We start from the raw sequence: 57,270 nt of genomic DNA, 5'->3' as shown, positions 1-57,270 counted from the left end.
GACGGCGCCGGCGGCCTGGTTCTTCGTAACCATCGCGGGCGAGGCTGCCGACGGGATTCGCCTCGCGGCGATCGGCGGCCAGTGGCTCGAGGGGCGCAAGGGATTCGGATCTGCGAAAGTCCGGGCGACAATCGGCGACACAAGCTGGAGCACGTCAGTCTTTCCGCACAAGGAAAGCGGCGGCTGGCTGCTGCCGGTAAAGGCCGCCGTTCGAAAGGCGGAAGCGATTGCCGAGGGCGATGAGGTGACGGTAACGGTCAGTCTTTAGGGAGGTTTTCGGATTTCGCTTCGCGTGCCTGCGCCTTGCGCTTGCGAAGATTTTCGCGCAGCGCCTCTGCAAGGCGGCGTTCGCGTTCGAGATCGGCGGGGGAGGGCGTCTTGCTCACGCCCAAACCCTTGCCCGCGAAATTGCTCCATCGTCAAGCCTCGCACCTTGACAGGCGAGGGGCGCCCCGCCATAGGCCGCGCCTGCCCGGCAACAACGGTTCGCCGGCGCATCGGTTGCTGCTGTAGCTCAGTGGTAGAGCGCGTCATTGGTAATGACGAGGTCGACAGTTCAATCCTGTCCAGCAGCACCATTTTCCCGCCATCGTCGGTTGGACGTGCGGCTTTCGATCAGATCCTGGCGCCGAGCAGCCAGTCGTGGAACAGCTTCACCGCAGGCTGGCGTAGCGCGCGCGGTCGACAGACGAACCAATAGCTGTACGGGCTGTCGACATCGAAGTCGAAAAGGCGGATCAGCCGCGGGTCGTTCGCATCGTCAAGATGATGACCGTGCATGAAGGCCACGCCGATGCCCTGCGCCGCCGCTTCGAGCATCAGCGGGCCCGAATCGAAATAATCGATACCTGCCGGCTCCAGATAGGGCATGCCGATCGCCTTTTTCCATTCGGTGAAGGTTTCGGGCATCTCGCGGTGGAGCAAGATCGTCATCCGCTGCATCTGTTCGGGCACGGTGATCGGGCGGTTGTCGTCGACGAGCGTTCGCGACGCGATCGGGAAGACCTTGTCCTGATCGAGCCGCGCGGCATAGAGCGCAGGGTCGATCGATCGGGCAAGCGCGATGGCGGCATCGATCCCGTCGCCCAGCCGTGCTTCGGCGTGCGACATGGTATCGATGTCGATATGCAATTCGGGATGCTGGCGCCGCAATTCGGGCAGGCGCGGAAACAGGCGCTGCTGCGCGAACAGCGGCAGGACGTTGAGGTGCAGGCGTAGCGATGCGTCGGGTCTTCCCGCCTGTCCGATGACAGTGCGCAATTCGTCGAGGATCGGTGACAATTGTTCGTGAAGCGCGCGCCCGGTCTCGGTCAGGCTAAGGCCGTGATGATGGCGGTTGAACAGCGGGCGCCCCACCGCATGTTCGAGCGTCTGGATCCGGCGCGACAGCGCGGGCATCGACAGGCCAAGCTCGATGGCCGCGGCCTTAACCGTCCCGTGGCGCGCGACCTCCAGAAAGGCTTCCATGCTGCTGATGGGAGGGAGGCGTGGCATATCGGTCGCCGATGATGGCATGAGCGTGAAAGACTTGCCAGAATTTTGTGCGGTGCGACATAATTTGACCCGTCTGCGGGGGTCGAAAAACGGGAACAACCACCCTATCTTCGGCGTCCTGACCTTTTTTGAGGGAGACGCGCTTTGGCCGACACCGCGGTAAAAGAAAAAGAAGTGAAACTGCAGGTTGCGAATTCGCGCGCAGAGGAAAGCGGCGGCGGCATTGCGCGCATTCCACGGTCCGCGATGGTCGAACTCGGCGTCACCGAAGGCGACATCATTCAGATCAGCGGCAAGCGCCAGACCGCGTCGCGAGTCGTCGCGCCCTATGCAGAGGACGAAGGGCTGGAGGTAATCCGGCTCGATGGGCTTCAGCGCGCGAATGCGGGCGCCGGGGCGGGCGACATGGTCGCGCTGAGCCGGGTCGAGACGCGTCCTGCGTCGCGGGTGGTTTTCGCGCCCGCGCAGGAAAACCTGCGGTTACAGGGGAATGCTAACGCGTTGAAGCGCAGCTTCTTCGGCCGTCCGGTCGTCGCGGGCGATACGGTTGCGACAGCCGGGCAGCAGCGGCTCGAATCGGGCAATATGCCGCCACAGCTTCGCCAGATGCTCAATGCCCCGGCTTATGCTCTCGCCGAAGTTCGCCTGCTCGTCGTGTCGGCGACCCCAAAGGGCGTCGTCTTCATCGACGAAAATACCGAAATCGAGCTGCTTCCCGAATATCAGGAGCCGCAGGACGCTCGCCGCACCGACGTCACCTACGACGACCTTGGCGGGCTCGGCGAGACGATCGACCAGCTTCGCGAAATGGTCGAACTGCCGCTTCGTTATCCTGAACTTTTCCGCCGGCTGGGGGTTGATCCGCCGAGCGGCGTATTGCTCCATGGCCCGCCGGGCACGGGTAAGACGCGGCTTGCGCGGGCGGTCGCCAACGAAAGCGAAGCGCAATTCTTCCTGATCAACGGGCCGGAGATCATGGGCAGCGCCTATGGCGAGTCCGAAAAGCGCCTGCGCGAAGTGTTCGAGCAGGCGACCAAGGCCGCGCCCTCGATCCTGTTCATCGACGAGATCGATTCGATCGCGCCCAAGCGCGGGCAGGTAACCGGCGAGGCGGAGAAGCGCCTCGTCGCGCAGCTTTTGACTTTGATGGACGGCCTCGAGCCCCGCACCAATCTGGTCGTCATCGCGGCGACCAACCGCCCCGATGCGGTCGACGAGGCGCTGCGCCGTCCGGGCCGGTTCGACCGCGAAATCGTGATCGGCGTTCCCGACGAGAGTGGGCGCCGCGAAATTCTGGGCATCCATACGCGCGGCATGCCGCTCGCCGAGAATGTCGACCTGGCCGAGCTTGCGCGGACGACTTTCGGTTTTGTCGGAGCAGACATGGCGGCGCTGACGCGCGAGGCCGCGATCGAGGCGGTGCGGCGGATCATGCCCAAGCTGAACCTTGAGGAAGGAACGATCCCGCCCGAAGTGCTCGAAGAGCTTCGCGTCACGCGCGAGGATTTCAACAACGCGCTGAAGCGCGTCCAGCCCTCGGCGATGCGCGAAGTGATGGTGCAGGCGCCCAAGACGCGGTGGACCGACATCGGCGGGCTCGACGCGGCGCGCGACAAGCTGGTTGAGGGCATCGAACTGCCGCTCAAGAACCCCGAAGCCTTCCGCCGCCTGGGCATCAGGGCTGCCAAGGGCTTCCTCCTTTATGGTCCGCCGGGAACGGGCAAGACGCTACTTGCGAAAGCCGCAGCGCGCGAATCCGATGCCAATTTCATTTCGATCAAATCGTCGGACCTGCTGTCCAAATGGTATGGCGAAAGCGAACAGCAGATTGCGCGATTATTCGCTCGCGCGCGCGCGGTCGCGCCAACGATCATCTTCATCGATGAACTCGACAGCTTGGTTCCCGCGCGCGGCAGCGGCACGTCGGGCGAGCCGCAAGTGACCGAGCGCGTTGTGAACACGATCCTCGCCGAGATGGACGGGATCGAAGAGATGCAGTCGGTCGTCGTGATCGGAGCAACAAACCGCCCAAACCTGATCGACCCAGCGCTGCTTCGTCCGGGTCGGCTCGACGAACTGATCTATGTGTCGGTGCCGAACGCCGAGGGGCGCAAACGCATTCTCGAAATCCAGACGGCGAAGATGCCGTTGGCGGAGGACGTCGATCTGTCGCTACTTGCCGAAAGGTCCGATCGCTTCACCGGGGCCGATCTGGAAGACCTGACCCGCCGTGCGGGGCTTGCCGCACTCAAGCGGTCGATGGACAGCGACACGGTAACAATGGGCGATTTCGAAACCGCGCTGAAGGATACCCGCGCATCGGTGACCGAGGCGATGGAAAAGGATTATGAAAAAATCCAGGGCGAGATCAAGCAGGCCGCGATGAGTGTCGATCCGATCGGCTTCTTCGCGCCCGGCATGCTGAAGCCCGTCCGCGAACGCAAGCACGGTGAAGACGAGAGAAGCTAGGAAGCCGCGGGCTGGTCCGTGCGCAACGCGGACCAGCCCCAGATTACCAGCCAGCCGCAGAAGCCGGCCATTAGACTGTATGCAGCCATCGGATGCCAATTATAGAGCAGCACCCCGATCGCGGGCGAGATGATATAGGCCGATCCGTTGATCGAGGCGGTCATTCCGGCAACGCTGCCCTGGTCGCGGCGCGGTACGGAAAGCGATGCTCCCGCAGTAAATCCGGGACGGAACAGTCCAAAGCCGAGCGATCCCGTCGCGAAACCGATGGTGATCGCGTGCTGGTCCTGCGCAAGCCCGGTCATGAGGATGCCGACGCCGGCGAGCGCCGAGCCCCATAAAACGGTCGAGCGCGGCGTCAGCTTGAACAGCGGTATAAGGCCCCACTGCGACAGTAACGTCGCGACTGCACCCGACATCAGCACAGTTCCGGTAATGTCGGCACCGATTTCGGGCGTCGGGCGCAAGTGAAGCCGATCGAGGATCAGGAAACCGATGACGCCCAGCATCATCGCTTGCGCCTGGCCGCCGAAAAAGCCCGCGAGCAGCCAAGGCCGCACGCGCTCGTCGCGCCAGCCTAGTATTTCCTGCGCCTGGGCATCGGGATCATTTTCGTCGTCGCCGGTGGGCTCTGCCGGTCCCGCTGAGAGCGGATAGGGTGCGATCGCACCGCGAGCGGCAAAACGCGGTGTGTCATTGGGCAGCCGCCAGCGCAGCATGACGAGCACGATCAGCCCGATCAGCGCGAAAACGAACATTGGCCCGGCAAGTCCGACCACGGGAAGGATAAAATAGGGAGCGATCGCCGGCCCGATGACCGTACCGAGGCCAAAGGAGGATGAAACGAGCGACAAGGCCTGCGTGCGTTGCGTGGGGTCCGTACGCGATGCAACATAAGCCTGGACGGCAGGTGGCGAGGCTGAGCCCAACCCGCCATAAAGGCTACGAAACAGCGCGAAAGCGACGAAGGTGATTCCCGCGCCGATCAACCCCGTCAGACCGGCCCAAAGGACGATCCCGCAGAGTGCCATCGACGAAAGAAAGCCAACGACGCCCAAGGCCATAAGCGCCTTCCGTCCGCGTTTGTCCGACTGGCGCGCCCAATGCGGCGCGGTGAGCACCCATAGCAACGCCGACCAGCTGAAAGCCAGACTGACCCAGACGTCGGGGATTTTCAGCTTGGCACCGATCGCGGGCAGGATCGACTGCATGGCCGTGTTTCCCGCGGCCGCCACCAGCATCACCGCGAACAGCACCGCCATCCGGTCCGAGGGAATGGAATGCGATGTCGTCGCCATGTCCGCCCCTCCTTTATCTCGCTAACACGGCCTCTCCCTACACGCGGGCGCGGGCCTGTCCAGAGTCAAGACCACATCTTTCCTTGCGCCATCGCGCTGATTTTGCCACGCCTGACGCGACTGCAACAATGCGAAAGCCGACATGACCAATCCGCGGGCGCAGGCCCAAGAAACGAAAGCCCCGCTGGCCCGTCGGCTGCGCGAGGGTCTCCAGCGCTTTTTCGGACCGTGGGGCATGTTTGTCCGCGGCTTTATCAAGCATCCGGTCATGGTGGGATCGATTGTGCCGTCGTCGCCGACGCTGATCCGCCACATGCTGCGCCCAGTCGATTGGAAAAATACCAAATTATTCGTCGAATATGGCCCCGGCGTGGGCACCTTCTGTCGTCCCGTGCTCGAACGAATGGCAGGCGATGCGACGCTGATCGCGATCGACACCAACGAGGATTTCATCAACTATCTGCGCAAGGACATTCGCGACAGCCGCTTTATCGCGGTCCACGGTTCGGCTGCCGACGTCGAGGAGATCGTGCGCGCGCATGGTTTCGAAAAGGCCGATTATGTCCTGTCGGGCCTGCCTTTTTCGACCCTGCCTGCCGGCGTAGGTCCGGCAATCGCGGCGGCGACGCATCGTGTGCTGCGCCCCGGCGGCGCCTTCCTCGTGTATCAGTTCCGCGCCCGCGCGCGCGACTTCCTCGCCGCGCATTTCAGCCGTATCGACAATGCGTTCGAATGGGTGAATGTCCCGCCTTGTTTTCTGTTCTGGGGCTGGAAGGACTAAACGTCGGGATCGGGATCGCCGAGGCCGAAGTTCAATTTTCGCGAGACGGTATAATCGACCACGCCGACGACGAACCAAGCGAGCGTCCAGCGGATACGGGTCAACCAGTTGCCGCGCGCCTTGTGCGATGTCGGCGTGATGATTTCGCAGTCGGCCTTCTGGCTCGTCAGGAAGTTGCGCATTTTTTCGGCAAAATCCGCGTCTGCAATACGCACCATCACTTCGACGTTCACGAACAGGCTGCGGACGTCGAAATTGGCAGACCCGATATAGACGATATCGTCGATGACGATCAGTTTCATATGCAGCCTGCACGGGCGATATTCCCACACATCGGCGGTCTTGCGTAACAAGTAGCCGTAAAGAAGGCGCGACGCGCCGATCGTCGCCGGATTGTCGGATTTGCCCGCCATGACGAAGCGCGCGCGCCCGCGGCGTGCGACGCGTCCGAGCCGGCGGAGCATGCCTTGCCCCGGCGAGAAATAGGCCATAGCCATGTCGAGCTGTCGCGCATTTTCGAGGTCCGAACGGACCGCGCGCGCCCAGGGCGACAGCCGCTGGGTCGGGCCACCGACAAGCCACGAAACCGGCCCGCCATCGACCGGCCATTCGCGAATCAGGCGCCGCAAGATCAGTAGTTTTCCGTCGTCATTGACCGTGTAGTCGTGGATTTCGGCAAACCACCCCGCCGCGCGCACGACGGTCGGCCCTTTCACTATCAGCCCGATATCGAACCAGCAGTCGCTGCGCGGCGCGCTCAGATAGTCTTCGGCAATGTTAAACCCGCCTGTGATAGCAATCTCTTCGTCGATCAGGATCAACTTCTGGTGGTTGCGGATCAGATAGGTCGAGCGCCAGCGGCGTGAGAAGAAGGTTACGCTGCCGCCCGCGGCGCGAAGCGGCGCGAACAATGCGTCGGGCGTATCGCCCGACCCGAAGCTGTCGATGACGGCGCGAACGCGAACGCCGCGCTTGGCAGCGAGCAGCAAGGCTTCGACGACCTGCACGCCTGCGGCGTCGCCTTCAAAAATATACATGATGATGTCGATGCTGCGTACGGCCCCGTTGATCAGGTCGAGCAGGCGCGTCAGCCGTTCACTGCCGTCGAATATCAACTCCAGCCGATGATCGGCGACATCGGCCGTCAGCCTTTGCGACAGGTCGACGGGCGTGCAGATTTCGGTCATCGCGCTGTCATAGGCTTGCGGCGCGGCGCGCCGCAAGGGCAGGGCTTTGATTGACATCGTGGGCTGCGGCTGCTAGCGCGCAGCGCTTGCCGCCAAGCCCCAAAAGCCTGGCCTCTCCTAATCTCTAAGGAAATATTATGGCCCGCGTTACCGTCGAGGATTGCGTCGACAAAGTTCCCAACCGTTTCGACCTGGTTCTGCTGTCGGCGCACCGCGCCCGCGAAATCTCGGGCGGTTCGGAACTGACGATCGACCGCGATCGCGACAAGAACCCCGTCGTCGCGCTGCGCGAAATCGCCGAACAGACCGTGCGCCCCAAGGATTTGCAGGAAACGCTGGTTGGTTCGATGCAGAAGGTCGTCGTCGACGACGACGATACGCCCGATGAAATCAGCTCGATCAGCCGGTCGGCCGAGGCCCTTCGTCTGACCGCCGCTGCGCCGCCGCGCAGCCCCGCGGGCGGTGGCAGCGACTTCGAATAAGCCAGGGATCGCAATCGAATATCAGGAGGGCCGCGGGAAACCGCGGCCTTTTCGATTCAATCGACCTGGGTCAGTTCGGCGACGCGGATCGCCCTGGAGGCGAGCATCGGGTCGAGAATGCGCTGGATCCGGTTGGCGCGTTGCGACCGGACAGCGATATTGAACAGGCTGTTGGCGATGACATCGGCTATCTGAACCCCATCGCTGCGCCGGCTGTCGGCGAGCGACGCTCGTCCCCACTGGCCGAGGCCGGCTTGAATTTCCTCGCGGACGTGCGCGAGGATTTTAGGATCGTAACGACCGTCGTCGATGACGACATCGGTGCAGACCCCGCCGGTTTCGGGAAGCCAGCGTCCGATCGCCAAGTTGAGCAATGCCGCATAGAGCGCGAGATCGCTGGGAAGCGTGCCGCCCGGGTTTTGCGAAAGCTTGTCTCGTTCCGCGAAGGCGACCCATGCGCGGCCGCCCGCGCGGTCGAAGAGTTCGAGCAGATAGGCACGCTCGACGATACTGATCCGGCTGCCCTTGAGTTCGCCGCGTAACCCCGTGACGCCGCGGAACCGTTCATGGATTTTGCTCGCGGCTTCCGGCGTCAACATGACCGCTGAAAAGGTCATCGCGCCGGCGTTCAGCCCCCCCGATTCATCGCAATAGATCGTCATGCCGCGTCGTTAACGGACGCGGCCGAAAAAGGCGACCGAGCGGGTCTGGCCAGCACCGATCGCGTCCGACCATTTCCAGCGGACATGCGTAACGTCAGCAGCGGTCGCCGGACGGGGCACCGAACCATCGACCGGCACCGTCAAATCGGCGAGAGGGGCAAATATCTTGCCACCGTCAATCGAGACGCCAAAGCCATCCTGGTCTCCCGTGCCGTCGAACATCAGCCCGGGCGGGATGGGGTTGGCGATGACGACGCCCGACGCTGGATCCGCTCCATTATTGGTGAAGGTGAGGGAAATGCGTACCCGATCGCCGGGAACGACAACGTCAGGCGTGACGTAGGACTTGCTCGCGGGCTGCCCATCCTGACCAGGAAAGGACTTTTCGACTTCGACCTTGGTCGTGAGATTACCGTTACCCTGCGCGATTGCGGGGGCACTTATCGCCAAGGCCGCAAGGGCCAAACCTTTCCAAATCCTGCCGATCATTGCCGTCTCCTTTGGTCCACGCCTTTCATGGCCGATCAGGCGGGGCAGGGGTAGCGTTTCTTCATCAGTGCGTCGAATGCCGTGTTGATGCTGACCGACCTTCGCGCGGCGGCGGGATAGCTTCGAAGATGCGCGAGCCATTGATCGGGCGTCAGCGTTCCCGTTTCAGGCGGACAACTCGTCGTTTTGCGCCCAGCCTTGCGCTGCGCATCGATCCGCGCCTTGTATCGCTTGCCCGCCGCGATGACTTCGCTTTTGAGCCGGTTGCCTTGCGGCGTCGCGAGCGCGAGCGGTCCCAGCCGCTCAAGCGAAGCGGCGCGCGCCAGAAAGGCCGCGACGCTCATGTCGCCGGGAGCCATTGCACATAGAAAGGGGGCGGCGAAGAAGGCAGGTAGAAGGCGCGCGTATCGGGCGATCATCATGCGCCGAAGCTTGCCCCCTTCCAATGAATAGTCCCTGAATCGAAGGGGCTAGGCGCGAAGCCTAGGCCCCCTGGGGATTAGCATCGCCGAACGGGCGCGGCTTGCGCTTGATCTGCGGCATGCCGCCGGCGTGACCCGAAACGGCCTTGCCGCGCTTGTCGGAGTCGTCCTCGCGGCCGATATCCTCCCCTTTGATCGCGCGCTTCGCCTCCTCACCCGACAGCGTCTCATATTCGAGCAGCGCGCCGGCGAGCAGATGGAGTTCGTCGAGATGATCGGTCAGCACCTTGCGCGCGGTCTTTTCGCCTTCCTCGACGAGGCGGCGAACTTCGGCGTCGATCAACTTGGCGGTCTCTTCGGACATATTCTGAGCGCGCGACACGCTATGACCGAGGAAAACCTCGTCCTGATTGTCGCGATAGCGCAGCCAGCCGAGCTTTTCCGACATGCCATATTCCATAACCATGGCGCGCGCCATGTCGGTCGCCTGCTGGATGTCGTTCGAAGCGCCGGTGTTGAGCTCGTCCTTGCCATAGATCAGCTGCTCGGCGATGCGGCCGCCGAAACAGAGCGCGAGGCGCGCCTTCATCTGCTTCATATTCTGCGAATAACGGTCGCGCTCAGGGAGGTTCCACGTCACGCCCAGCGCGCGGCCGCGCGGGATGATCGTGACCTTGTGCAGCGGGTCGTTATGCTCGACGTGCAGCGAGACGAGCGCATGCCCCGCTTCGTGATAGGCGGTCGCCTTCTTTTCGTCCTCGGTCATGACCATCGAGCGGCGTTCGGCGCCCATCATGACCTTGTCCTTGGCTTCTTCGAATTCGTTCGAGGCGATCAGCCGCTTGCCCTTGCGCGCCGCGAGCAGCGCGGCCTCGTTGCAAAGATTAGCCAGATCGGCGCCCGAGAAACCGGGGGTTCCGCGCGCGATGCGGCGGAGGTCAACGTCGGGCGCGAGCGGCTTCTTGCGCGTGTGGACTTCGAGAATCTTCTGGCGCCCCTCGATGTCGGGTCGCGGTACGACGACCTGGCGGTCAAAGCGGCCCGGACGAAGAAGGGCGGGATCGAGAACGTCGGGGCGGTTGGTCGCAGCGACGATGATGATGCCCTCATTGGCCTCAAAACCATCCATCTCGACGAGCAGCTGGTTCAGCGTCTGTTCGCGTTCGTCATTGCCGTTGCCGAGCCCGGCGCCGCGATGGCGGCCGACCGCATCGATTTCGTCGATGAAGACGATGCATGGTGCGTTGCGCTTCGCCTGTTCGAACATGTCGCGGACGCGGCTGGCGCCGACACCGACGAACATTTCGACGAAGTCCGAGCCCGAGATGGTGAAGAAGGGAACGCCTGCTTCACCAGCGATCGCGCGGGCGAGGAGCGTCTTGCCGGTACCGGGCGAGCCGACGAGCAGCGCGCCCTTCGGAATCTGGCCGCCCAATTTCGAAAATTTGGTCGGGTCCTTCAGGAATTCGACGATTTCCTCGAGCTCTTCGCGGGCTTCGTCGATGCCGGCGACATCGTCGAAGGTGACGCGGCCCTGCTTTTCGGTGAGCATCTTGGCGCGCGACTTGCCGAAGCCCATCGCGCCCGATCCGTTATTTTTCTGGACCTGGCGGAACACGAAGAAGGCGATGCCGAGGATCAGCAGGAAGGGCAGCGACTGGACGAGCATATACATCCAGAAATTGGGGACTTCCTGGGGCTTGCCGTCATATTTGACACCATTATCGTTGAGCATTTTGAGCAGTTCGGGGTCGCGAACCACGTTGGCGCTGAACCGGTCGCCGTTCGATAGCGTGCCGGTCACCTTGTCTTCGGACAGGACGACCTCCTTGACACTGCCTTCTTCGACCTTTTGGCGGAATTCCGAATAGGCAAGCGGACTACCCACCGGCTGCGCCGCGCCACCGAACATCGAGGCGACAAGGAGCATGGCAAGCAGGATGCCGCTCCAGATCATCACGCTCTTCATCCAGGGGTTGCCCTGTGGTTCCTTGTCGTCCTGCATTCGGAATCTTTCCTGTCGCCCGCGCACATCGCGAAGCTTGTCCCCGACAAGATAGGACAATCGGGTTAAATGACAATGAGGCAATCAGGGCTTTTTGAGCGCTTTCCGGCGCGGTGCCGCAGAAATGCGCCAGATCGTCCTTTCAAGCCCGCGCACCGCGTCGATCAGCAGCGCGCCGACCATCGCGCGGCGGCCTTCGCGCATGGCGGCGATCACCCCGTCGAGCGAAGCGCCGCGCAAGACGAGTTGCGGCGCGTTGGCGCGCAGGCGTTGTGCGACGATGCGGCGGAATATTTCGGGCGGATAGCCATCATCGCGAATGACGGCGACATCGGAGGCATCGGGCCAAGATGCAATCAGGCGTTCGACCGCCCAGTCGAGCGCCTCGTCGGCTTCGGCAAGCCATCCCGCCGATGTCGCCGCCGCGACCGGATCGATCGCGGTTTGCGATTGCAGCGCATGGCGGAGCCGTGCGCGGTCGAAGCGGTCGTCGCTGTTCGACGGGTCGTCGACGAAGGGCAAGTCGTTCTCGAGTGCGAGATGAACAAGCTCGCGGCGCCGCCAATGCAGGAGCGGGCGCAGGATAACGCCATTTTGCGCACGGATCGCGGCGAGCCCACCGACCCCGCTGCTGCGGTTGAGCCGCATAACGATTGTTTCGAGCTGGTCGTCCGCATGATGTGCGGTAACGACATGGCTCAGCGCATTGGCTTCGCGCCATTGTTCGAGCAGGCGGTAGCGTTCGGTGCGCGCGGCCGCCTGCTGCGACCCGCGGATCGGCGCCGGGGGTCGCAGCGTCGAATGCGGGATATGTTCGCGCTCGCAAAAGCCCGCGACCATTCGTGCTTCGTCGTCGGATCCCTTGCGCAGTCCGTGATCGACCGTCGCCGCCCAGATCTGACCCGGCAGCAAGGTCGCCATCAACCAGAGCAGTGCCATGCTGTCAGGACCGCCCGACACGGCGACGCCATAATGGAGGCGATGCCAGTCGGACCCGAGCAGCGCGAGGAGGTCGCCGGCCAGCCTGCCGGCGCTGTCGCGATCAGCAGCCTGCTTTTGCTTTTGCGGCGGCTGCATCGGTTCGGACATCCTGCGGCGCCTTGTCGCCATAGACTTCGTCGAGTTCGCGGAACGCTTTGCATGCGTCGGCCTTGCGGCCGAGCTTGTCGAGCGCCACGCCCATATACATCAGGCTGTGCGGCGCACGGGCGCCGCTCGGCCGATCCTTATAATTGTTATAGAAAGCCACTGCGGCAAGGCTGGGTTTGCCTTCGTCGAGATAGGCGCGGCCGAGCAGATTCTGCGCATAGCTCGCCTGGCTGCTCTTCGGCCATTTTGCGACCACGGTTTTCAACTGCGCCTGCGCTTCGGGGTAAAGCTTGGCATCCCACAAGCGGAAGCCATAGTCATAGGCGTCCTTGATTTCGTTCCCGCTCGATGGGACTTCTACCTTCTTCACCAGCGCCAGCCGCGCCGCGTCCGAAGTCGCCGGCTTTGCCGCTGTCGCCGCGGGCTTTTTGGCCGTCGTCGCGGCGGCTGTGGTCGACGTCGCGACCGGCGGCCTCACCGCTGGCGCCAGGCTTGCCGGCGTCGCTTCGACCGCCGCGGCGGCAGAGTCGGCGAAGCGCTTGTCCATTTCGGCCTTGTAGGCAGCAAAGGCTTTTTCGAGTTCGCGGAGCTGGAAGGCATTTTGTTCGGTTTGGCCGGTCAGCGTCTGCAACTGGCTTTCCAGGGCATCGACGCGTGCGGTCAAGTCGATGACCGGGGCATTGCTGCGCGTGCGTTCGCCGGGCGTATTGTCAGGGGCAATCTCGCCTTCGAAGAACGTCGGGCTGCCGCCCGGGAAAACCGTGCGCTGAACCGCGCGCATTTCCTTTTCGAGCCGCTCGACCCGTTTGTCGATCGCGCCGTCCTGCGCCGCCGCCGGCATCGCTGCGGCAAGGGCGATCGTCGCGGCTCCGAAAAAAATGGTGTAACGCATGCTCATCTGCCGATAGGTCCCCGCCAGTTAACTATTTTTCCGCTCATAACGCGGCAACGTACGACAGCGCAAACCCATTTCAGCTCGGCGTACTTTCGATCTACCCGAATGCCCGCCCGTGAGGCGGCAAAGTCAGCCCTTGGTTTGCGACCTTGCTGGCCGCGTCGCCCCGTCGGTCGCTCCATTGCCTTCGGCGCGCGCGACAAGATCGGAGGGCTTCAGCGAGACACCCTTTACCAGCGTGTCGGCAGGGCCGATCGGGCCGATGTCGCGTCCGCCGACGGTGACCTTGAGCGCCTGCGGGATGCTCGTGCGCAACGTGAACTGCTCGACGTAGGCCGGGGGCACCTGATAGGTTTCGCCAGCGTCGAGCGTGCGCCAGTTCTCGGTCTTCCCTTGCGCATCGTCGAACCCGATCCAGACCTCCGACAGGCCGGTCAGCACAACAGGCGCGTTGGCCGCGACCGCCGCCAATGATGCTCCCACCTTGGTTGCCGGCGCGGTTGCCACCTCGCCGTTTGGCGCCTCCGATTCATCGGCGGCGCGATTCTGTGCCGCGATCAGCGCCTCGTCGGGTTCGACCGAAAGAAAGCGCCACACGCCATAGGCCGACGCCAGTAAGAGCGTGACGATGACTAGCGTCCAGGTCAGCCGCGCCGTCGGCAGGCGCGCCGGATCGGTGGGTTCATAGGCTTCGTAGAGCGGGCGCGAGCCATAGGCGTCTTCTTCCAGTTCGCGGCGAACCGCCGCGCCGATCTCTGCCTCGGGCAGGTCGATCGCGCGGGCATAGGCGCGCGCGAAACCGGTGACATAGGTACGCCCGGGCAACTCGGAAAAATCGGACTTTTCGATCGCAACGAGATGGCGCTGGTTGATCCGCGTCCGCGTCGCGACGTCGGCAAGCGACAATCCCGCCGCCTCGCGTGCCAGCCGAAGCCGATCGCCGGTGCGCGTGATCGCCAACTCGCCCTGTTCCGGGGCGACTTCCTCGTCTGCCATTACTGTCTCCGTGCCGGTCGGTTGCAACCCAGATTGACCGTGTCGCGATGTTCATCGCATTGACGGCGCGGCAAAGTCAAATGAAGTTCGGTAAACGGAAGGGCTCCGAAGATGCAGATCTGACGCGAAGAAGATGCCGTTCGCAGGGGCGGTGCCCCGCAACAAACTTTGCCGTCCCGGTCAACTGCGGTTTGAAGGTTTCTGACAAAATTTGTGCCCATCATGAGGCCCGCCCTGCACGCCCAGAGGGTGCAAGCGTTACCATGCTCGCTGGGAGGTGCTGGGACTTTCCATTGATTTTCAAGCTGAGATAGCTGCCGCCCGGCGATAGCGCGAACCCCAGATGCTGCAGATCCCAGAAGCTGCAGAACTAAATCTTACTCTAAGTGAAGAGAGGTGCGGTTGCCGCGAAAAGGGCTTGTCCCCCTCCGGATCAGGCAACGACTGCCATGGCTCCCGATATTGCCAAGATGGCGACAATTTTCTGGATATCATGCGGATTTTATTAAGGAAATTATCATCCCTATGCGGCGCATGACAAATGCACTTTTCATGCCCGAGTGGACCGTCACCGATGTCTTCCTTGACGATGATGGCGCCTATCAGATTTCAGCGCATCAAGAGTCGCCTCCGGATTTTTGCTATGTCTGCTACCGCGATAGCCATCTGTCGCCTATCGAAACGAAGCGGCTTAAGTATGTTGACGCTCCTGTTCATGGGCGGCCCTGCTTCGTCATGATTACCAGGGCCCGGTACAAATGCGCGGTATGCAGCGGCGAGTTCTGGGAACCACTTGCGGGCGTCAACGCGCGCCGTTTCAAGACAATGCGATGCATTCATTATATCCAGCGTCGTTCACTGCTCATGCCGAATACTCACGTCGCCGAGGAGGTGGGGGTATCCGAAGCCGTGGTGCGTTCGATCGCTAAACCGCACGCGGAGTATCTAAACGAACGCCATAGAAAAGAACTTCGCGCGCCACGTTTTCTCGGCATGGACGAGACAAAGTTAGCGGGCTCGCTGCGCGCAATTTTTATCGACCTTGAAGACAGCTGGCCAATCGAATTGTTGGCTAATCACAAGGATTTGACAATAAAGAACTTCTTGATGAACCTGCCCGGTCGCGATGACGTAGAGGTTGTCACAATGGATATGTGCGACAGATATAGAAATATTGTGAATGCGGTGATGCCGCAGGCAGTAGTAGTGGTCGACCGATGGCACGTTGTTAGGACGGCCGTCGAATCTATGAGAAAAGCTCGGATCGCTTATCAACAAACGCTTGAAAAGGAAGAAAGGAAAGAGCTGCAACGCTGCCTTTGGCTATTCCAAAAACGTTGGCGCAGGCTCACCGATCAGCAAAAGCTGGATCTTGATGGTTGGCTCAAGAATCACCCGAGCTTACGGGAGCCATATTGGATCAAAGAAGCATTTCTAAACATTTGGGACAATAAAGACCGCGACAGCGCGCAAGTCGCTCTCGAAAATTGGCGCCAATCGGTTCCGAAGCATCTGAAAAATGTGTTTCGTAGTCCACTGGAAATCAGCATAAACTGGGAACGGGAGATTTTGAATTTCTTCGATCATCGTCGCCTTTCTAGCGGAAAAACTGAAAGCCGTAACAAGCAAATAAAATCTATTGAAAGATCCGGGGTAAATTATAAGTTTGATAAGATACGAAATAGAGCTCTTTTTGGAAAGAGAAGTGAGAGGCGCAAAAAGGAATACCTCAAAAAGGTCCGTGAATGGAGGGCTACCAACCCGGTATGCATTACGTGCCACAAGCCATTTGACGAAGCCGCGGAAGAGGCGGTGGCAAAGGCGGCAAGGCATCCTCTTACGCCGCGGCCGTTGTCGATCGGCTACGAGGAATGCCACGTTTGTATTCAGAAGGAGGAAGATTGGTGGGCGTTTGGCTGGAAGGCCGACGTCGATGAGATGGAAATTCGGCACAAGGAAATGCAGGAGCGTGAGGAACGAGAAGCTGCGGCTGCTCCACGGCCTAATGTACGACCGCGTGAAGCCTCGCCTCACTGACGCCTTGTCGCCCACCGTCGAGGCAGGATGCTGCGGAGCTGTGTTCGGTCGTGAAGATGTCGAAAGGCTGATTGGAATCCTTCATTCTCCGTCAAAAAGATGAGCCGAGAACTCGGCTAGACATAAAAAATGCCTCGATTACATTCCATTTTTTGCAAAAAATCGATGATCGGAGGCGATATCAACGCAAATTTGCGCTGCCGTTTCAGAATCAGGTAACAGTATCAATATGCTAGAGGGGCCACCTCGGGCCAATGAATCTATTTCAAATCTGCAAGAAGTATATAGTTGGTCCTGCAATGTCGGTCACGTAACTTTTGAATGCGACTCAACTGGGTCGTTTATTTGAAAGGAAACTGCCATGAATATCCTGGTGAATGAGGAAATGGTCGATCTTGGTGCGATCAGCGTCGAGACCCGCGGCATCAAGCAACTCGGCGAACCTGATTTCGAGGACGGCGATCATTACGGCCTTGTCGGCGCCATCAGCACCGACGATTGAAAGCGATCGGCGTGCCGCCGATCGGCGGCACGCCGACCATAGTTGCCATCGTGCCACCATCCGCCACACGGCTTGACCTGCGCTCAGGCCTTTATCATCGTCGGATTGGAGACGATCATATATTCTTTGACTTGCCAGCCGACCGCTATTTTCTTCTTCCGCCTCATTTGCATTCTGCTTTCGATAGCTTTTTGAACGAAGCGCCAAGCGATCATACGCTTTCTCAGCTACTTGCTGTCGGACTGATCTGCCCGGTCCACGCCGAAGCCGTACCGGCGCACGCCGCCCTTACCCATCCTGCTACTAGCCTCGTTGACGGCCCGCTCCTTGCGGCGTCGATGCCGCAAATCTTGCGAGCGATCTGGATGCAGCGCCGTGCCCGCGCTGAGCTTCGGCGGGACGGCATTGTCGATATCGTAGCGCGCCTGGAACGAGACCGTCCCGGAAACGCTTCGTACAATGAGCGTCTCGGTCAGAATATTGCGGCGGCATTCCTCCGCAGTATGCGTCTTGTCTCTGCGGCGGACCAATGCCTCGTGCGAGGGATCGCGATGAAACGCCTATTGGCGCAGCGGGGCTGTGACGCAAGTCTTGTGTTCGGTGTAACGATGCCATTCTCAGCCCACTGTTGGGTGCAGATCGGCGACGTCGTCCTCACCGATACACTCGATATCATCCGCCGATACCAGCCGATATTTTCTGTCTGATGGCCGGCGGTTTCTACATCGACATCGGTGCCCCCGCCGGCAAGCCTACGAAGGGTCAGGAAATTTTCGGGCGCGCTCCAGACTTCACTGCTGCAAATGTGATGCTTTGGTCAGATGAGCCGATGATTGCCATCGATGCGAGAACTGTCGTCCTCGGATACTTATTCCGTAAAGGGCCGCCGAGCGTGCGCGTACGTGAAAGATCGGGGGTGGACGGGGACGCTCTCGCTGCTGGCCATGGGCGGGCGTTGATCACCGGATATTGGGGTGGCTATGTGTTCGTCCATGTCACGGAAAGCGGCGCGGCTTACGTGTTGCGCGATCCATCCGGTCTATTGCCCTGCTATATCCGTAGGTCCGGCGAGGCAACAACGCTGGCTGGTGACATCACAAACCTAGTGGTGCCGGGATCGGGTCAAATCAACTTTGAGGAAATTGGCCTGATACTGGCCTCGGGAGATGCTCGCGGCCGGAATACCTGCCTTGTTGGCGTCGAGGAGCTGATTGCTGGCGAGTGCCTTGTGGTCGATCAGGGAGGCTCTCGGATCGAAAGATGGTGGTCACCATGGGACCATGTGGCTCCCAACAAAATGTCCTTCGACGAGGTAACAAGCCAGCTCCGCCAGACGATCTCTGATTGCATCGGCTCTTGGTCTAGCTGTTTCCCGTCGATACTGTTGGGATCATCTGGCGGTTTGGATTCGTCGATTGTCGCCGTGGCAGCAGCTCCGCGATCGGAGAGACTAACGGCCCTAACGCTCGTCAGTCCAGGCGTTGCTGGCGATGAGCGTCCTTACGCGCACGCCGTCGCGAGTTCGCTCGGAATTCGCTTACGCGACGCGCCGCTCGACCTGGCTGACATCGACGTTGAGCGTGCGATCACGCCTCACCATCCGTGGCCGATCTCGCCGATATTCAAACAGGCGGTTGGCGCCGTCCATCGGCGGTTGCAGTCTGAAATGCCTATTGATGCGCATTTTTCCGGGAACGGCGGGGATGGAATATTCTGTAGCATTCGCAGCGCCGTTCCGCTGCTCGATCATCTTCTGTCTGAAGGACCACGTATTGCTCTCGGCAAAACCGTTCGGGATATATCGAGCCTCACCGGTGCAGACATCGTGACGGTGTTGAGGCATGCTTGGTCGCGGCATAGGCGCTCCGGTGGAGCGCATTCGCCGCGCTACAACCAGCTTGGCCTTGAAAGGGAACTGCTAAGGCGGATTGAAGCAAGGGGCTTTGCTCATCCTTGGCTCTTGCCGCCCGCTGACGCTCTTCCGGGGAAGACTGTTCATGTCGCGTTCCTGATGCGGGCGCAGAAGAGCCTTGAACTCTATCCGCGGCGAACCTCGCCGCCACATGTCGCCCCTCTGCTCTCCCAGCCGATCGCCGAACTATGTCTCTCTATTCCCACTTGGCACTGGATAGCCGATGGCCGCGACCGCGCCGCGGTCCGCACCGCCTTCTCGAACCGCCTCCCAAGAACGATTATTGAGCGGCAGCAGAAAGGCGGTCCGGCTGAGTTCAACCTTTCGATCTACAGGACACAGCGTGGTCGCCTTCACGAGCTGATCCGCGACGGCGTTCTGGCTGGCGCGGGGATTATCAATACCTCACTTCTTGACGAGCCCGAAGATATTTCGTGGCGAGGCAATGCGCGGGAGCAACGCATTCTAGCGTTCGCCGCAGCCGAGAGCTGGGCGCGGCAATGGAATAGCGATTGAGCTAAGGCGCAGAATCGGCGGTGCCGCAACGCGGCTTCCCGTGTTCGGCCATGCGGTCCCACATAGCGAGGCGCTCCGGAAAAGGGGCGTCCGCATCGCGCCTACCGCGGAGCCAATATTCGAACCAAGCCAAATTCTCGCGCATGGCTAGCATGCGGTTCGACGGAATATGAAAGATGTGCGTTTCGTCCGACGCCGGGCTGGCGCCAGGATAGTAGGTGAGTTGGGTGGGCACGTTCGCCGCCCGCAGCGCTTCGAATAGCTCGGCCTGTGAGGGGGAAGCGGCGGCAACCTGTTGTAAGACGGGCGTACAGACTTTGATGGCATTGAGAGAAGGTGCGAAGCGGCGATATTGTTCGAAATGTTCGCTGATCGGCGAACCACCATAGACGGGGTCATAGCTGGCCGGCCATCCGGCGTAGCCCGAGGGTTCGAGGAAGCCGCCGTCACCGCTCGACGCGGCGCTGAAGATTTGCGTCTGCGTAATCGCGACATTGACCATTTGTGCACCGCGGCTGTAGCCGGCGATTCCGACGCGGGCCGGGTCGATCAGACCCTCGGCCGCCAGTTCGCTTATGGCATCCACGAGGCTATGGACGCCCTCGAGCCAGATGAGCCGACGCACAGTCTCAGGGGCGGGCGGCCCGCTGCCTCGGGACCAGGCGCTATAGGCCGCGCGCAGTTCCGCCGATTGATGGGGTGACGGATCGTTAATCAACAGCACGACATAGCCACGCTCTGCAAAGAGCTGCGCGGGATAGTTCCACTGATTTTCCGCCTTCGCAAAACGCTCGTCAGCGTCGAAGCCATGCGTTATCACGATCGCCGGATAGCGTGTTTCGGGACGAAAGTTTCGCGGGTGGATTATGTAGCCCGTAGCTCTATACCCGTCGCGATTGATCCACGTTCTCGCCTGCGCCTGGAGCGGCGCGATCTCGTCGTGGCGAGAGGATATGGTCACAATCGCCTCGGTGGCGCCGCTGGCAAGGTCTACACGGACAAGTCTTGGCGGCATCGTTATGCCTTCCTCCACGCAGATCGCATGACTGAGACGATCATTAAAACTGCATTTGGTAAGACTACCGGTACCGCGGATCTCGCGTACGCCTGAAGCCTCGACCAAGGCGAGGCCGTAGCGCGAAGTATCGAGGCTGCGTGTGCCCACAATGGCCCTCCGCCCGTCGAGGCTGGCCGCGTAATTGCTGTCGCTGATAGTGAAAGGAAAACGGCCATAGCGATGGCGCTGGTCGCCCGGGCCGTTTTCTACAAGGTCGAGTAGGGCGCCGGTGCCTTCGATCGCGAGTGAGCCGCCGTACGGGCCTCTGAGCATCGTCAACGTGCGCACGTCGCGCTCGTTTGATACAACGCGCATGCGCTTTTGTTTGCGGCTCCATGCGCGCGTTTCGAAAACGCTACCAGGAGTGCCGTCAGGAGTTTCAATACGAAAGAAAATGTCATTACCGCGCCAGACGACCTTCCCGCCCGCGTGCAGCGCCATGCGATCGCTGGTGGGGCGGGTGATTATCTTGTCAACGCGTCCGTCGGGCGCCCGTAGGAAAAATTCGACTTCGGCCTCGATCGACGAGCGCCTGCGGCTGCGCAGACTGGACGCTGCGCCATCGAAGCGGATGGGGGGGCGCCCGAACTTTGCCTTGAGCTGTGAATACCAAAGTGATTTTCCATCCGGGGACCAATCATACCCCAAGACCCCGATCTTGTGGGGCAGAGCTCCGCCGCCCATGGCGACAGCGAGATCTGCCTTGCCGACCAAGACTATGTCCCGATTCTTCACAATTGGGCTGATCTTGCCATCTGCCGCTATCCGATAAAGTTGTAGCCCTTCTCCGATATCGAGAAGGGCGCTCCAATCATCACTGTTTGGGATGCGCTTCAACGTTCTCGCAATGTCGGCATGCGCGACGCTGCGCTGTGTTCTTGCTCGGAGGTCTACGATCCGGATTTGTGCACGGGTCCGTTTTGCGCCGATATCTGCGATATCCGCCGAGTAAATCGCAAAGCGCCCGTCCGCAGAAAGCGCGAGTTCGTTCACCTCTGGAACCAGCAGGATATCCTCCAACGTCCAGGGTCGGCCCTTTCTCTCCCCCGCCGGGGAGGCAGGGGAGAGCGCCGCGGCGGCAAGGAGCGCGGCGGCGAACAGGCCGGTGTTGCGGGAGTTCAGCATTGCCTTCCTCACCAATCGCGACTGATCGTCAGGACTAGAAAACGCCCGATGGCCGAATAATTTGTCGAATCGAACGGCGTGTCGTTCGGCGCCGCCACAAGTATTTGATCGGGCTTCGCATTGAATATGTTGAGGGCGCTAAACGTGACGTCCGCGACATCCGCGATTTTGATACGGCTTGTGAGATCGAAGGTCGCAACGGGGGAAATCTCGATCGACACTGCACGGCGTCGGTCGGTCACACCGCCGATGAAACTCGAGAAGGCTGCGAGCGTAAACCGGTCGCTGTCGTACGTCGCACCGACGCGCGCGCGAAAATGTGGCGGGCTGAAGATATTACCCGCGAGGTTCGTGATCGGCAGATCTGGAAGTAGACGCTGCTGGCTGTCTAGCCAAGTTGCTCCGACGCTCAGGGTGAGGGACCGGCTCCCACTCAGGGGAGCGCGGTAGCGAATTGCGAGGTCGGCGCCGCGATACCTCTGCTCGGCAATATTGCGGTCGCGGCCATCGAGGAGAGCAACGACGTTGGCGGGGTCGTATGGGCCGGTCGTGCCGTTCGCCAGCGGACCGGCGGCGCCCGCGATTGCGGCATCGAGTTCTGCCGCAGTCGGATTGAAGGTCACGAACCGAGAATAGAGGGGATTGGTCAGCGCCCCCAGCACCGATCTTAGCGGCGGGGCGACGCGGTCGCGATAGTCGATATTGAATAGGCTGGTTACGATTTCTACGCGTGATGACGGATGGAAAGTGGCGCTCAGCGTCAAATTCTCCGAGCGTTCAGGACCGACTCCCGGATTCGGACCGCCAATATAAACAAAGTTCGAACCTGCCGGAAACTGAGCGCCATAACCCGTAACCGGCACAAGGCTTGCCGAGTATCCGGTGTATTGCTGGATGAGCGTCGGCATCTTGAAGGAGCGGCCCCAGGAGACCCCGAGACTGAACTCCGGCACGGGTGAATAGACCAGCCCCAACTTCGGCGTCACGATGCTGCCCGAATCGGAATAATCCTCCCAGCGCAAAGCCGCAGTGAAAGAGGCGCGATGGACGAAGCCGAGGTCCTGATCGGGATTTGCCAGGGGGATGAACAATTCGCCGTACGCGAATTTATTCTCCCGCACTGGCGTGATGTTGCGTCCGGAAAATTCGCCGTGAATGCGATTTTGTCGCCAACCTCCGCCCGCTGCCAGTCGAACATCGCCCGCGGGCAACGCGAACAGCGGGCCCTCCGCTCCTGCCTCGATCGCGATATTGCGATTGTCGAATATCCGGATAAGCTTGGCAGCAACGCCATTGGTGAAATTGTCGGTAACGCCGTATGTGTCGTCAGTGCCGTAGAACCCCGTCAGACGCGTATTCCATTCACCGCCGAGGTCGATCTCGAGCGTCGGGGCGATGCCAAATGTCTCGAACTCATTTACAACCCTGGTCCCACGGGTTTCGATCGGACGATCGACGAACAGGCCGCGCACCGACGTCATGTCGCCGCGCTTGTAGATGAGGTCTGCTTTGAGGCGCACGCCGGGGACGAACTCCTGGTGGGCGCTCAGGAGCACGCTATGGCGCTTTAGGTTGGGATAGAAAGTTGAAGCGGGGTTGCTGCTTGACGAAAAACTGCGATGGCTAGCGCGGATCGCGCTGTTGTCGAAATAGTCGTAAACTGCAAGAATTCCGCCGGTCGACCATTTGGTTCCGCCAAGGACGCTAAACTGGTGCTGGAAATTGCCGCCATCGGTCGATCCGCCGATACGCGCGGTCGTCGTGAACCCTTCATAGTCCTTGCGAAGCAGAATATTGACTACACCAGCGACGGCGTCGGCGCCATAAATTGCTGATGCGCCGTCAGTGACGATCTCGACGCTCTCGACTGCGGCTACCGGGATTGCGCTCACGTCGATCACACTGTTCGTGCCGCTATAGGCGAAGCGGTTGCCGTTCAGCAGCGTGAGGGTAGCGTTAGGGCCGATGCCGCGAAGGTTGAAAGTCGAAGCGCCGTTGACGTTCACATTTTCGTTTTGCGTGCCCTGCGCCGAACCGATGCCGGGGTTTTGTCCACCTCCGAAGTTCTGAGGAAGGCTACGTGCCAGTTCGCCGAGATCGGCCAAGCCCGCGTTTTGGATGTCTTGGTTCGTGATCGTGATGACGGGAGCGGCCGGGGGCGCGCCCCGAATCCGCGTTCCCGTTACGACTATGGCTTCCTCTGACCCGTGGGACGCGGCCGTGCCGGGCCCGACACGCCCCCTGATCAACACCGAGCCCGTGTCGAACTGGGCTTCCAGCGTCGTTCCTAGCAATAACCTTTCAATTGCCTCTTTGGCGGTAAAATTCCCCCGTAGCGGGGGGACGGAAACATCATTTATCTCGTCCGCTGCAGCATAGAGTTCCCAATCGGCCGTTGCAGCGACGGTCCGCAACGCATCGCCTAGATTCTGCGCTGGAATGTCGAACGGGTAGCGCTCGGTTTCCTGCGCTGCCAACTCCAATGGTGACAACATCATGAGCGTGCCGAGCAGTAGCGCCTTTAGCTTGCGTGATTTCCTAATCGTCATAAAGCCTCCCCGAATTGCCCGCGCTGCGCGCAGTGCCATCGGGAATGCTTCGACAAGGATAGAGGGGCCGACCTTAGGCGGCGGGCAAATATTCTATTTGCTGCGGAGGTAGGTGCCGTCCAGACGCTCGTGAATCGTAAGATCAAACAGGTCCGCGATCCGTTTCAGGAACATCTCCGTGTCACTGATCTTGAAGCGACCTGATACATTACGATTGCCAATCTTCGGATCGTCCAAAACGATTGGAACGGATGCATACCTGTTGGCTTCAGAAACCAGCTGGCTCAAGGGGATCGAACGGTGCTCGGCCCAGCCTGACGGCCAGTTCGCCGAATTGAAGCTGGAACGCGGGGCAGAATGAATCTGCTGATCATCAAAATTGTATACGAGCGCCGTGCCGGTCCGGAGCGATCGGGGCGCCGCGTCCGCGGCGCGCGAGGCCGAAGCAAGATCGGCCTTTCCGCTGAACAGTTCCACTACAACCTGACGGTCGCCGCTAATCATAACATCGATGACGCCTTCGTTTGTTGTCACGAAGCCCTGTCCAGCCTCGACGCGGAATGGGCGAACGTCACTGACAACCTTCACCCGCGCCCGGCCTTGCGCCACGCGGACATATCGCGTGTTATGGGATATCGATACCTCGACCTTGGTGTCAGAATCGAGGGTCGCCATTGATCCATCTGCCAGTTTGAAGCTGCGGATCTCGCCGCGATCAGTTACCAGAGGTTCTGCGGCGTAGGCAGACTGAACGACACCCGTCGCTGGGATCGGAGTGCCCCCGGCGCGGATTGTGATCGCAAACACGATGACTGCTGCAGCAGCCGCGCCGACCATCAGCCAGCGTATTCGCGGTCGTGCGACAGGTTTTGTTTCTGTTAACTCGCTGGGCTGGGCGGAGGACTTCAATATCTCGGCCTGGGCAATTACGCGAGAGTAGCGATTATAAGCCTGTCTGTGACCGGGCGACGCGGCCAACCATTGTTCGAATTCCTCCTGAAGCGATTCCGACACGTCCCCGCGCATTCTGATGCTCCATGAAAGAGCGTCATCTCGCGGGAAAGCGTCGTCGTCCGGTTTCGCCTCGTCATTGTCATTCATCGGTTGGATCCACCACTTGTGCGATATGTGCCAAGGCTTTCATCATATGATATTCCACCGTCGCGATGCTGACACCCAGTCGCTGGTGGATCTCGCGATAGCTAAGTTCCTCGACACGGTGCATCAGAAAAACTCGCCTCGTCTTTTCGCTGAGACCTGAAACGGCGCGCTCATAGAGCCGGAGCAGATCGGTAGCTTCGATTTCGAGTCCTTGCTCAGGCGGACTGGCAAGATCATGACCATCCTGAAGCGGAAGAAGGACGACCTTGTTGCGCCGACTACTTATTGCGCGATTTATCAGCAGGTTTCGTGCAATGCGCTGGAGAAAGGCAGCCGGGTTGACGAGGCGATGCCGCTGTTCGCTGCCCGCGGCACGCAAGAACACTTCCTGCATCAGATCCGGTGCAGCCTCTGGACCAGCGTGTCGCCGCAGATAGCGTAGCAAGACGGCGCCATCATCGCGAAAGGCCCTGTCCAATGCGGCGCTGCCTTCGTTCGGGACTCGGGTTGTCGTTGAAACATTGGCCGGCTTTTCCGGCTCCCCGCCCCGATCCGGCGACGAAGACAGAAGTGCGCGCGCAGAACGCTCGCGACTGAATGAAGAAAATGCCACAGGATTGATCTGAAATGGCAACGCGAGCAGGCGGGTTGTCACCCGTCCGCAAGTCTTTTCCCGCTTCGCCCTCTTTAAATTGCACCGTGACAATTTAATGGCCGGGCCACTCGTCCGGCAGGGACGAGCGTTCATAATGCGTGACGGCACTTCCACGCAGCCGCTGCCATTTTGCTCGCTGCGCTCTGCCGTCATGCCAACGGCCGTGAAAATTGGCAAGCAAAACGCTGCTGAAATTTGTATTTCGCTACAGCCCAATTTGCCCGACGGAAAAATATCGCTCTCCCCAACGAAATTAGAGCGCGCTTCGTTGATCAAAATCCAATGTCATCAGCCTAATATATGCTGCAACCTTTGCGATGCGTCGGTTATGATAGCGAATGATACGTTGTCGCAGTGCACCGCGTTTAGACGGATCATTAGCTGCATCTATAATGTCATGTATTTCTGATTTTACGTCTTTCAACAATTGATGATCGTAAATACGAAATCTATTGAGGTGATCATTATATCCCGAAATCCTGCGTGCGATTTCATTATTACCTGATCGCTTGCCCAGTTGAAGAAATGTACTCGAGATTTGATCTTGATATGACCCATCCGCGAAAATTGCGGGTAAATTTCTCGGCGAAGAGGCGATCGCGCCGATGAGCAAAATGCGATTTGCTTCAAAGAGATCGCGCAGTCCACTCTCATTCATTCGCGGCACCTGAAAGCCTCGTCGATGCACCAGCGAAACCATTTCTGCGCCCTGCAACTGCTTCAGAGCGTCGCGGGCTACCGTGCGGCTGCATGAGAGCAAACTAGTGACTTCTCCCAAAGTCAAATATTCGCCCGGAGTCCAATGACCATCGACAAAAAGTCGCTTGATTTCGCAATAAATGCGCTCGGGCGCGGTCGCGGGGCACACCGGATCAGTGCAATTGAGCTTACAATCAGCCATGCAGCATCACTCCAAGAACTTGGCGCTGAGTATCAACGGCCCATTGCGCCTGAACCCGTTGCCGGCTTGCCAAATCGGATATCCCTCGGTGAACCGGAGTGACGAATGACGAATCGCCAATAAGCTCTCGAATCGTACTTGCGCCTTGCAAATGGTCATTTGAATAAGTGCCTTCTCTATAAATTTGTCAATTACCCAGCTAACTGATCACCTTTGCGGCCAAAAGCGACCGATTCGGCGTTTTCTGAGCAAACTTATAGTGCACATTTCGAGATTTGTCTAGACTGATATGGGTTACGTTCTAATACGAATTGCCTAAAGAAGATTGTGGAAGTTGAATTATATTTTTGAAATGGTCCACGTAACTTTGGCTCTACGTAGATCTTTCTGGATAGTTGTGGAACTCCCGCTCCCCGATAGGGGAAGGTGAAGCAGGGTCTTTCAGGAGCACTGTTCCCGGCTATTGCCGCACCCCTCGAGCTTGAGCGGGCGTCGAATATCCGTGTTCAACACCGCATAGGGCGCGAAGAGAGCAGTGTCATTCTCCTGCCGGAGCTAGCGGCAGTACTTCAGATGGGGGCGCGCGAAGAGAACCGTCGTAATGCCCCGCATCGACGGCCCAGAGGTGCGATCGATTCTGCAGTTTCGTCGCCTACGCAGCCAGAATCGTGTTTTTCGACGTGAGCCTCAAGTTCTTAACTATCGGACCAGACCATCTCGCCCCAGGGCGCTTCGCCGCGTGCGCGACCAGAGGGAGAAGAATGTAAGGGGTAAGGGAGCAGAGATGCCCCCGGCAGCAGAATTGCAAATGTGAAAGAGGGAAGGGGGAAGCGGACGCCGTCCGCCGATGCCTCCGCGGATGTTGGCCGCTTCACCGAAGCCGTCAATTACCAACCCGTAATGGGCCTCTGCGGGCAGCTGCCGGAATATTCAGATATGATCAAGTTCGCATTTGGAAAACGTCGCCGCCGTCGCCAGTTGGAGCAGGCGATATGGCTAATGGCACCGCTGGACCGGGCGATATTCCTCGGGCATTTCGTTGAAGACGCGACCTTCATTGAACTAGCGCACTGGCATGGCATCAGCGTTTCCGAAGTCGAAGCGGCGCTTTGTCGGGGACTTGGAATTCTGGCCGATGTCCTGGAGCCGGAGCGGCCGCGATGGTGGCGGATTTGGCAACGCCAAGTGTGATGATGCTTGCCAAGCAAGAGCGCGCCGGACAGGGTGCACAAGATCATGCGTACCGACCTGGATCACCTTCCTGCGAATAAGCAGCGTGAATTGGAGCGCGTTGTCCAGATCATCTTCGAGGAGTTCGAGGATGCACTGGCGCTCGCTCAAAAGCAGTGGAAGAAAAAAGGACGGATCGAAAAGATCATCCTCTATGGAAGCCACGCCCGGGGCGGTTGGGTGGATGAGCCCCATACTGCAAAGGGATATCGGTCCGACTTCGATTTGCTTATCATCGTCAATGACAAGCGGCTGACCGAACGCGTCGATTATTGGCTTAAGCTCGATGATCGGCTGATCCGCGAACTTGCGATCGATAAGAGCCTGCACACGCCGGTGAATTTCATCGTGCACACGCTCCAAGAGGTGAACGACGGTCTCGCGCACGGGCGATATTTTTTCATGGATGTCGCGAAGGACGGCATCGCGCTCTACAGCTACGATGACAAGGAGCTCCATGCTCCGAAGCCGAAGACTCCCGAGCAGGCGCTGGCGATGGCGAAGGAGTATTTCGAAGAATGGTTTCCAGCGGCGATGCGAAAGCATGAATTCGCCAGATTTGGGATGGATAAGGGGCATCTAAAGGAGACAGCGTTTGAACTTCATCAAACGGCAGAAACACTCTATCACTGCGTACTTCTTGTGTGCACTTTCTATACTCCCCATGTTCATAATCTCGCCTTCCTCCGCACACAGGCTGAACGAATAGATATGCGCTTGATCGATGCCTGGCCTCGGGAGCGACGTGAGGACCGTAGGCTGTTTGAAAAGCTGAAAGAGGCCTATGTTAAGGCCCGCTATTCGAAGCATTACCGTATCAGCGAGGAAGAATTACTTCGGCTTAGCGCGAATGTCGACGCGTTGGGACAAGCCGTACACGCCGTTTGCCGGGACCGGCTTTCGGATCTCGAAGCACGAGTGTCTATCGAAGGATAGCCCCAATGGCGGAGGGCCCTCGCGCAGGTGTTTTTTTCATCGCCTGAGGCGACGGCGGTGAACGGAAGGGGAAGTTGCAGGGTTGGCCCTGCCGGAAGGATGAAAGTCTGAAGGAGGGCTGCCGCACCGAGCCCCGGCACTCGGGCTCAAGGTCAAGAGCAGTTCCCATGCAATTTACGACAATAGCCGACCCGCTGAATCCGCACGACGGATCCGGCACAATGCTTCACACGGTCCTGAAGGGTAGTATTCCGCTCCCCGCTGCGACGCGTGCCGACAGCAAGATCATGCACCATATCGCGGCGCTCATGCAGAATTCGGCTCGCTCCGCAGACGGCATGGCGGCAACGCTGCTGCCCGGAAGCCATATTCTAGAATCGCCAAGGATTATTTTATACGCCACCGCGGCCCAGACCCCGCTGTTTCTTAGCGAAATGGAAGTCCTCGCCATCGCGACGGATCATCCAGTGATCTTGCTGCGGCGATCCGACGGATCACCCGCCGATCTGAGCGTCGACATCGCCTTGCCCGGCCCCGCGGATTTCAGCTGGTTTCTCGATTACCGCTTGTTTCGCGGTCTGGCCGGCGACAGTTGGCTTGTGCCGCTCGGCAGCGGACCGTCGATTCACCTTATGCGCCGTGAATTGTTTCTGTCGGATCACCACCCCTATGCGGATGCGTGGGATCGCGAAGCCGGCATCGATCGGGCGAGCGCGCATTTTGCCTCGCACCGGATTGGAGCCTGGTCATGGTGATGAAGAAGTTCCCGGCGCCGGGCGACCTCGACTTTGTGCCCGTCCCCGGCGGCGACAATCCGGATTTCATATTCGGCGTCATCCGCCGGCAGATCAAGGACGGCCCTCTCCGGACCGTCCCGACGTCGGTCCTCAAGCGCCTCTGCCCGGGGCAGATGGTCGATGTCGCCGCACCATGGGTGCCAAGCTGCTATCACTGGGACGTGCTCCTTCCACCTCACGCGAACGACGAGTTCCTCGATCCGAAGTACCTCTGCGAGAAGTACGAAGCGCAGGCGTGCAACAAGCTCAAAGATCTCCTCGTGATGATCACTCTTCGCTTTCCTAACCCCGATCGTCTTCATCGGGCCTGGGAAGATGGTCGGGCTTTCGCGCTGGAACGATTGTGCCGCGAGCGCAATGTCGCCGTGATTGCCGCGATGCATCTGCCCGTATCGGTCGGCTCCACTAATCCGCCGCATATCCATCTGATGGCGCCCGCCCGCGAACTGCAATGTTACGGCTTTGGTCCGTTCGTCCGGCCATTTTCGGCCGATGCTGGCAAAGCGATGATCGCAGCCGAATGGGCCGAATGGCAGGAGCGACAGCGCAGCGGCGATGCCGCCGGCGGATAACCGGCGTCGACCACATCGATGCCTTGAGCCTTGGCTGATCCCCTCAATGAAGAAGCACCAGCTTTTGGCTGGAACTAAGAAATGAAAGCAGCGGCTTCCCAGCCGGAGCCGCTGCCAGGAATTGACGATGAAAAAATATATGACCGCCAAAGACCGGCTCGAAGAAGCCGAGACACTGATGGCCGCCCTTGCGATTGTTCGGAGCGCGGGGTTGGAGCTGGATGGCAAGCTTCCCGTCCTGCCGCCTGAGTTTGTGCGCTATCTCTCAGCGCCCGATTCTTTTCTTCTAGTCGTGCCGTCGACAGCGGCCTACCAAGACGACCGCCCCAGAGCCGCGAACGCGATGCGGATCGCGCGGTGCGATGCTGTGATCGTCCGGATATCGCGGCCGAGTATCGGCCCCAAGAAGGTCGTCATCGATATAGGAATCGATGGTCTCGTACCCGTATGGCACAATGAATATCGTCCCTGCTCATTGGATGGCGTGCTGCATTTTGTGCCCGACCATGATCCAGGCGGACCCATTTTCCGGCTGACCCAAAAGGGGCTGATCTCGTCGGTCGATTTCGATGTGTTGTAGCCCGATGAGCATCGATGACCAGAACGACGCGCAGCTCAGGGCGCGGGCCTATTTCGTGCGGCGGGGTGTTGACCCCGTCCGACACGGCGGAGCGGGGCTGCGCACATTCCTCAATATCGCCGAAATGTGGGATCTGAGCCGCGGTGAGCAAATGGCCCTGCTTGGCATCCGCGACACTGCGATATTCGCAGATTGGAAGGTTCGCGTGCGAGCGCACGAGGCCGTCGCGATCCCGGTCGACGTGATTGTGCGAGTCGGCTGCGTGTTATCGATTTACGCTTCGCTCCGGGCGCTCTTTCCCGAAGGACAGGCGGCTGGATGGTTGCGCACGCCAAACGCGGACAGAATATTTGGCGGAAGGACCGCGCTGGCTGTTATGACCAATGGCGAACTTGATGATCTCGATACGGTGGTCGGCTATCTTCGGCGGAGAATTTACGGCTGAAGGTACATTCTCTTCTTTCGTTGCCGTGGAGGCAGAATTAGAACCCCGATCGCGCGCCGCGACGATCAGTTCAATTCATGCTCCAAAGGCCGCCTAGCCGAGAGCGTCCAGGCGGCCTATGACCATCAAAGCACATATTTGCTGAGGTCGGTGTCGCCGACGACATCGGCGAGCTGGCTGTCGACATAGGCGGCGTCGATGTCGAGCGTCGTGCCGCCGGCGTCCTCGGCGGTGAAGCTGATTTCCTCGACCAGCCGCTCCATAATCGTCTGGAGCCGGCGCGCGCCGATATTCTCGACCTTTTCATTCACCTCCGCCGCGAGCTTCGCGACGCGCGCGATGGCGTCATCGGTGAAGTTCAGAGTCACGTCCTCGGTGCCGAGCAATGCCGCATATTGTTCGGGAAGACCGGCCTTTGTCTCGCTGAGAATGCGAACAAAATCCTCTTCGGACAGCGCGCCGAGCTCGACGCGGATGGGAAGGCGACCTTGGAGTTCGGGAAGCAGGTCGCTGGGTTTTGCGACATGGAAGGCGCCCGACGCGATAAACAGGATATGGTCGGTCTTCATCGGCCCATATTTGGTCGCGACCGTCGTGCCCTCGATCAGCGGAAGGAGGTCGCGCTGCACGCCTTCGCGGCTCACAGAGCCGCCGCGCACGTCGCTGACCGCGATCTTGTCGATTTCGTCGAGGAAGACGATGCCGTTCGCCTCGGCATCGGCGAGCGCGACGCGCGCGACATCATCCTGGTCGAGCCTTTTGTCCTGCTCTTCCTCGATCAGCCGCGTCGCGGCGTCGATGACCTTCAGCTTGCGGCGCTTCTTCGGAAGGCCGCCCATCGCCTTGCCGAGCATGTCGGAGAGGTTGATCATGCTCATCTGACCGGGCTGGCCGGGGAGGTCGAACGGCATCGACGGCGCGTCGGCGACCTCGATCTCGACCTCATTGTCATCGAGATGGCCTTCGCGGATACGCTGGCGAAAGCTCTGGCGCGTGGCCTCGCTCGCGCCCTTGCCGGTCAGCGCGTCAAGCAGCCGCTCCATCGCAGCTTCTTCGGCGGCAGCGCGCACGGACTCGCGGCGGCGGTCCTTTTCGAGCCGGACGGCTTCCTCGACAAGGTCGCGTGCGATCTGTTCGACGTCGCGGCCGACATAGCCCACCTCGGTGAACTTGGTCGCCTCGACCTTGATGAAAGGGGCGTCGGCGAGTTTTGCGAGACGACGCGAAATCTCGGTCTTGCCGCAGCCGGTGGGGCCGATCATAAGGATATTCTTGGGGCTTACCTCGTCGCGCAGGTCGGGCGAAAGCTGCTGGCGGCGCCAGCGATTGCGCAGCGCGACGGCAACCGCGCGCTTGGCGGCGCCCTGGCCGATGATATGCGTATCGAGCGCAGCAACGATCGCTTTGGGAGTCAGGTCCTTGTTCATATGATTATGCCCGGATTTCTATGATTTCTTGGGTGAATTGGTCGTTCGTGTAGACGCAGATGTCGGCGGCGACCTCCATCGCCTTCCTTACCAGCACCTCTGGGTCCTTTTCATAATCGGCAAGCGCGCGCGCGGCGGACAGTGCGAAATTGCCGCCTGAACCGATCGCGGCAATGCCACCCCTTGGTTCGAGCACGTCGCCGTTGCCGGTGATGACGAGCGTTACCTCCTTGTCGGCCACGATCATCATCGCCTCGAGATTGCGGAGATATTTGTCGGTGCGCCAGTCCTTCGCAAGTTCGACGGCGGCGCGGAGCAGCTGGCCGTTATGCCGGTCAAGCTTCGCTTCGAGCCGTTCGAATAGGGTGAAGGCATCGGCGGTGGCGCCGGCGAAGCCGCCGATGACGCTGCCGTCGTGAAGACGGCGGACCTTGCGGGCGTTGGGCTTCATCACCGTCTGCCCCATCGACACCTGCCCATCGCCGATGATGACGACCTTGTCTTCGTTACGGGCGGAAAGGATGGTGGTTCCGTGCCAGGGCGCGGCACTTTGCGCATGAGGATTGGTCATGATCCGCGATATGGGCGATGGCCCATCGCGCCGCAAGGGGAGGGCGTCAGGCCCAGGCGAGAAGCGCGCGGCCGCCGGGTTCGATCGTGATCGCGCGCGGATCGGCGAGCAGTCCCGCTTCGCCGAACGCGACCTCTTCGCCCGCGACGCGGCAGCCGGCCGAGAGCGGGACGAAGGTCAGTTCGCCCGTCGCCCGTTCGATGATTGCCGGATCGACAGGGCTCGCGAGCTGCGCGAGGTGGAAGTGCGGACCGTCGACGAGCATCAGATTGGCCTGCGGATCGACGGCGGTGTCGCGCGGATCGTGGATCGGACCCGGGTTCGCGACCTTGAGCCCCTCGTCGAGGTGCAATTCGCGAGGGCGGCCGTAATCGTAGAGGCGGTAAGTGCAATCGACATTCTGCTGCACCTCGACGACCGTCAGGCCAGGGCCGATCGCGTGAATCGTGCCCGCGCGATTATAGACGAAGTCGTTTTCCCGCGACGGCCGCCAGTCGAGCATGTCGACGATGCTGCCGTCGAGCGCGGCGGCACGCAATTGCTCGCGGCTGCTTTCGCGCGCGAGCCCGACGCCGAGTTCGGCGCCCGGCTGCGCGTCGAGGATAAGCCAGCATTCCTCCTTGCCACGGGGGAGACCGGCGGCGCGCGCCGCCGCATCGGCGGGGTGAACCTGAATCGACAGCCGCTGCGACGTAAAGAGGAATTTGACCATGATCGGCGCCACGTCGCCGGCGGGATGAGCGAACCATATCTCGCCGATGCGGCGACCGGCGAAATCGCCGAAAACAGGGGGGATGTCGGTCCGGCCCCAAGGCTTTTCGACAATGGATCTGTGTAGCCGTTCGATCATGGCGCATCGTGATCGGTGTTGCGGCGAGGGTCAAGGGCGCGAGGTCGGCGGCCCGTCCGCGCGGAGGGCCCGCATAAATATTGCAACGCTTGGGCCCGCCCGGCGTATATTGCCACGCTCGACCGGGGGAGATAAGGGCGTGCGCCCCAGCATCGCTCGAACCCCGCACCGATTTTATTGATAGAAATGGTCCCTTCAGCATGTTCTGGAAACGCAAAAGCCAGCCAGTCCAACCGGCGCTCGGTGGCTTTTCCATTCCCGATGGCCGTCGTGTCTATGCCATCGGGGACATTCACGGCCGCGACGACCTGTTCGCCCAGCTCATCGACCTGATCCGTGCCGACAGCGCGGGGCGGCCGCGCGCGGACGTCACGCTCATCTTGCTCGGCGACCTCGTCGATCGCGGGCCGCAGTCGGCCGAGGTGGTCGAACGCGCGATGCGGCTTCGCGACGAATTCGCCGATACGCGGCTGCTGATCGGCAACCATGAGGAATGTTTCCTGGCGGCGCTGACCGGCGATGTGCGGCGCCTCCGCTATTTCATGCGGATTGGCGGCGAGGCGACCGTGCGCAGCTATTGGCGCGACGACCAGAGCCTGAGCGAAGCGAGCTTCGAGGAGGTCGCTGCGCGCCTGCCGCAGATCGTTCCCGCCGAACATGTCGCCTATCTGGGCAGCGGTGAGGATGTCGTCGAGATCGGTGACTATGCCTTTGTCCACGCGGGTATCCGGCCCGGCGTTCCGCTCGAGAAACAGTCGCTTGCCGATCTCAGGTGGATTCGCGACGAATTTCTCGACGATATGGGGGATCATGGAAAGATGATCGTTCACGGCCATACGATCACAGCGCGTCCGGACGAACAGACCAATCGAATCGGCATCGATACCGGGGCGTTTCAGAGCGGCACGCTTTCGGCGCTGGGGCTGGAAGGGCAGCGGCGCTGGTATTTGTTCGCGGAGGAGAGCGCCGCAGCATCTGCGGCTTGACCTGCGTCAACAGCGGTTTAACGCGGCAGTCAAAGACGGAATAGGCGGCATGGCCCCAAGCCTTCGGATGGAGACGCACGGGGCCGAATGAGCAGAGATGAGCAGAGAGTCGAAATTGCCCAAGCTTTCATCCCGATTTTCGTCCGCTTCGAGCTGGATACCCCTGTTGTTTCTCGTCATGCTGTTCCTGACCGGGGGAAGCGCGCGCAGCGATGTCGCGTCCTTGCCGCTGTTGCGGGCCGGGGCGCTATTGTTCGGCTTTTGGGCGATGCTGCGCATGACCCGCGAGGATTGGCGGCGGATCCGGGTGCCCTTGCTGCTGCTCGTCGCGTTGCTCGCGTGGATGGTCGTCCAGCTCGTCCCGCTGCCGCCCGACATGTGGCAGGCATTGCCGGGGCGCGAAACAATCGCGGCGATCGACAAGACGCTCGGCCAGGCCGATATCTGGCGCCCCCTTTCGCTCACGCCGTCGCAGACGCTGAACAGCGTTCTGGCGATGACAGTGCCGTTCGCCGCCTTGTTCCTTTTCGCACAGGCCGATGCCGACGAACAGCGGCGGTTGCTGTTCGCGGTCGTCGGCATTGGTTGCGCGAGCGCGCTGCTGGGCGTGATCCAATTATTGTCGGGCGCATCGAGCGGCGCCTATCTCTACCGCATCACCAATTCGGATGCGATGGTGGGACTGTTCGCGAACCGGAATCATCATTCAATATTCCTTGCGTGCATATTGGTGGTCGTCGCGATGCTGTTGCGCGACGAACTGATGCGCAAGCGCAAGCGGACGACCGTTCGCGCCGGACTGGTTGCTGCCGGTGTCTTGCTGACCGCGATGACGGCGCTGATCGGATCCCGCGCGGGGCTGTTCACGGGCGTCGTCGCCTTTGCCGCGGGATATCTGTCGGTGGTCGCAGCCTGGCGATCGCGTCCCGCGGAATCCCGGCGCGCAGCGGTGCCCGCACCGGGATGGACCCGGGCGCTCGTCTATGCCCCGCCGCTGATCGTGGCGGGCGTGGTCGGCGCGGCGCTGTGGCTGTCCGACCGGACGACGGGGCTGACGCGTCTGATCGAAAATGACGCCGTGGCCGACATGCGCGTTCAGGCCTGGCCCGTCGTGCAGTCGATGGTCGAACGGTTCTGGCTGTGGGGCAGCGGCTTCGGATCGTTCCCCGACACCTACAAGATATATGAAACGGATGCGCTGTTGCAGCCGGCCTATTACAACCATGCCCACAACGACTGGGCCGAGATCGTCATCACGGGCGGGTTGCCCTTTGTGCTGATCCTGTTGGCCGCGATCCTCTGGGTCGCCCGGAGCTTTGCGGCGCGTGGCACGCGGAACCTGATCAAGGGGTATCGCGGCGACGTGCGATTGTCCGCCCTGCTGATCATCCTCCTGCTCGCCGCCGCCAGCGTCGTGGACTATCCGCTACGCGTGCCGTCGATACAGGCCTTTGCGATTTTGATCCTGATCCTGTTGTGTTGCCCGAAGCCCGCGACGACGCGCGGGGATTAGGGTTGCAGCAGAGTCGATTGTGGCTATAGCCAGCGAACCCCGTTAATTGGAACGAATTTCCGTTATGACCCGACGCCTTGCCTGCGCAATTATTGCAATTTCACTGTTTGCTGGTTGCGCCAAGGATCCGCCACCGGTGGCGAGCGTGCCCAACGGACCTGTCACCAAGCTGGACGCCCTGCCGAAGCCCGAAGCAGGCGACGTCGTGCGATCGACCCGGTCGGCTTTCGTCGGGCCGTTCAGCGAATTGCGCGTCGAGGTTTTCGGCGTTCCCGAGATGCAGCGCGACGTGATGGCCGACGGGGAGGGGAATTTTGCCTTTCCGTTGATCGGCACCGTCGCCGCGGCCGGGAAGACACCCACGATCATATCGGAGGAAATACGGGCCAAGCTCGCCGGGCGTTACGTCCGCGACCCCCATGTGACGGTCAATTTCAAATCGTCGGCCAACCCACTTGCGGTGCAGTCGATGTCGGTCACCGTCGATGGCCAGGTCAACCGCGCCGGTTCCTATCCGGTGGTCGGCCGCGTCACCTTGATGCGGGCGGTCGCGCTGGCGGGCGGCCTGACCGAATATGCGAAGCTGCAGGACGTGGTCGTGTTTCGCGATGTCGGCGGCAAGCAATATGTCGGCATCTATAATCTCGAGGCGATCCGCCGCGGCAATTATGCCGATCCCGAAATTTTCCCGAACGACGTGGTGATTGTCGGCGATTCGCCGCAGCGCCGCCAGTTCAAGGACATCCTGACGATTACGCCGGCGCTCCTTTCGCCGCTGATCTTGTTGGCTCGTGAGTTTTAATCAGGACTGATCGCGTAATGAACCAATCGATTAACGAGCCCGCGAGCTTTTTGCCGACCGAACAAGCGCTGTCGGTCGATGACGGCTATGGCGAACAAGAGGCCCGTCCGGGCCTGCCGATCCTCGAACAGGTCTGGTCGGCGGTCCTGAACCATCGGAACCTGGCGCTGGGCGTGATTGCCGGTTGTGTCCTGCTGGGGCTTGTCGCGACGTTTCTCGCGACGCCGCAATATTCCTCGACGGTCCGCCTTGAGATCCTGCCCGATGCACCGGTTGCGACCTCGGTGGAGGGGCAGCGCGACAAGGCCCTGGTCAATGAGGTCTCGTTCTACAACACCCAATATTCGCTGCTCGAATCCAAGTCGCTTGCCGAGCGCGTCGTGCGCGCGGGCAATTTGACTGCCGACAAGGATTTTCTGAGCGCGTTCAAGCTCGACAATCCCGACGCGTCGATGACCAGCGCCGAGCGGCAGGGGCTCACCAATCGCGCTACGGATATCATACTCGAACGGCTGGCGGTGTCGCCGGTGCGAAATTCTAGTCTGGTCGACGTGAGCTTTTCCACGCCGTCGCCCAAATTATCGGCAAAGCTGGCCAATCTTTGGGGTCAACAATTCCTTCTGACGAGTATCGATCGTCGCTTCGCTGCGACCTCCGACGCCAGGAAATATCTTGAAGGACGGCTCGAAACGCTGCGGCAAAATCTGGAATCGTCCGAACGGGCGCTGATCAATTACGGCACCAGCAAGGGCATTGTGACGATTTCGTCGCAGACGGACGCCAATGGCCGCACCCAGTCCGAAACGCTGGTCGGCGCGGATATCGCCAATATCGGCGAGGCACTAGCGAAAGCGCGCGAAGCGCGCATCGCGGCCGAATCCGAACTTGCGAGCGCATCGATCGGAAGCGCCGCGGTGAACGCGCAGACGGTCAGCAGCCTGCGCGAACGGCGCGCCGAACTGGAAGCGCAGATGGCCCAGCAGCGCACGACCTTCGAGGACGATTATCCCGCCGTCGTCCAGCTTCGCGCGCAGATCGCCGATCTCGACCGCAGCATTGCGCGCGAAACCGGCCGTTCATCGCAGATCAATCGCGACGCCTATGCCGCTGCGGTCAGCCGGGAGAAGCAGCTCCAGGCCGAACTCGACGAGCTGACCCAGAAATATAATTCGCAGCAGCGCCAGTCGATCGAGATGACGATTCTCCAGCGCGAGGTCGATTCCAACCGGCAACTCTACGACGGCCTTTTGCAGCGCTACAAGGAAATCGGCGTCGCGGGGGTGGGGACGAACAATATTTCGGTCGTCGATGCCGCAGAGGCGCCCTCCGGCCCCTCGAGCCCCAACCTGCCATTGAACGTCGTGCTGTCGTTGATCGCCGGTATCGCGTTGGCGTCGGGCCTGATCTTCGTGCTGGAGAAGATGGATAGCTCGATCCGCGATCCGCACGATGTCGAGACGCGTTTCGGCCTGCCGTTGCTGGGGGCGATTCCCGAAGTGATCGGCCAGCCGCTGGCCGATGTCATCACCGACAAGAAATCGGCAGCCTATGAAGCCTATTTCTCGCTGATGACTAACCTGTCGTTCTTGACCGCGCATGGGGCGCCGCGATCGATCATGCTGACGTCTTCGCAGCCGAAGGAAGGCAAGAGCAATTCGTCGCTGTGCCTCGCGACCGTTCTGGCGGCATCCGGCAAATCTGTGATCCTTGTCGATGCCGACATTCGCAATCCGTCGCAGAACCAATATCTTCACATCCCCAACTCGCTCGGGCTCAGCCACTATCTGTCGGGCGACGACAATCTGGAGGGCATGATCTCCGAGTTGCCGAAGTTCGGTTTCTCGATCATCACCGCTGGCAAGACCCCGCCCAACGCGGCCGAGTTGCTAGGCAGCGACCGTCTCGACACGCTCGTAGCGATGCTACTGAAGCGCTTCGACCATGTGCTGATCGACTCGCCACCGTTGCTGGGCCTTGCCGACGCCCCGTTGATCGCGCGGCGCGTCGAAGGTGTCTTGTTCACGATCGAGGCGAATTCGACCAAGCGGCGCGTGATCGGGACCGCGCTGTCGCGGCTCCAGAAATCGGGCGCGAAGCTGTTTGGCGCGATTGTGACGAAGGTTGGGGTCAAGAACAGCGCCTATGGCTATGGCTATGGTTACGGTTACGGCTACAGCTATGGCGACGACGCGAAGCGAAACGATGGCTGAGCCTTGGCTCGATAACGGCTATTCCGGGACGAATTGATGGTCTTTACGCGTACATTGGGCTGGCTGGCGGCGCTGGCTTTGGCGGCTGTCGCTGGTCTGTGGAGCTATGCGATCGCCAGCGAAGCGCGGGCGCCGGCGAAATCGCTTGCCGTTCCGACCCCCTTTGATGGCGTGGCGCGCGCCGAACTGGCGTTCCGCTCCTTCGCGGCGCGAACCGCGCGGGATCCCGCCGCGCGCATCGACCCGACCGAACGCGCCCTGGCGTTGCAGGGTTATCGCGCCGAGCCGCTGTCGCCGGCCGCGCTTGGCATTGTCGCGATGGCGATGACGGACCCGAAGGACGCGGCGCGGCGCCAGTCGCTGCTTGAAAATGCGAGCCTGCTCAGTCGGCGGAGCGTGCTGGTCAGCAACGAAATGATAAAGCTGGCGGCCGCGCGCAACGACGACACGGCCTTTTTCACCTGGTTGTCGAGGTTGATGCTAACGGGGGTCGAGGCGCGGCGGGTTTATGGCGCGGCGATGGCCGAGGCGACGGCCAAGCCGGGGGCGGTGGCCGCCCTTACGCCCATCCTCGGCGCGAAACCGCGATGGGCTGACTATTATTGGACCCTGGTCGTTGGGCGTCCGAATAGCTGGGTCAATGCCGCCAGCCTGCGCGGCGCAGTTGCGCGCCCGCCGTATCGCCAGACTGCCGTTTCGCTGACCGACCAGACCTTGCTCGCGCGGCTTGTCCGGGTCGGCAAATTCGCCGAAGCCCATGCGCTGGCGCGCGATCTCGGGTTGCGCGGTTCGCAAGGCGGCGCGCTGTTGCAAAATGGCGATTTCGCGGCGGCGCCCCTCCTCGCGCCGTTCGATTGGGAGCTTTCGGCAGAAGGCAATCTGGGCGCGTCGATTGACGCCAAGAACAAGCAGATGACCGTTTCCGCGATCGGCGGCGCGAGCGGGGCCGCCGCCCGGCAAATCCTGCGTCTGGCGCCCGGAAACTATAAACTGTCCTGGGCGATTTCGAGCGCGACGCCATTCGAACCCGGCACCATCGCCGCGGGGTTGCGGTGTGCGGATCCGCGCGTTCAGGTGGCGTCACCTGCGCCCATCCCGCTCACGGCCGGACAGAGTGACGCGGACTGGACCGTCCCCGCCTCCGACTGCCAGTGGTACTGGTTCTCGATCGATGCACGTGTTCCCGACGGCGGCGTGGGTCTCGACGCCTATCTGGACCGGGTTTCGCTGGCGGGCGCCGTCGCGCCCCGCGCGGAAGGGTCCTGACCGTCCCTCACAGGTTTAGTTAGGAAAACCCGATGACATCCGATCACGATCAATCCGTTGCCGCCGACCCGCAGCGGGTTCTGATCACGGGCGCGGCCGGCTTCATCGGCTTCCACCTCGCGCGACTGCTCCTTGCCGAAGGCATGGTCGTACACGGGTTCGACGGTATGACCGATTATTATGACGTCAACCTGAAGCGCCGGCGCCACCAGATATTGTTGCAGAATCAGAATTATTCGGCAACCGAGGCGATGCTGGAAGATGGCGACGCGTTTGGCCGGGTCGCGGCGGCATTCGCCCCCGATGTGATCGTCCATCTCGCCGCGCAGGCAGGCGTGCGCTACAGCCTGGAAAGTCCGCGCGCCTATATCGACAGCAACATCGTCGGAACCTTTCAAGTGATGGAAGCGGCCCGCAAACTGGACGTCTCCCACCTGCTGATGGCATCGACATCTTCGGTCTATGGCGGGAACGACGCGATGCCGTTCACCGAAATGGACAAGGCGGACGAGCAGCTGACCATCTATGCCGCAACGAAGAAGGCGAATGAATGCATGGCGCACAGCTATGCCCATCTCTGGAACATCCCGACGACGATGTTCCGTTTCTTCACGGTCTATGGCAGCTGGGGACGGCCCGACCTTGCGCTGTTCAAGTTCGTCGACGCGATCCTCGATGGCAAGCCGATCGACATCTATAATCATGGCGACATGTACCGCGATTTCACGCACGTCACCGACCTCGTCCGGGCGATCCGGCTGTTGATCGACACGCGGCCCGAACGCCCGGCGAGCCGCGAAGATATCGACGCCGGCGACAGCCTCTCGGCGACCGCGCCGTTCAGGGTCGTCAACATCGGCAATTCGGAAAAGGTCCGCCTGCTCGACTTCGTCGACGCGATCGAAAAGGAATTGGGGATAGCCGCCATTCGCAACTATATGCCGATGCAAAAGGGCGACGTTCCGGCGACCTGGGCCGATTCCTCGCTGCTCGAGCGACTGACCGGCTATCGACCGCAGACGGCGCTGCAGGTGGGGATCGCGGAATTCGTCGCGTGGTTCCGCGACCATTATCGGAAATAGCGGTGGACGGTATTCCGCGTGTGGCCCAGACACGGCCATCAGTGTCCGGTTCGGGGCAGCCCGTTGTCCCGATCGTGGGTGGGGAGAGTTTTCAAGTGCCTGACCGACGGGCGCGTGCTAGTTGGCGATCGACCTTCGCGGCGATGGCGCGCGCGCGCGTCTTTGGCCCGTTTCAAGATTATCCCAATTTCCAGATGGCATTTCCGATCAACCAAAACTCCAAATCGATCGACGCCGTGCTCTCCTTTTTGGCCCAGCACGGCGGACGTGAGCTCTTGAAGCTTTCGTTCGGCCCTTCCCCACGAGCGGAATGTAGAGGGAATTGCCGATGACCGCGCCGCGACGTTTGCCGGCCGGGCCGCGCGCACCTCGAAAAGCAAAAAATACGCCAGAGGGCCTATCCTTCTGGGCGTGGATGCTCGGCCTCGTTATTTTCACAGTCTGTTGCTACGAATTTCCCGGCATGCCGCCCATCGTGTACATGCCTTTGCTCTTCGCCTTCTGCCTGTTCTTCCTGATTGTCGACCCCAAGGTGACGACGCGAAACATGACGCTGCATATCGCCGGGATCCTCGGAATATTCAGTTTCTATTTTGTTCCGATGGGTTTCTTCATCCTATACGGGCAAGAGATCGAACTTACGCTCGCACCTCTGTCGCTTATCGTCGCGGCCCTGGTCTTGCGCTGGGCCGGAAGGGATGACCGTGAGCAGCGGCGAACCAGCGATCTCGGGAAGCTGTCGCCAACCTTGCTGACGATACTCGAAATTCTCTTCTATGCGGTCGCCGTGATTTCGGTGGCAGGCGGTATCGTCAATCGGGAGAATATTACCGACGCGGGCCCGGTAACGATCATCTTTTTCTTATGCTTCTCGCTGAATATTTTCATTTGCGAGCTCGCGTTCCGGCAAGGGGAGCCGTACCGGATATTTCGCCTCATGGCCGGTTTGTTCGCGATGTTGGTGATCTATGTCACATTCATTTGGACAGGCTTTGGCCGAATTTATATCGGGATGCTGACGGTCCCGATCTATGTTTTGTTGATATCATACGGGCTGCTTAAATACCGCCCCGTTCCGCTGATCGGCGTTTCCTTGCTGGTGGTGCTGGGCGGCAACCTGTTTCGCTTCGGATTCCAAGGCGATTATCATTCGGTGCTCAGCGATTCGACGACCAGCGGGCTGTTGCTGGCCGACGAACTCTGGAATTCGAAACAATCGTTCGCCTTGCCGTCCGATATGAGCAGCCAGTTCATGCTCTTTTTCTTCAACTGGATGCCGCGGCAATTATGGCCCGAAAAGCCCGTAGCGGTGGGCGCGAGCTTCGTCGATTTCTACATGGGGCGGTCGGGCTTCGGCGAAGGCCATTCGATCGCACTCGGCGTCGTTGGCGAGCATCTTTATTTCATGGGCGGCTGGTGGTTGCCGAGCCTGGCGCTGGCGATCGTGGCTTTCGTATGTCTTCGGCGATTGTTCGCGAAAATCTCGGGCGGCTTCGTCATGCCGTTGGCGCTGTTCGACGCCAATTTCATAACCTTTCTCTGGGGCGGCCTCGCGGCATTCGGGGCGCGCTATTTCTTTCTATCGATGCCGGCGATCGCTGCGTCTGCGATCCTCACATATTACCTAGGGTCGCGCGAAGCCCACCCGCGCAATCCGGCAAGGACGCGTTGATTGACGATGCGCATCCTGCTTTTCCAGAACGTAATCCCGACCTATCGCGCTGCGATGTTCCGTTCGCTCGCATGCGGCAGCGCGGACGAGGTCACGGTCGTAAGCGGACGCTCGTCGCCTGATAAGCTGAAGCTCGCCGATGATATATTCTTCGATGAACTTAATATCCGCGAGACACCGATACGATATTGGAGGCTCCCGAATGGCCAGCGCGCGTCCTTCCAGCCGGGTGCACTTTCGATCGCGCGGGCAATGCGACCGGATGCCATTGTCGTGCAGGGCGGTCCTTACGAACTGACGAGCTGGCTGCTGATGCTGTGGGGTCGGCTGACCGGCACGCCCGTGATCGCATGGACGATCGGGCTCCAGCGCCGCGAGACCGGTTTGAAGTGGCGGCTGCGCAAATTCTTCTTCGGCCGCGCGAAGGGCTTGCTTCTCTATGGCGATTACCCGGCGCGATTGCTGGCCGAGAGCGGCATTGACGCCCGGCGAATGCACGTCATCTACAACTCGCTGGACCTGGCGGGCCAGCGCGAGGCGGCCGCCCGGATAGATCCCGTCGACATCGCGGCGCTTCGGGACGACATGGGGATCGGTGCGGCGACGCCCGTCTTCATTTTCATCGGGCGCCTTGTCGCACGCAAGCGGCTGCCCGTCGCGATCGAGGCCATCGGCATGCTGCGGACGAGGGGCATCGACGCGCACCTGCTTTTCATCGGCGACGGCGAGGATCGCGCGCGGCTCGAACAGGTTAGCCGCGACTACGGCCTTGCGGACCGGATCCACTTCCGGGGTGCGATCTATGACGAACAGCAGATCGCGAACCATATGGCGATCGCGCAGGCGGCTATCATTCCCGAGGCGGGGTTGCCGATCATTCACCCCATGGCCTATGGTGTCGTGCCGGTTATTTCGGACGATATCGAGCGGCACGGCACCGAATGGGAGGCGGTGATCGAAGGGACAACCGGCTGTTTTTTCAAGGATGACGATGCCGTCGACCTTGCCGATTGCCTTGCCCGCCTTGTCGCCGATCCCGCCGAGACGAAGAGGATCGGCGAGGCTGCACGGAAACTGGCGTTCGAGCGCTATGGGGCGGAGGCTCACGCCGGCCGGATTGTCGAGGGCGTGCGAAAATTCGCTGCGGCCTGAACAGATTCATGTTTTTGCGCCTGACTGGGCGTTTTCGAAGGAAGCATCGTGGCAAACCCATTTCATATCGTCCGGTCTATTGTGGAAGCGCCTCTGAACAGGGGGCGCAGCATCCAGGCGATCACGAAATTCGTGCGCTGGCAGGTCGGCGCGCGCGTCGATCGCCGCCCGCGGGTCATCCCCTGGATCGACGAGTCCAGCCTACTGGTCCGCCACGGCCAGACGACGCTGACCGGCAACCTCTATTCGGGGCTGATGGAATATGAAGATATGGCGTTCGTGCTGCACGCGCTGCGCCCCGAAGACCTATTCGTCGATGTCGGTGCGAATATGGGGGTGTTCACGATCATTGCGAGCAAGGTGATCGGCGCTGACGTCGTCTGTTTCGAACCCGTGCCGTCGACTTTCGAAGGCCTGCAGGCCCAAATCGCGCTGAACGGCACGCAAGATCGGGTTATCGCCAACAACAAGGGGGTCGGCCGCGAGCCGGGCACGCTCCGTTTTACCGGCGGCAAGGGCGCGATGAACCAGGTCGTTGCGGGGGCGGTCGAGGCCGATGCCGAAGGGCAGGAGGTCGCGGTGACGACGCTGGACAGCGAACTCTCCAACGATCGCAGCATGATGTTGAAAATCGATGTCGAAGGTTTCGAGCTGTATGTCCTGCAGGGCGCGGCATCGGTTCTGTCGTCGGGCAACGTCCAGGCGATTCTGATCGAGCTGAACGGCAACGGGCGCGCTTATGATATCGCGGACGAGGCGGTGCATGCGGAGCTGGTGAAGCATGGCTACACGCCCGTCGCCTACAACCCGCGCGATCGCACGCTGACCGTACTCCCCACCTTCAACACGCATGGCAATACGCTTTATGTCCGTGATCCAGACGTAGTCGCGTCACGGTGCGCGTCCGCGCCGCGGCGGACGATCCACACCGCATACGGCCAACAAGTCTGAGTGGGGAGGGGCAGGGCTCGCTCCGCATGGCTCCCGTCGCCGCCCTCCGAACGCTGTTCGACCGTTTCGTCGCGCTGGGAATCCGCCGCAATGCGATGTTAGCGGCGGCGCAGGCGATTGTGGGCGCCGGCGCCCTGTTCGTCTGTTACCGGCTGGTCATCGTTTTTCACGGCCTTGAAAAAATAGGGCTGTGGTCGGTCCTGCTCGCCGTGATCAATATCGTCAGGCTGTTCGACCCGTCGGGCAATCACGTCTTGTCGCGCAATGTCGCGCGATCGCACAAGGACGGCGATGGGCAGGGGATCACCGAATATATCGATTCGCTGACGATCTTCCTGCTGTTCGCCTATATCCTGTTGCCGCTGCTGGCCTATTTCCCGATCGAATTTTTTATGCCGCGGATTTTCGAAAGCGAGAATCTGCCCGAGGCGCGCGCGCTGCTTCCGTGGATGCTGGGTTCCCTTTTCGTCAACGTGATCGGCTTGGCGCTGGCCGGCGCGATCGACGGCCTGCAACGCGCGGACCTGCGCGGTTATGTGATGATCGCCTCGCAGGCGATATTCATCGTTTTTGCCGCGATCTTGATCCCGCCCCTTGGGCTGCTCGGCTTCATATGGGCGCAGATCGTCCAATATTTCACACTGGCGATCATGGCACGGATGCTGCTGCGGCACGAAGTTCGTGAACTGGGGTGGCTGCCGCGCCGCTTCCGCCTCCACCGTTTGAAGGAAATCCTGTCCTATGGGGTCAAGGTGCAGATGACGGGGTGGGCAGGGTTCCTTGGCGACCCGCTCACGCGGCTGCTGCTCAATCGCTATGGCGGCCTTGCGCCCACCGCGGTCTATGAAATCGCAAGCAAGGTCGTCGTCCAGGTCCGGATGGTAATCGCGGCCGGAGCCATCCCGCTGATCCCGATGTTCGCCGCCGGCGAGTCCGACGGACGCGAAAAGCAGATCGGGCAAATCCGGCAGATCAACGGCTTCCTGATCAAGCTGATTTCGGCGAGCGTCGTGCTGATCTGCCTTTCGTCGCCGCTCGTCGCTTATATCATGCTCGGCAAACCGACCGAGTTGTTTGCCGTCTTTACCGGGCTGCTGATCTTCGGCTGGTCGACGAACATGATCTCGATGGTCCTCTATCTCTACGGCCATGGGCTTGGCTTTCTCAAATGGAACATCATCGGGAATATGTCGGTCGCCGTCGGGACGATCGCCTTCGCCTTTTTCTTCACCCCGCTGTTTGGCGCCGGCGCCATCGTCGGCGGTTTCGCATTGGGGCTGATCCTGTCGAGCGCGATCATCATCGTTGGCAATGCCCATGTCATCGGCTCGCCGGTGGCGCGGCTGTTCCCGCTCGGCATGATCTTGCGCTGGTGGGTGCCGGCGATGGCGATCGGGGGCGCCGCCACCTATGCGATGATCCGCCTCGTCTGACCCAAATCCGGCTGCCTCATTATGCCGTCGCCTGATGGAATTAGGGGATATCGTCCTTGACAAATTCGGATGAAATGACACAGGACACCGACAAGATTTCTTTCCGTCCTGCTCGGCGAAGGCGCCGGTTTCCCCTGAAAATCCAAGAGAGTTAGAATTCGTGAAATCGATCCTGACTGTCTACGGAACGCGGCCCGAAGCGATCAAGATGGCGCCGGTGATCCGTGCAATCGATGCGCATCCCGACCTCGACGGCGCGGTTTGCGTTACCGGGCAGCATGCCGAGATGCTCGACCAGGTCAACGACTTGTTCGGGATCGTCCCCGACACGGACTTGAAGGTCATGAAGTCGGGGCAGGGGCTGACCCACATCACCGCCGCAGTGCTGGAAGGGATGCAGAAGGTTCTTGCCGACCGCAAGCCCGACTATGTCCTTGTCCACGGTGATACGACGACGTCGATGGCGGCGGCGCTCGCGGCCTTTTATGCCGGCATGCCGGTGGGCCATGTCGAGGCCGGCCTGCGGACCCGCAACCTGCTGTCACCCTGGCCCGAAGAGGCGAACAGACAGATCACTGGGCGGCTCGCCAGCCTGCATTTCGCGCCGACCGATTTCGCGCGCCAGAACCTTATCGATGAAGCGGTGCCAGCGGAGCGAATCCATGTGACGGGCAACACCGTCATCGATGCCCTGCAAGCCACCAAGGCGCGGCTCGACGCGGACAATGACATTGCGGATCGCCTTGCGTCCTCCTTCGCTTTTCTCGATCCGTCCAAGCGGACCGTGCTCGTGACGGGGCATCGCCGCGAGAGCCATGATGGCGGCATCGCGCGCACGTGCGAGGCGCTTGCCCGGCTTGCGCGGCGCGGCGACGTGCAGGTGGTCTTTCCGGTTCATTTGAACCCCGCCGTCAAGACGACGGTTGAAAAGATTTTGACCGGGGTTGCCGATATCCACCTCCTCGAACCGCAATCCTATCTGCCGTTTGTGTGGCTGCTCGACAAATGTCACCTTGTGGTGACCGATTCGGGCGGAATCCAGGAAGAGGCGCCGAGTTTCGGAAAACCCGTCCTGGTGACGCGTGACACGACCGAGCGGCCCGAAGCCGTCGAAGCGGGTACGGTCAAGCTCGTCGGGACCGACCAGGACCTGCTGGTGTCACAGGTCGAACGACTGCTCGACGACCAGCAGGCCTATGCCGCCATGGCACGGGCCCACAATCCCTATGGCGACGGCAAGGCCGCGGGACGGATCGTCGACGCGCTCGCCGCCGCGGCGCACTGAACGACAGGAAACTAGTGACTATGCCGATCGAGCGTGTGGCCGTGTTGGGGCTGGGTTATGTGGGACTGCCAAGCGCGGCGGTCTTCGCGCGATCGGGGCTAAAGGTCATTGGCGTCGATATCGATGCCGAAGCGGTGCGCATCATCAACGAGGGCCGGGCGCATATCGTCGAGCCGGGTCTCGACGAGTTGTTGAACGACGTCGTCGGCAAGGGCGCCCTGCGCGCGACGACGACGGTCGAGCCCGCCGACATATTCGTCATCGCCGTACCGACGCCGTTCAAGGAAGGAAACCGTCCCGACCTGCGCTTTGTCGAATCCGCCACGCGGATGATCGCGCCGGTGCTGTCGAAGGGCAATGTCGTGATTCTCGAATCGACGTCGCCGGTCGGCGCAACCGAACAGGTCGGCGACTGGCTGCGAGAGATGCGCCCGGACTTGGCGATACCCGAACCCGACGGGCGGGCCGGCGACGTTCATCTTGCATACTGCCCCGAACGCATCCTGCCGGGCAAGGTCATCGAGGAGCTGGTCCGCAACGACCGGGTGATCGGGGGCATTACCCCCCAATGCAGCGAAGCAGCGGTGGGTTTTTATCGCCACGCGGTCGAAGGCGCTTGCCATGTGACCAACGCCCGCACCGCCGAGCTTTGCAAGCTGTCCGAAAATTCGTTCCGCGACGTCAATATCGCGTTCGCGAACGAATTGTCGATCGTCGCCGACAAGGTTGGGGTCGATGTGCGCGAACTGATCGCGCTCGCCAATCGCCACCCGCGCGTGAACATTCTGAATCCCGGCCCTGGTGTTGGCGGCCATTGTATCGCCGTTGATCCCTGGTTTATCGTCGACAGCGCACCGGACGAGGCGCGGCTGATCCGCACCGCGCGCGAAGTCAACGATGCCAAACCGCATTGGGTGGTCGACCAAGTGATCGCCGCAGCAAAGGCCTTCGAACGGCCGATGGTCGCCTGCATGGGGCTGGCGTACAAGCCCAACGTCGACGACCTGCGCGAAAGCCCGTCGGTCGAGGTCGCGAAGCTATTGGCGGTGCACGATGACATTGAAGTCATCGCGTGCGAACCGTTCATCGAGGAGCTGCCGGCGTCGCTGCGCGACCGGGGTGTAATTTTGGCCGATGCGGGCAGCGCGATCGAGCGCGCTGACATCCTCCTTTTCCTGACGAGCCACGACCAATTTCGTTCGCTGAGCCTCGATCGCATTGGCAGCAAGGTCGTTTTCGACACTTGCGGCCTGTTGCCGTCGCTCAAGCGCGCCTGACCATATCCCCATTCGAGAAGGACCGAGCATGAGGACATTCAAACATGTGACGCCGCGCTATGTCGTGGATCGCACGCGCCTCTATTTTCAGCAGAAAGAGCATCCCGAGCATCCCTGGCTGACGAGTGCGGCGATCGGCATCCTCGAAAGCGCGCTTCTCGATACCGACGTAGGCGCCGAATTCGGATCGGGGCGCAGCACCGCATGGTTCGTCCAGCGGATCGGCAAGCTCTATTCGGTCGAACATAATCCCGAATGGCATGCGATCGTCGAACGCCAATCAACGGCAGCCATCGACAGCGGCAAGCTCGATTACAAGCTGTGTGAGACCGAGGCGGATTATGTTGGCCAGATCGCCCGGTTCGACGACGAAAGCCTCGATTTCTGCCTGGTCGATGGCGTCTGGCGCGATCGCTGCGCGCTCGAGGTATTGCCCAAGATGAAGAAGGGCAGCCTGCTCGTGATCGATAATGCGAACAGCTATCTTCCCGACGACGCCACACGCGCTCCCAACTCGCGCCGCTGGGCGGACGGCGCCACGAGCGAGACCTGGACTAGATTTATCGAAGCGACGCGCGACTGGCGCGAAATCCGGACCTCCAACGGCGTTTTCGACACCCGGATATGGATTCGGGCCCGTTAGACGGACGGCAGGTTTCCGCACATGCTGTCGATGACTTCGGCAGCAAGAGTTTTATCGAGCCAGCGCTGCGGTGGCGGCGCGACCACCGATTGAAGAAGTTTGGTCCCGGCAACGAGTGCATCCTGGTCGACATGGCGCCGCGGTCGCGCGCCGAACCGGAGGAGGCTTGGGTCCGCGTTCAAGACGTCTGCGACCGTTTCGCAGACGTGGCGGACGCTGACGCCCCGACCCGTCCCGACATTGACAATGGGGGGTGGGCCAGGGGCATCGGCCAACGCGAACAAGACGGTGCAGACGTCGTCGACATGGATGAAATCGCGCACTTGCTCGCCGTCGCTCAGTGGCATGGGCTCACCGCTCCGCAATCTGGCAAACAGCGTGGGAAGAAGACGGCTGGGGCCTTCGCCGGGGCCATATACGCCAAAGAGTCGGCCGACACGGATATCGACCTGCAGGATGGTGCGCAGCGCCAGCGCGAGGTTCGTCCCGCTGGATTTCGCACAACCATAGCCCGTGTCGGGAACGCATTGGTCGGTTTCGCGCAGCAGGCCGGCCCGTCCATATTCCGCCATGCTTCCTGCATATATGAGGCGGCAATGGCTGGGCATCGCATAAGCGAGATTGGCGAGCATCGCCTGCTCGTCGGCCACGCGCGTCCAGGTTTCGGCAACCGGCTTCGGCGGTTCGGAGGCGAGGTGGAAAATATGGTCGGGGCGGATCCGCGCAAGCCTTGTCCGCACGACATCGGGATCGCGCAGATCGCCATCGGCGCGTGTCCACCCGGTCGCATCGGTGCCGGAACGTCGCATTCGTTCGAGCATACGCCGACCGATGAAGCCGGACGATCCGGTGACCAAAACGCGCGGACTGTCGTTTTCCATCATGCTCCAAATATGCGCTATTCGCCCAGAGCGGCCGAGTAACTGGTCTCCAACTGCTGCGCAACGCGATCCCAGGTATAGCGCCGCTCGAACAATGCTCTCGCGTTTCTGCCCATCACGGTCAACTGTTCCGCCGGCAGCGAGAGCAGCCTTCTGAGGCCGGCTTCGATGCTTTCGGGGTTCGGATCGACGACCACCCCGGCGCCTTCGGCTTCGATCTGCGGCATATGGCAATAGCGCGTGATGAGCGATGGTTTTCCGTGGGCAAGGGCTTCGGTCAAGGCGACCGAAAAACCCTCGGCGTGCGAAGGCAGCACGAAGATATCGCACGCCGCATAGAGGAAATGGCTTCCAGGACCGGTCAGCTGCGTGGTCAGAACGATATTGGCGGGCATGGGGCATGCTGCGACCAGGCGGGCGACCTCGGCTTCATATCGTTCGTCTTCGGGCAGCCCGGCGATCAAAAGCCCCGTTCCGGGATAGTCGGAAACCAGCGCGTTGAAAGCCTGGACCAGCATATCCAGCCCCTTCTTGGGGTGAATGCGGCTAAAAAACAGCAGCTTGCGGGACCATTGTTCGAACGGCGGCGCCGCCGCGGCGAGGCGTTGGCGCGCCTTGGGAGACATCTCGTGATCGAGGCCCACGGCGGCGTCGACGCCATTGGGGATGAAAATCTTTCGCATCGCCGCCGACGGCTGCCAGCTTTCGTTCGCCTCGGTTTCGCTTCCGAAAATAATGCCGCTCGCGCCATCGAAGATCGACGCGAAATCGAACAGTTTAATGGCCAGCCGCTTCTTGGCCCATTTTCGCCACGAGGATCTCATCACCCGGTGATCGAGCAGTCCGTGCGTCGAGATGAAATAGGGCTTGCCCGCCGCGCGCGCCATGCGCGCGGCCTGGATCAGGGCGGGGGTCCAGAAGCCGTGGATATGGACGACGTCTGCGCCTTCAATCGCGTCCTGCATGACGGCGTCGCGTTTCGCGAGGCCGATCAACTGGCCGAGCCCCACTGGCGCGCAGAACAGAAGATTGACACCCAACGCGACCATCCCTTGCCATGTCGTCCGGACGTCGCGCTCGTCCCCGGGCCGCAGCGAAGTCAGCACCGCAACGTCGATACCCTGCGCGCGCAAAGCGGTCGCCGACCCCGACACGACGGCGGGCGGCCCGCCGTCGCGAGGATGCATGCCGTCGATGACCAGCAAAACCTGCATATCAGACGACCTGGCTATCCCCGATCCGCCGATCGGTCATTTTCTTCTCGAACGCGCCGATCTGGTCCAGCGTCACCTGCTGAAGGCCCGCAGGGTCGCGCAGCCATTGACGATACCAATCGACGGTCTTTTCCGCGAGCTCTTCCAGATGCCAACAAGGCTTCCAGTGCAGAAGGCCGGCCGCCTTGTCGCAGTTGAGCGAAAGCAGGGCGGCCTCTTTGGGGTGGACGCCCTCCGACATCGACCAGCTCGCATCGCCGCCCCATTTTTCGGCGATTTGGCGGACGATCTGGCTTACGGGCTGGATATCGTCGGCGCCGGGACCGAAATTCCAGCCCGAGCAATAATCGCGCGCGTCGTCCGACAGCAGGCGTTCGGCGAGCAGCAAATAGCCGCCGAGCGGTTCGAGCACGTGCTGCCAGGGACGCGTAGCCCCCGGATTGCGCAGTTCGACCTGGCGCCCTTCGGAAAAGGCGCGAATACAATCGGGAACGATCCGGTCCTTGGCCCAATCGCCGCCGCCGATCACATTGCCGGCCCGTCCCGACGCGAGCATGACTCCGCTGTCGGGGCCGAAAAAGCTGTTGCGCCAGGATGCGACAACCAGTTCGGTGGCGCCCTTGCTCATGCTGTAGGGATCGTGCCCGCCCATCGGGTCGTCTTCGCGATAGCCCCAGATCCATTCGCGGTTTTCATAGCATTTGTCCGACGTGACGACGACGACGGCGCAAGGCGCGTCGAGGCGGCGGACGGCTTCAAGGACGTTCGCGGTGCCGACGATGTTCGTCGTGACGGTTTCGATCGGATCGGCGTAGGATTGCCGCACGATCGGCTGGGCGGCGAGGTGGAACACGACGTCGGGTCGAACCTGAGCCACAAAGCTGTCGAGGCTCGCCGTGTCACGGATATCGCCGATGCGATGGTCCATTCCGTCGGCGATGTTGCACAGATCGAACATCGCGGGCTCGGTCGGCGGCGCCAGCGAATAGCCGGCGACATTCGCGCCAAGCTTTTCGAGCCAGAGGCTGAGCCAGCTTCCCTTGAAACCCGTGTGACCCGTTACCAATATGCGCTTGCCGCGAAACGCTGTCAGGAATGCAGGGGTCACTGCCAGGGGGCCTTCGGCGCGGCAGCCAGTTTCTCGAGCAATTCCCAGTCGCGCGCGGTGTCCATGCACTGCCAGAATCCATGGTGCGGAAACATCATCAATTCGCCGTCAACGGCCGCGCGTTCGAGCGGGGCCCGTTCGAGCATGATGTTGTCGGCATCGGGAACGTCGCAGTATCGATCCACAAACTGGCGATCCAGCACCATGAAGCCGCCATTGATAAACCGGTCGGTCGCTTCGGGTTTTTCGCGCAACTCGGTGACGCGCGTTCCGTCGAGGTTGAGTTCGCCGAAGCGTCCCGGAGGCGCGATGCCGGTGATCGTCGCCAGGCGCCCATGCTCCTTGTGGAAGGCAAGCAGTTTCGAAAGATCGATGTCGGAAAGGCCATCGCCATAGGTCAGGAAGAAGGGACCTTCGGGATCGAGATAGCGTGAGACGCGAGCGATGCGCCCCGCGGTTTGAGTTTCATCGCCGGTATCCGCGATCACGACCGACCAGTCATCTTCGGACTGACCGAGAAACTCCACGTTCCCCGTCCGGGTGTTCACGCGCATATCGCCGTCGAAAAGGCGCGAATGGAGGAAATATTGCTTGATCATCTCTGACAGATGGCCGGCGCACAGGACGAAATCGGTATGACCCTGGCGCGCGTAGCTTTTCATGATATGCCACAGAATGGGGCGACCGCCGATTTCGACTAGCGGTTTGGGCAGCCGACGACCCGTCAATTCTCCCAAGCGGGTCCCTTTCCCGCCGCAGAGCAACACAACTTTCACGTCTGACTTCCTTCCTAACGATAATATTGTCGCGTCGTGGACGGACAACGGCAAATTTCACGGTATCAAGACGCCTCCATGACCGACGCTATATTCATTTGTGTCGGTCGTTGCCAAGCTGGCGAAGGTGGCCACTCCATTCTGCCGGGTTCGTCCTTCTTTCGTTTCAACGGGACTTGTCCCCGTCTGGGAAGACGAAGAGCGCGCGGGTTCTCCGTATCGCCTGATTGCGCGCCAGATGCTCGTGGTAATAGGCTGCGCCTTGTCGGCCGCGCGCTTCGCGGCGTTCGGGCGTCTCGCGTGCCAGCGCGACCATCGCGCGCGCCATCGCGTCCGGCGATTCGGGAGCGACCACTTCGGCGGCGCCGCTGTCCCGCAAGATCCCGGCGGCCTCGCCGCGGATGCCAGCGAGCACCGGCCGCGCCATCGCAAGATAGAAGGGAATCTTCGACGGGATGGTAAATTCGAAAAAGGGCATGTCGCGAAGATGGAGGAGAAGGCAGTCGGCGTTCGCCACGATTTCGAGCAGGTCTTCCTGCGGCACGGAATCGCGGAACCGGATAAATGCCCGGTCGGCATCGGTCAGGCTTTCGGCCAGCCGTGCCTTCTCGGCGCCGTTGCCGATCATCGTCAGCCTGACGCGGGAATCGGCCGCATGCGCAATCCGCGTCGCCGCGATGGCGGTGCCGAGATCCTGATAGATGCCGAGATTGCCCGTATAGAGAAATTCATACGCATCGCCCGGCACCGACCGCGGCGGAAGCGGGGCGGGTTCGCTGTTCGACCAATTGTAAATCACCGACATGGCGGAGGCATTCGCGCCGCGCTCGATAAGCTTGTCCGCCATGCCGTGCGACTGCGCGACGATATGCGTTGCGCGGCGATAGACGAACCGGCACATCGCCGCCAAGCCTCGTTCCAGCGCGCCTGCACCCGATATCCCGCTGGCCACAACCGATTCAGGCCAGAGATCCTGCACTTCGAGGATGAAGGGCTTGCGATGCACCGCGGAAAAAAGCGCCGCGGCGAAACCGACCGTCATAGGGGGATGATAGACGTACACCAGGTCGTATTTACGCGCCGCGAACAGCCCCCAGACCAACAGGCTGGCGAAGAAGGAGAGATAGTTGGCGATACGCCACAGCGGATTGCGCCCGTGCCCCGGCACCAGCGGCAGGCGGATGATCTCGACGCCGTCGCGGACCTCGCGCGTGATCGGCCTGATCCGGTAGCCGTCGTAGATTTTTCCGGCCGGGTAGTTGGGAAAACCCGTCACTACCGTCACGCGATCGCCCTCGACCGCCTGTAATTCCTTCGCGAACAGGAGGCCTTTCATCACGGGCTCCGGATCGAAAATCTGGGTAGCGAATAATATGTTCATCGGGCTGGGTGCGATGCCGTCACATATAATCGTGCATGCGGATGCCGTCCCAGCCGTTCGACAGCCGCGCGGTTCCGAGGATGAGTTTGACCACCCGTTCCGACGTATTGGCGATGGCGTAATCGGCGGGAACGATGCCGGGCAGGCCGGCGGCCTTGCGCTCGCCATGCATCGCAACCACGGCGTCGATCCCCGCGAGAATCGCGTCGCGGTTCACGCCGGTAACGACGATGTTGCCCGTATCGAGCGCTTCGGGACGTTCGACCGCATCGCGCGGCGTTATCGCTGGAAAATCGAGGATCGCACTTTCTTCAGCGATGGTGCCGCTGTCCGAAATGGCACAGCGCGCGTGCATCTGAAGATGATTGTAATCGTGGAAACCGAACGGCTTCAGGTAACGGACCCGCGGGTCGAGTTCGAGGCCCTCGATTGCGTCGAGCCGCCGCCGCGTGCGCGGGTGGGTCGACATGATCACCGGCATGTCGTCGCGCGCTGCGAGTTCGTTCAGCGTTGCAACGAGTTCGAGCAAACGCTCCTTGCTGTCGACATTTTCCTCGCGGTGCATCGAGACGATGTAATAGCCGCCGGATGTCAGTTCGAGACGCGGGAGAATGTCCGACGCCTCGATCCGCGCGCGATAATGGTCGAGCACTTCGCGCATCGGCGATCCGGTGAGGTAGATGCGGCGATGCGCCATGCCCTCGCCAAGCAGATGGCGCCGCGCATGTTCGGTGTACACGAGGTTGAAGTCGCTGATGTGGTCGACCATCTTGCGATTGGTTTCTTCGGGAACGTTGCGGTCGAAACTGCGATTGCCCGCTTCCATGTGGTAGACGGGTATTTTCATCCGTCTGGCCATCAGGGCGGCGATGGCGCTGTTGGTATCGCCCAGCACGAGCAGCGCGTCGGGGCGGTGCGCGCGAAATTCCCTTTCCGCCTCAACCAATATGCCGCCTAGCACGGCGCCGAGCGACGCCGTATCGACGCCGAAAAACGCGTCGGGTTTGCGTAGGTCGAGGTCGGAGAAAAAGACCTCGTTGAGTTCATAGTCCCAATTCTGCCCGGTGTGCACGATACGATGGTTCGTATAGGCGTCGAGCCGGTCGAGCACGCGCGACAGGCGAATGATCTCGGGCCGGGTGCCCACGACCGTGGTAACGTTCAGTTTCTGCATTATTGGGCCCCAAGAACCGGATCCTGATACGTATCAGGATTGGCGCGGTCGAATATGCGGTGCGACCAGAAAAAGGTGATCAGGTCACTGTCGCCGAGATTCTGGATGTGATGGGTGTGAAACGGAATCTGGTCGATCGCGACGGGTTCGTCGCCCGAAACGAAAAACTCGTGCACGTCGTCCGACAGCACTTTGCGGACGCGGATAACCGCCTTGCCGGATACGACGACGAAGCGTTCGACGAGGTTCGAATGGAAATGATCGCCGCGGACGATCCCGGGCCTTGTCGTCGACAGGAACGCGTGGCCCGAACCGCGCGCCTTGGCCGATTCGAACAGGATGCCGCGATTGTCGGCGTTGACGGTCAGCGCCCTCGGATAACGGTGCGGATAGGCCGCGGTCCGATAGCTGTTGAACAGCGCGAGATCGAAC

At 61.0% G+C, this 57,270-nt stretch carries 53 protein-coding genes and 1 tRNA gene (2 of these 54 running past the window's edge); 28 read left to right on the top strand and 26 right to left on the bottom strand.

Features of this window, described 5'->3' with window-relative positions; all coding sequences use genetic code 11:
• Window positions 1-268: the 3' portion of a DUF1905 domain-containing protein gene (locus ATE71_RS01605; RefSeq protein WP_235587861.1), read on the top strand. The gene continues 53 nt to the left of window position 1, outside the view; the window shows 268 of its 321 coding nt (coding positions 54-321); its start codon lies beyond the left edge, outside the window; the stop codon is at window positions 266-268.
• Here the strand turns inward: ATE71_RS01605 and ATE71_RS22990 are convergent.
• Entirely contained in the window at window positions 258-386 is a 129-nt protein-coding gene (locus tag ATE71_RS22990) for a hypothetical protein (RefSeq protein ID WP_268801400.1), read from the bottom strand. The two genes, ATE71_RS01605 and ATE71_RS22990, sit on opposite strands and share 11 nt — an antisense overlap.
• 117 nt (window positions 387-503) lie before the next feature.
• On the opposite strand from ATE71_RS22990, the gene ATE71_RS01600 reads away from it, so the two are divergent.
• Window positions 504-578, top strand: a tRNA-Thr gene (locus tag ATE71_RS01600).
• A gap of 37 nt (window positions 579-615) precedes the next feature.
• Here the strand turns inward: ATE71_RS01600 and ATE71_RS01595 are convergent.
• A complete protein-coding gene (locus ATE71_RS01595) occupies window positions 616-1,494 on the bottom strand; it encodes a LysR substrate-binding domain-containing protein (protein ID WP_058801658.1) in 879 nt (292 codons plus the stop codon).
• Between the two features lie 144 nt (window positions 1,495-1,638).
• Here ATE71_RS01595 and ATE71_RS01590 point away from each other — a divergent pair, with 144 nt between their 5' ends.
• Window positions 1,639-3,963, top strand: coding sequence for a CDC48 family AAA ATPase (locus tag ATE71_RS01590; protein ID WP_058801608.1), 2,325 nt, complete (start codon window positions 1,639-1,641; stop codon window positions 3,961-3,963).
• Here the strand turns inward: ATE71_RS01590 and ATE71_RS01585 are convergent.
• Window positions 3,960-5,261, bottom strand: a complete 1,302-nt coding sequence (locus tag ATE71_RS01585) for an MFS transporter (protein ID WP_058801607.1) — start codon at window positions 5,259-5,261, stop codon at window positions 3,960-3,962. The two genes, ATE71_RS01590 and ATE71_RS01585, sit on opposite strands and share 4 nt — an antisense overlap.
• 142 nt (window positions 5,262-5,403) lie before the next feature.
• Between ATE71_RS01585 and ATE71_RS01580 the strand changes: the two genes are divergently transcribed.
• Entirely contained in the window at window positions 5,404-6,042 is a 639-nt protein-coding gene (locus ATE71_RS01580) for a class I SAM-dependent methyltransferase (protein WP_152998592.1), read from the top strand.
• Here ATE71_RS01580 and ATE71_RS01575 read toward each other — a convergent pair.
• On the bottom strand, window positions 6,039-7,286 hold the full coding sequence (locus tag ATE71_RS01575) for a phospholipase D-like domain-containing protein (RefSeq protein ID WP_235587860.1): 1,248 nt from the start codon (window positions 7,284-7,286) through the stop codon (window positions 6,039-6,041). The two genes, ATE71_RS01580 and ATE71_RS01575, sit on opposite strands and share 4 nt — an antisense overlap.
• An 80-nt stretch (window positions 7,287-7,366) precedes the next feature.
• Here ATE71_RS01575 and rpoZ point away from each other — a divergent pair, with 80 nt between their 5' ends.
• Entirely contained in the window at window positions 7,367-7,711 is a 345-nt protein-coding gene (gene rpoZ / locus ATE71_RS01570) for a DNA-directed RNA polymerase subunit omega (protein WP_058801606.1), read from the top strand.
• 56 nt (window positions 7,712-7,767) lie between these two features.
• On the opposite strand, the gene ATE71_RS01565 is transcribed toward rpoZ, so the two are convergent.
• The 7 genes from ATE71_RS01565 to ATE71_RS01535 all read right to left on the bottom strand — a co-directional run bounded on the left by ATE71_RS01565 (window position 7,768) and on the right by ATE71_RS01535 (window position 14,269).
• Window positions 7,768-8,373 carry a DUF3800 domain-containing protein gene (locus tag ATE71_RS01565; RefSeq protein ID WP_058801605.1) on the bottom strand — a complete coding sequence of 202 codons (606 nt, stop codon included), beginning with the start codon at window positions 8,371-8,373 and terminating at the stop codon, window positions 7,768-7,770.
• A 9-nt stretch (window positions 8,374-8,382) separates the two neighbouring features.
• Window positions 8,383-8,862: a DUF11 domain-containing protein gene (locus tag ATE71_RS01560; RefSeq protein WP_058801604.1), complete on the bottom strand. Its 480-nt coding sequence runs from the start codon at window positions 8,860-8,862 to the stop codon at window positions 8,383-8,385.
• A gap of 35 nt (window positions 8,863-8,897) precedes the next feature.
• Window positions 8,898-9,221, bottom strand: a complete 324-nt coding sequence (locus ATE71_RS01555; RefSeq protein WP_235587859.1) for a hypothetical protein — start codon at window positions 9,219-9,221, stop codon at window positions 8,898-8,900.
• Window positions 9,222-9,345: 124 nt separating this feature from the next.
• Window positions 9,346-11,289 carry an ATP-dependent zinc metalloprotease FtsH gene (gene ftsH, locus ATE71_RS01550; protein ID WP_058801602.1) on the bottom strand — a complete coding sequence of 648 codons (1,944 nt, stop codon included), beginning with the start codon at window positions 11,287-11,289 and terminating at the stop codon, window positions 9,346-9,348.
• Window positions 11,290-11,373: 84 nt separating this feature from the next.
• On the bottom strand, window positions 11,374-12,378 hold the full coding sequence (gene tilS, locus ATE71_RS01545) for a tRNA lysidine(34) synthetase TilS (protein ID WP_082665014.1): 1,005 nt from the start codon (window positions 12,376-12,378) through the stop codon (window positions 11,374-11,376).
• On the bottom strand, window positions 12,332-13,270 hold the full coding sequence (locus ATE71_RS01540; protein WP_235587858.1) for a tetratricopeptide repeat protein: 939 nt from the start codon (window positions 13,268-13,270) through the stop codon (window positions 12,332-12,334). Before ATE71_RS01540 ends, tilS begins: the two co-directional genes overlap by 47 nt.
• Window positions 13,271-13,402: 132 nt before the next feature.
• Window positions 13,403-14,269 carry a helix-turn-helix domain-containing protein gene (locus tag ATE71_RS01535; RefSeq protein WP_058801600.1) on the bottom strand — a complete coding sequence of 289 codons (867 nt, stop codon included), beginning with the start codon at window positions 14,267-14,269 and terminating at the stop codon, window positions 13,403-13,405.
• 534 nt (window positions 14,270-14,803) lie between these two features.
• Here ATE71_RS01535 and ATE71_RS01530 point away from each other — a divergent pair.
• The 4 genes from ATE71_RS01530 (at window position 14,804) to ATE71_RS01520 (ending at window position 19,236) form a co-directional block, all read left to right on the top strand.
• Entirely contained in the window at window positions 14,804-16,306 is a 1,503-nt protein-coding gene (locus tag ATE71_RS01530; RefSeq protein WP_160327992.1) for an ISL3 family transposase, read from the top strand.
• A gap of 361 nt (window positions 16,307-16,667) precedes the next feature.
• Window positions 16,668-16,808, top strand: coding sequence for a hypothetical protein (locus ATE71_RS22365; protein ID WP_160327991.1), 141 nt, complete (start codon window positions 16,668-16,670; stop codon window positions 16,806-16,808).
• Window positions 16,805-17,515 carry a lasso peptide biosynthesis B2 protein gene (locus ATE71_RS01525; protein ID WP_152998591.1) on the top strand — a complete coding sequence of 237 codons (711 nt, stop codon included), beginning with the start codon at window positions 16,805-16,807 and terminating at the stop codon, window positions 17,513-17,515. Before ATE71_RS22365 ends, ATE71_RS01525 begins: the two co-directional genes overlap by 4 nt.
• Window positions 17,515-19,236, top strand: a complete 1,722-nt coding sequence (locus tag ATE71_RS01520; RefSeq protein ID WP_058801597.1) for an asparagine synthase C-terminal domain-containing protein — start codon at window positions 17,515-17,517, stop codon at window positions 19,234-19,236. Before ATE71_RS01525 ends, ATE71_RS01520 begins: the two co-directional genes overlap by 1 nt.
• 1 nt (window position 19,237) lies before the next feature.
• On the opposite strand, the gene ATE71_RS01515 is transcribed toward ATE71_RS01520, so the two are convergent.
• The 5 genes from ATE71_RS01515 to ATE71_RS21540 all read right to left on the bottom strand — a co-directional run bounded on the left by ATE71_RS01515 (window position 19,238) and on the right by ATE71_RS21540 (window position 26,624).
• Window positions 19,238-21,418, bottom strand: a complete 2,181-nt coding sequence (locus tag ATE71_RS01515) for a prolyl oligopeptidase family serine peptidase (RefSeq protein WP_152998590.1) — start codon at window positions 21,416-21,418, stop codon at window positions 19,238-19,240.
• Between the two features lie 8 nt (window positions 21,419-21,426).
• Window positions 21,427-23,967, bottom strand: a complete 2,541-nt coding sequence (locus tag ATE71_RS01510) for a TonB-dependent receptor plug domain-containing protein (RefSeq protein ID WP_058801595.1) — start codon at window positions 23,965-23,967, stop codon at window positions 21,427-21,429.
• A gap of 93 nt (window positions 23,968-24,060) precedes the next feature.
• Window positions 24,061-25,068 (bottom strand): FecR family protein, encoded by a 1,008-nt coding sequence (locus ATE71_RS01505; protein ID WP_058801594.1) that lies wholly within the window; start codon window positions 25,066-25,068, stop codon window positions 24,061-24,063.
• Window positions 25,061-25,999, bottom strand: a complete 939-nt coding sequence (locus ATE71_RS21545; protein WP_235587857.1) for an RNA polymerase sigma factor — start codon at window positions 25,997-25,999, stop codon at window positions 25,061-25,063. The genes ATE71_RS01505 and ATE71_RS21545 overlap by 8 nt, the downstream gene beginning before the upstream one ends.
• Window positions 25,977-26,624 (bottom strand): GntR family transcriptional regulator, encoded by a 648-nt coding sequence (locus ATE71_RS21540; protein ID WP_082665013.1) that lies wholly within the window; start codon window positions 26,622-26,624, stop codon window positions 25,977-25,979. Before ATE71_RS21540 ends, ATE71_RS21545 begins: the two co-directional genes overlap by 23 nt.
• Window positions 26,625-27,560: 936 nt before the next feature.
• Here ATE71_RS21540 and ATE71_RS01495 point away from each other — a divergent pair.
• From ATE71_RS01495 to ATE71_RS01470, 6 genes are all read left to right on the top strand, one after another.
• A complete protein-coding gene (locus ATE71_RS01495) occupies window positions 27,561-27,815 on the top strand; it encodes a hypothetical protein (RefSeq protein WP_152998589.1) in 255 nt (84 codons plus the stop codon).
• 45 nt (window positions 27,816-27,860) lie between these two features.
• Complete coding sequence (locus tag ATE71_RS01490; protein WP_058801653.1) at window positions 27,861-28,790, top strand: nucleotidyltransferase and HEPN domain-containing protein; 930 nt, start codon at window positions 27,861-27,863, stop codon at window positions 28,788-28,790.
• A 287-nt stretch (window positions 28,791-29,077) separates the two neighbouring features.
• Window positions 29,078-29,545: a hypothetical protein gene (locus ATE71_RS01485; protein ID WP_152998588.1), complete on the top strand. Its 468-nt coding sequence runs from the start codon at window positions 29,078-29,080 to the stop codon at window positions 29,543-29,545.
• On the top strand, window positions 29,545-30,159 hold the full coding sequence (locus ATE71_RS01480) for a hypothetical protein (RefSeq protein WP_152998587.1): 615 nt from the start codon (window positions 29,545-29,547) through the stop codon (window positions 30,157-30,159). Before ATE71_RS01485 ends, ATE71_RS01480 begins: the two co-directional genes overlap by 1 nt.
• Before the next feature lie 127 nt (window positions 30,160-30,286).
• Window positions 30,287-30,739 carry a hypothetical protein gene (locus ATE71_RS01475; RefSeq protein ID WP_058801590.1) on the top strand — a complete coding sequence of 151 codons (453 nt, stop codon included), beginning with the start codon at window positions 30,287-30,289 and terminating at the stop codon, window positions 30,737-30,739.
• Between the two features lie 4 nt (window positions 30,740-30,743).
• A complete protein-coding gene (locus ATE71_RS01470) occupies window positions 30,744-31,184 on the top strand; it encodes an antitoxin Xre/MbcA/ParS toxin-binding domain-containing protein (RefSeq protein ID WP_058801589.1) in 441 nt (146 codons plus the stop codon).
• Between the two features lie 125 nt (window positions 31,185-31,309).
• Here the strand turns inward: ATE71_RS01470 and hslU are convergent, their stop codons facing one another.
• The 3 genes from hslU to ATE71_RS01455 are packed head-to-tail and all read right to left on the bottom strand — an operon-like array spanning window position 31,310 to window position 34,032.
• On the bottom strand, window positions 31,310-32,611 hold the full coding sequence (gene hslU / locus ATE71_RS01465; RefSeq protein WP_058801588.1) for an ATP-dependent protease ATPase subunit HslU: 1,302 nt from the start codon (window positions 32,609-32,611) through the stop codon (window positions 31,310-31,312).
• A 4-nt stretch (window positions 32,612-32,615) separates the two neighbouring features.
• Window positions 32,616-33,182, bottom strand: coding sequence for an ATP-dependent protease subunit HslV (hslV, locus tag ATE71_RS01460; RefSeq protein ID WP_058801587.1), 567 nt, complete (start codon window positions 33,180-33,182; stop codon window positions 32,616-32,618).
• A 46-nt stretch (window positions 33,183-33,228) separates the two neighbouring features.
• On the bottom strand, window positions 33,229-34,032 hold the full coding sequence (locus ATE71_RS01455) for a class I mannose-6-phosphate isomerase (RefSeq protein WP_058801585.1): 804 nt from the start codon (window positions 34,030-34,032) through the stop codon (window positions 33,229-33,231).
• Between the two features lie 200 nt (window positions 34,033-34,232).
• On the opposite strand from ATE71_RS01455, the gene ATE71_RS01450 reads away from it, so the two are divergent.
• From ATE71_RS01450 to ATE71_RS01390, 13 genes are all read left to right on the top strand, one after another.
• Window positions 34,233-35,018: a metallophosphoesterase family protein gene (locus ATE71_RS01450; protein WP_058801583.1), complete on the top strand. Its 786-nt coding sequence runs from the start codon at window positions 34,233-34,235 to the stop codon at window positions 35,016-35,018.
• Window positions 35,019-35,184: 166 nt separating this feature from the next.
• Window positions 35,185-36,531: an O-antigen ligase family protein gene (locus ATE71_RS01445; protein WP_058801582.1), complete on the top strand. Its 1,347-nt coding sequence runs from the start codon at window positions 35,185-35,187 to the stop codon at window positions 36,529-36,531.
• 136 nt (window positions 36,532-36,667) lie between these two features.
• Window positions 36,668-37,333, top strand: a complete 666-nt coding sequence (locus ATE71_RS01440) for a polysaccharide biosynthesis/export family protein (protein WP_058801580.1) — start codon at window positions 36,668-36,670, stop codon at window positions 37,331-37,333.
• 17 nt (window positions 37,334-37,350) lie between these two features.
• Entirely contained in the window at window positions 37,351-39,543 is a 2,193-nt protein-coding gene (locus ATE71_RS01435) for a GumC family protein (RefSeq protein ID WP_058801579.1), read from the top strand.
• A 36-nt stretch (window positions 39,544-39,579) separates the two neighbouring features.
• Complete coding sequence (locus tag ATE71_RS01430) at window positions 39,580-40,809, top strand: hypothetical protein (protein WP_152998586.1); 1,230 nt, start codon at window positions 39,580-39,582, stop codon at window positions 40,807-40,809.
• A 32-nt stretch (window positions 40,810-40,841) separates the two neighbouring features.
• Complete coding sequence (locus ATE71_RS01425; RefSeq protein ID WP_058801575.1) at window positions 40,842-41,891, top strand: NAD-dependent epimerase/dehydratase family protein; 1,050 nt, start codon at window positions 40,842-40,844, stop codon at window positions 41,889-41,891.
• 481 nt (window positions 41,892-42,372) lie between these two features.
• Window positions 42,373-43,563, top strand: a complete 1,191-nt coding sequence (locus tag ATE71_RS01420; protein WP_152998585.1) for a hypothetical protein — start codon at window positions 42,373-42,375, stop codon at window positions 43,561-43,563.
• 6 nt (window positions 43,564-43,569) lie between these two features.
• Window positions 43,570-44,715, top strand: coding sequence for a glycosyltransferase family 4 protein (locus ATE71_RS01415; RefSeq protein ID WP_235587864.1), 1,146 nt, complete (start codon window positions 43,570-43,572; stop codon window positions 44,713-44,715).
• Window positions 44,716-44,796: 81 nt separating this feature from the next.
• Complete coding sequence (locus ATE71_RS01410) at window positions 44,797-45,666, top strand: FkbM family methyltransferase (RefSeq protein ID WP_058801567.1); 870 nt, start codon at window positions 44,797-44,799, stop codon at window positions 45,664-45,666.
• A 26-nt stretch (window positions 45,667-45,692) separates the two neighbouring features.
• Window positions 45,693-47,099, top strand: a complete 1,407-nt coding sequence (locus ATE71_RS01405) for a lipopolysaccharide biosynthesis protein (RefSeq protein ID WP_058801565.1) — start codon at window positions 45,693-45,695, stop codon at window positions 47,097-47,099.
• A gap of 160 nt (window positions 47,100-47,259) precedes the next feature.
• On the top strand, window positions 47,260-48,384 hold the full coding sequence (wecB, locus tag ATE71_RS01400) for a non-hydrolyzing UDP-N-acetylglucosamine 2-epimerase (RefSeq protein ID WP_082665010.1): 1,125 nt from the start codon (window positions 47,260-47,262) through the stop codon (window positions 48,382-48,384).
• Between the two features lie 20 nt (window positions 48,385-48,404).
• Entirely contained in the window at window positions 48,405-49,661 is a 1,257-nt protein-coding gene (gene wecC, locus ATE71_RS01395) for a UDP-N-acetyl-D-mannosamine dehydrogenase (protein ID WP_058801561.1), read from the top strand.
• Between the two features lie 28 nt (window positions 49,662-49,689).
• Window positions 49,690-50,304: a class I SAM-dependent methyltransferase gene (locus ATE71_RS01390; RefSeq protein ID WP_058801558.1), complete on the top strand. Its 615-nt coding sequence runs from the start codon at window positions 49,690-49,692 to the stop codon at window positions 50,302-50,304.
• On the opposite strand, the gene ATE71_RS01385 is transcribed toward ATE71_RS01390, so the two are convergent.
• The 7 genes from ATE71_RS01385 to ATE71_RS01355 all read right to left on the bottom strand — a co-directional run.
• Window positions 50,301-51,185 (bottom strand): NAD-dependent epimerase/dehydratase family protein, encoded by an 885-nt coding sequence (locus tag ATE71_RS01385; protein ID WP_058801557.1) that lies wholly within the window; start codon window positions 51,183-51,185, stop codon window positions 50,301-50,303. The two genes, ATE71_RS01390 and ATE71_RS01385, sit on opposite strands and share 4 nt — an antisense overlap.
• A 17-nt stretch (window positions 51,186-51,202) precedes the next feature.
• Window positions 51,203-52,399, bottom strand: a complete 1,197-nt coding sequence (locus ATE71_RS01380) for a glycosyltransferase (protein ID WP_058801556.1) — start codon at window positions 52,397-52,399, stop codon at window positions 51,203-51,205.
• Between the two features lies 1 nt (window position 52,400).
• Window positions 52,401-53,507, bottom strand: a complete 1,107-nt coding sequence (gene rfbG, locus ATE71_RS01375; RefSeq protein WP_235587855.1) for a CDP-glucose 4,6-dehydratase — start codon at window positions 53,505-53,507, stop codon at window positions 52,401-52,403.
• A complete protein-coding gene (locus ATE71_RS01370) occupies window positions 53,504-54,274 on the bottom strand; it encodes a glucose-1-phosphate cytidylyltransferase (RefSeq protein WP_235587863.1) in 771 nt (256 codons plus the stop codon). Before ATE71_RS01370 ends, rfbG begins: the two co-directional genes overlap by 4 nt.
• A 175-nt stretch (window positions 54,275-54,449) precedes the next feature.
• Window positions 54,450-55,664: a glycosyltransferase family 4 protein gene (locus ATE71_RS01365; RefSeq protein WP_082665008.1), complete on the bottom strand. Its 1,215-nt coding sequence runs from the start codon at window positions 55,662-55,664 to the stop codon at window positions 54,450-54,452.
• 19 nt (window positions 55,665-55,683) lie between these two features.
• A complete protein-coding gene (gene wecB / locus ATE71_RS01360) occupies window positions 55,684-56,838 on the bottom strand; it encodes a non-hydrolyzing UDP-N-acetylglucosamine 2-epimerase (protein WP_058801553.1) in 1,155 nt (384 codons plus the stop codon).
• Window positions 56,838-57,270: the 3' end of an NAD-dependent epimerase/dehydratase family protein gene (locus tag ATE71_RS01355; protein WP_058801552.1), read on the bottom strand. The gene runs 698 nt beyond the window's last position; the window shows 433 of its 1,131 coding nt (coding positions 699-1,131); its start codon lies beyond the right edge, outside the window; the stop codon is at window positions 56,838-56,840. Before ATE71_RS01355 ends, wecB (ATE71_RS01360) begins: the two co-directional genes overlap by 1 nt.

This window comes from Sphingopyxis sp. H115 (assembly GCF_001468465.1).
GTDB lineage: Bacteria > Pseudomonadota > Alphaproteobacteria > Sphingomonadales > Sphingomonadaceae > Sphingopyxis.
The sequence above is the reverse complement of the archived record's forward strand: the minus strand, read 5'-3'. Positions and strand labels throughout refer to the sequence as shown.

Excerpts from the sequence above, each read along its gene's own strand:
- rpoZ (WP_058801606.1), top strand. The coding sequence starts at position 7,367 with ATGGCCCGCGTTACCGTCGAGGATTGCGTCGACAAAGTTCCCAACCGT.
- ATE71_RS01575 (WP_235587860.1), bottom strand. The coding sequence starts at position 7,286 with ATGTCAATCAAAGCCCTGCCCTTGCGGCGCGCCGCGCCGCAAGCCTAT.
- ATE71_RS01365 (WP_082665008.1), bottom strand. The coding sequence starts at position 55,664 with ATGAACATATTATTCGCTACCCAGATTTTCGATCCGGAGCCCGTGATG.
- ATE71_RS01565 (WP_058801605.1), bottom strand. The coding sequence starts at position 8,373 with ATGACGATCTATTGCGATGAATCGGGGGGGCTGAACGCCGGCGCGATG.
- ATE71_RS01505 (WP_058801594.1), bottom strand. The coding sequence starts at position 25,068 with ATGAATGACAATGACGAGGCGAAACCGGACGACGACGCTTTCCCGCGA.
- ATE71_RS01585 (WP_058801607.1), bottom strand. The coding sequence starts at position 5,261 with ATGGCGACGACATCGCATTCCATTCCCTCGGACCGGATGGCGGTGCTG.
- ATE71_RS01380 (WP_058801556.1), bottom strand. The coding sequence starts at position 52,399 with ATGCAGGTTTTGCTGGTCATCGACGGCATGCATCCTCGCGACGGCGGG.
- ATE71_RS01490 (WP_058801653.1), top strand. The coding sequence starts at position 27,861 with ATGCGTACCGACCTGGATCACCTTCCTGCGAATAAGCAGCGTGAATTG.
- ATE71_RS01435 (WP_058801579.1), top strand. The coding sequence starts at position 37,351 with ATGAACCAATCGATTAACGAGCCCGCGAGCTTTTTGCCGACCGAACAA.
- ATE71_RS22365 (WP_160327991.1), top strand. The coding sequence starts at position 16,668 with ATGAATATCCTGGTGAATGAGGAAATGGTCGATCTTGGTGCGATCAGC.
- hslU (WP_058801588.1), bottom strand. The coding sequence starts at position 32,611 with ATGAACAAGGACCTGACTCCCAAAGCGATCGTTGCTGCGCTCGATACG.
- ATE71_RS01510 (WP_058801595.1), bottom strand. The coding sequence starts at position 23,967 with ATGACGATTAGGAAATCACGCAAGCTAAAGGCGCTACTGCTCGGCACG.
- ATE71_RS01425 (WP_058801575.1), top strand. The coding sequence starts at position 40,842 with ATGACATCCGATCACGATCAATCCGTTGCCGCCGACCCGCAGCGGGTT.
- tilS (WP_082665014.1), bottom strand. The coding sequence starts at position 12,378 with ATGTCCGAACCGATGCAGCCGCCGCAAAAGCAAAAGCAGGCTGCTGAT.
- ATE71_RS01485 (WP_152998588.1), top strand. The coding sequence starts at position 29,078 with ATGCACCATATCGCGGCGCTCATGCAGAATTCGGCTCGCTCCGCAGAC.
- ATE71_RS01530 (WP_160327992.1), top strand. The coding sequence starts at position 14,804 with ATGACAAATGCACTTTTCATGCCCGAGTGGACCGTCACCGATGTCTTC.
- ATE71_RS01475 (WP_058801590.1), top strand. The coding sequence starts at position 30,287 with ATGAAAAAATATATGACCGCCAAAGACCGGCTCGAAGAAGCCGAGACA.
- ftsH (WP_058801602.1), bottom strand. The coding sequence starts at position 11,289 with ATGCAGGACGACAAGGAACCACAGGGCAACCCCTGGATGAAGAGCGTG.
- ATE71_RS01480 (WP_152998587.1), top strand. The coding sequence starts at position 29,545 with ATGAAGAAGTTCCCGGCGCCGGGCGACCTCGACTTTGTGCCCGTCCCC.
- ATE71_RS01535 (WP_058801600.1), bottom strand. The coding sequence starts at position 14,269 with ATGGCAGACGAGGAAGTCGCCCCGGAACAGGGCGAGTTGGCGATCACG.
- ATE71_RS01455 (WP_058801585.1), bottom strand. The coding sequence starts at position 34,032 with ATGATCGAACGGCTACACAGATCCATTGTCGAAAAGCCTTGGGGCCGG.
- ATE71_RS01540 (WP_235587858.1), bottom strand. The coding sequence starts at position 13,270 with ATGCGTTACACCATTTTTTTCGGAGCCGCGACGATCGCCCTTGCCGCA.
- wecB (WP_058801553.1), bottom strand. The coding sequence starts at position 56,838 with ATGCAGAAACTGAACGTTACCACGGTCGTGGGCACCCGGCCCGAGATC.
- ATE71_RS01555 (WP_235587859.1), bottom strand. The coding sequence starts at position 9,221 with ATGGCTCCCGGCGACATGAGCGTCGCGGCCTTTCTGGCGCGCGCCGCT.
- ATE71_RS01515 (WP_152998590.1), bottom strand. The coding sequence starts at position 21,418 with ATGCTGAACTCCCGCAACACCGGCCTGTTCGCCGCCGCGCTCCTTGCC.
- ATE71_RS01385 (WP_058801557.1), bottom strand. The coding sequence starts at position 51,185 with ATGGAAAACGACAGTCCGCGCGTTTTGGTCACCGGATCGTCCGGCTTC.
- ATE71_RS01390 (WP_058801558.1), top strand. The coding sequence starts at position 49,690 with ATGAGGACATTCAAACATGTGACGCCGCGCTATGTCGTGGATCGCACG.
- ATE71_RS01470 (WP_058801589.1), top strand. The coding sequence starts at position 30,744 with ATGAGCATCGATGACCAGAACGACGCGCAGCTCAGGGCGCGGGCCTAT.
- ATE71_RS01430 (WP_152998586.1), top strand. The coding sequence starts at position 39,580 with ATGGTCTTTACGCGTACATTGGGCTGGCTGGCGGCGCTGGCTTTGGCG.
- ATE71_RS01580 (WP_152998592.1), top strand. The coding sequence starts at position 5,404 with ATGACCAATCCGCGGGCGCAGGCCCAAGAAACGAAAGCCCCGCTGGCC.
- ATE71_RS01450 (WP_058801583.1), top strand. The coding sequence starts at position 34,233 with ATGTTCTGGAAACGCAAAAGCCAGCCAGTCCAACCGGCGCTCGGTGGC.
- hslV (WP_058801587.1), bottom strand. The coding sequence starts at position 33,182 with ATGACCAATCCTCATGCGCAAAGTGCCGCGCCCTGGCACGGAACCACC.
- ATE71_RS01415 (WP_235587864.1), top strand. The coding sequence starts at position 43,570 with ATGCGCATCCTGCTTTTCCAGAACGTAATCCCGACCTATCGCGCTGCG.
- ATE71_RS01495 (WP_152998589.1), top strand. The coding sequence starts at position 27,561 with ATGATCAAGTTCGCATTTGGAAAACGTCGCCGCCGTCGCCAGTTGGAG.
- ATE71_RS01420 (WP_152998585.1), top strand. The coding sequence starts at position 42,373 with ATGCCTTTGCTCTTCGCCTTCTGCCTGTTCTTCCTGATTGTCGACCCC.
- ATE71_RS21540 (WP_082665013.1), bottom strand. The coding sequence starts at position 26,624 with ATGGCTGATTGTAAGCTCAATTGCACTGATCCGGTGTGCCCCGCGACC.
- ATE71_RS01520 (WP_058801597.1), top strand. The coding sequence starts at position 17,515 with ATGGCCGGCGGTTTCTACATCGACATCGGTGCCCCCGCCGGCAAGCCT.
- ATE71_RS01405 (WP_058801565.1), top strand. The coding sequence starts at position 45,693 with ATGGCTCCCGTCGCCGCCCTCCGAACGCTGTTCGACCGTTTCGTCGCG.
- ATE71_RS01595 (WP_058801658.1), bottom strand. The coding sequence starts at position 1,494 with ATGCCACGCCTCCCTCCCATCAGCAGCATGGAAGCCTTTCTGGAGGTC.
- wecC (WP_058801561.1), top strand. The coding sequence starts at position 48,405 with ATGCCGATCGAGCGTGTGGCCGTGTTGGGGCTGGGTTATGTGGGACTG.
- ATE71_RS01560 (WP_058801604.1), bottom strand. The coding sequence starts at position 8,862 with ATGATCGGCAGGATTTGGAAAGGTTTGGCCCTTGCGGCCTTGGCGATA.